The 55,342-nt window shown below is 71.1% G+C and carries 52 protein-coding genes, 1 tRNA gene and 2 CRISPR repeat arrays (2 of these 55 only partly in view); of the genes, 26 read left to right on the top strand and 27 right to left on the bottom strand.

Annotated elements, in window-relative coordinates; all coding sequences use genetic code 11:
* A protein-coding gene (locus D458_RS0112695; RefSeq protein ID WP_017587130.1) for a PQQ-binding-like beta-propeller repeat protein crosses the window boundary here: on the top strand, window positions 1-882 show its end. Its footprint begins 882 nt before the window's first position; only the last 882 of its 1,764 coding nucleotides appear in the window; the start codon falls outside the window, past its left edge; its stop codon occupies window positions 880-882.
* Between the two features lie 76 nt (window positions 883-958).
* Window positions 959-1,032 (top strand) — tRNA-Pro (locus tag D458_RS0112690).
* Here D458_RS0112690 and D458_RS35490 read toward each other — a convergent pair.
* The 4 genes from D458_RS35490 to D458_RS0112675 form a co-directional block, all read right to left on the bottom strand.
* Window positions 1,014-1,661, bottom strand: a complete 648-nt coding sequence (locus D458_RS35490) for a tyrosine-type recombinase/integrase (protein WP_160168052.1) — start codon at window positions 1,659-1,661, stop codon at window positions 1,014-1,016. The two genes, D458_RS0112690 and D458_RS35490, sit on opposite strands and share 19 nt — an antisense overlap.
* Before the next feature lie 420 nt (window positions 1,662-2,081).
* The gene (locus tag D458_RS36360; RefSeq protein WP_152521124.1) at window positions 2,082-3,113 is read right to left on the bottom strand and encodes a hypothetical protein; all 1,032 of its coding nucleotides are present in this window, start codon (window positions 3,111-3,113) and stop codon (window positions 2,082-2,084) included.
* A 333-nt stretch (window positions 3,114-3,446) separates the two neighbouring features.
* Window positions 3,447-4,418 carry an MsnO8 family LLM class oxidoreductase gene (locus D458_RS0112680; RefSeq protein ID WP_017587129.1) on the bottom strand — a complete coding sequence of 324 codons (972 nt, stop codon included), beginning with the start codon at window positions 4,416-4,418 and terminating at the stop codon, window positions 3,447-3,449.
* 151 nt (window positions 4,419-4,569) lie between these two features.
* Window positions 4,570-5,517 (bottom strand): NAD(P)-dependent alcohol dehydrogenase, encoded by a 948-nt coding sequence (locus D458_RS0112675; protein ID WP_017587128.1) that lies wholly within the window; start codon window positions 5,515-5,517, stop codon window positions 4,570-4,572.
* 84 nt (window positions 5,518-5,601) lie between these two features.
* Between D458_RS0112675 and D458_RS0112670 the strand changes: the two genes are divergently transcribed.
* Window positions 5,602-6,252: a TetR/AcrR family transcriptional regulator gene (locus D458_RS0112670; protein WP_017587127.1), complete on the top strand. Its 651-nt coding sequence runs from the start codon at window positions 5,602-5,604 to the stop codon at window positions 6,250-6,252.
* A gap of 124 nt (window positions 6,253-6,376) precedes the next feature.
* The gene (locus tag D458_RS0112665; RefSeq protein WP_017587126.1) at window positions 6,377-6,760 is read left to right on the top strand and encodes a VOC family protein; all 384 of its coding nucleotides are present in this window, start codon (window positions 6,377-6,379) and stop codon (window positions 6,758-6,760) included.
* Between the two features lie 127 nt (window positions 6,761-6,887).
* Here the strand turns inward: D458_RS0112665 and D458_RS0112660 are convergent, their stop codons facing one another.
* Complete coding sequence (locus tag D458_RS0112660) at window positions 6,888-7,382, bottom strand: winged helix-turn-helix transcriptional regulator (protein ID WP_017587125.1); 495 nt, start codon at window positions 7,380-7,382, stop codon at window positions 6,888-6,890.
* A gap of 77 nt (window positions 7,383-7,459) precedes the next feature.
* Here D458_RS0112660 and D458_RS0112655 point away from each other — a divergent pair, with 77 nt between their 5' ends.
* A complete protein-coding gene (locus tag D458_RS0112655) occupies window positions 7,460-7,978 on the top strand; it encodes a PaaI family thioesterase (protein ID WP_017587124.1) in 519 nt (172 codons plus the stop codon).
* Window positions 7,979-8,087: 109 nt separating this feature from the next.
* Here D458_RS0112655 and D458_RS0112650 read toward each other — a convergent pair whose 3' ends face one another.
* The 4 genes from D458_RS0112650 to D458_RS0112635 all read right to left on the bottom strand — a co-directional run bounded on the left by D458_RS0112650 (window position 8,088) and on the right by D458_RS0112635 (window position 12,142).
* Window positions 8,088-8,525 (bottom strand): hypothetical protein, encoded by a 438-nt coding sequence (locus D458_RS0112650; protein WP_017587123.1) that lies wholly within the window; start codon window positions 8,523-8,525, stop codon window positions 8,088-8,090.
* A 150-nt stretch (window positions 8,526-8,675) separates the two neighbouring features.
* On the bottom strand, window positions 8,676-9,917 hold the full coding sequence (locus D458_RS0112645) for a transcriptional regulator (protein ID WP_017587122.1): 1,242 nt from the start codon (window positions 9,915-9,917) through the stop codon (window positions 8,676-8,678).
* 399 nt (window positions 9,918-10,316) lie between these two features.
* Window positions 10,317-11,534 (bottom strand): PrsW family intramembrane metalloprotease, encoded by a 1,218-nt coding sequence (locus D458_RS0112640; protein ID WP_017587121.1) that lies wholly within the window; start codon window positions 11,532-11,534, stop codon window positions 10,317-10,319.
* Window positions 11,531-12,142, bottom strand: a complete 612-nt coding sequence (locus D458_RS0112635) for a hypothetical protein (RefSeq protein WP_026119242.1) — start codon at window positions 12,140-12,142, stop codon at window positions 11,531-11,533. The genes D458_RS0112640 and D458_RS0112635 overlap by 4 nt, the downstream gene beginning before the upstream one ends.
* A gap of 306 nt (window positions 12,143-12,448) precedes the next feature.
* On the opposite strand from D458_RS0112635, the gene D458_RS0112630 reads away from it, so the two are divergent.
* Together D458_RS0112630 and D458_RS0112625 are read left to right on the top strand one after the other, a co-directional pair.
* Window positions 12,449-13,234: a class I SAM-dependent methyltransferase gene (locus D458_RS0112630; RefSeq protein WP_017587119.1), complete on the top strand. Its 786-nt coding sequence runs from the start codon at window positions 12,449-12,451 to the stop codon at window positions 13,232-13,234.
* 463 nt (window positions 13,235-13,697) lie between these two features.
* A complete protein-coding gene (locus tag D458_RS0112625) occupies window positions 13,698-15,548 on the top strand; it encodes a stealth family protein (RefSeq protein ID WP_017587118.1) in 1,851 nt (616 codons plus the stop codon).
* Window positions 15,549-15,619: 71 nt separating this feature from the next.
* Here D458_RS0112625 and D458_RS0112620 read toward each other — a convergent pair whose 3' ends face one another.
* The gene (locus D458_RS0112620) at window positions 15,620-17,077 is read right to left on the bottom strand and encodes a WGR domain-containing protein (RefSeq protein WP_017587117.1); all 1,458 of its coding nucleotides are present in this window, start codon (window positions 17,075-17,077) and stop codon (window positions 15,620-15,622) included.
* 216 nt (window positions 17,078-17,293) lie between these two features.
* A complete protein-coding gene (locus D458_RS0112615) occupies window positions 17,294-18,235 on the bottom strand; it encodes an MBL fold metallo-hydrolase (protein ID WP_017587116.1) in 942 nt (313 codons plus the stop codon).
* A gap of 410 nt (window positions 18,236-18,645) precedes the next feature.
* Between D458_RS0112615 and D458_RS0112610 the strand changes: the two genes are divergently transcribed.
* A complete protein-coding gene (locus D458_RS0112610) occupies window positions 18,646-19,386 on the top strand; it encodes a maleylpyruvate isomerase family mycothiol-dependent enzyme (protein WP_017587115.1) in 741 nt (246 codons plus the stop codon).
* Between the two features lie 228 nt (window positions 19,387-19,614).
* Here the strand turns inward: D458_RS0112610 and D458_RS0112605 are convergent, their stop codons facing one another.
* Window positions 19,615-20,457, bottom strand: coding sequence for an alpha/beta fold hydrolase (locus D458_RS0112605; RefSeq protein ID WP_026119240.1), 843 nt, complete (start codon window positions 20,455-20,457; stop codon window positions 19,615-19,617).
* 126 nt (window positions 20,458-20,583) lie between these two features.
* Window positions 20,584-21,813, bottom strand: coding sequence for a DNA glycosylase AlkZ-like family protein (locus D458_RS0112600; RefSeq protein ID WP_239647961.1), 1,230 nt, complete (start codon window positions 21,811-21,813; stop codon window positions 20,584-20,586).
* Between the two features lie 88 nt (window positions 21,814-21,901).
* On the opposite strand from D458_RS0112600, the gene D458_RS0112595 reads away from it, so the two are divergent.
* The gene (locus D458_RS0112595) at window positions 21,902-22,876 is read left to right on the top strand and encodes a phosphotransferase (RefSeq protein ID WP_017587112.1); all 975 of its coding nucleotides are present in this window, start codon (window positions 21,902-21,904) and stop codon (window positions 22,874-22,876) included.
* A 66-nt stretch (window positions 22,877-22,942) separates the two neighbouring features.
* Here D458_RS0112595 and D458_RS0112590 read toward each other — a convergent pair whose 3' ends face one another.
* Window positions 22,943-24,415 carry a phosphatase PAP2 family protein gene (locus tag D458_RS0112590; protein WP_026119239.1) on the bottom strand — a complete coding sequence of 491 codons (1,473 nt, stop codon included), beginning with the start codon at window positions 24,413-24,415 and terminating at the stop codon, window positions 22,943-22,945.
* A 192-nt stretch (window positions 24,416-24,607) separates the two neighbouring features.
* Here D458_RS0112590 and D458_RS0112585 point away from each other — a divergent pair, with 192 nt between their 5' ends.
* From D458_RS0112585 to D458_RS0112565, 5 genes are all read left to right on the top strand, one after another.
* On the top strand, window positions 24,608-24,931 hold the full coding sequence (locus tag D458_RS0112585) for a hypothetical protein (protein ID WP_017587110.1): 324 nt from the start codon (window positions 24,608-24,610) through the stop codon (window positions 24,929-24,931).
* A gap of 301 nt (window positions 24,932-25,232) precedes the next feature.
* The gene (locus tag D458_RS0112580) at window positions 25,233-26,525 is read left to right on the top strand and encodes an NAD(P)/FAD-dependent oxidoreductase (protein ID WP_017587109.1); all 1,293 of its coding nucleotides are present in this window, start codon (window positions 25,233-25,235) and stop codon (window positions 26,523-26,525) included.
* Window positions 26,522-27,298: a DUF1365 domain-containing protein gene (locus D458_RS0112575; protein ID WP_017587108.1), complete on the top strand. Its 777-nt coding sequence runs from the start codon at window positions 26,522-26,524 to the stop codon at window positions 27,296-27,298. The genes D458_RS0112580 and D458_RS0112575 overlap by 4 nt, the downstream gene beginning before the upstream one ends.
* A gap of 90 nt (window positions 27,299-27,388) precedes the next feature.
* Window positions 27,389-28,648, top strand: a complete 1,260-nt coding sequence (locus D458_RS0112570) for an SAM-dependent methyltransferase (protein ID WP_017587107.1) — start codon at window positions 27,389-27,391, stop codon at window positions 28,646-28,648.
* 88 nt (window positions 28,649-28,736) lie between these two features.
* Window positions 28,737-29,549 carry a DUF1295 domain-containing protein gene (locus D458_RS0112565; protein ID WP_017587106.1) on the top strand — a complete coding sequence of 271 codons (813 nt, stop codon included), beginning with the start codon at window positions 28,737-28,739 and terminating at the stop codon, window positions 29,547-29,549.
* Between the two features lie 104 nt (window positions 29,550-29,653).
* Here the strand turns inward: D458_RS0112565 and D458_RS0112560 are convergent, their stop codons facing one another.
* Window positions 29,654-30,439, bottom strand: a complete 786-nt coding sequence (locus D458_RS0112560; protein ID WP_017587105.1) for an SDR family oxidoreductase — start codon at window positions 30,437-30,439, stop codon at window positions 29,654-29,656.
* A gap of 110 nt (window positions 30,440-30,549) precedes the next feature.
* Window positions 30,550-31,167: a CGNR zinc finger domain-containing protein gene (locus D458_RS33435; RefSeq protein WP_063825719.1), complete on the bottom strand. Its 618-nt coding sequence runs from the start codon at window positions 31,165-31,167 to the stop codon at window positions 30,550-30,552.
* A 114-nt stretch (window positions 31,168-31,281) separates the two neighbouring features.
* On the opposite strand from D458_RS33435, the gene D458_RS0112550 reads away from it, so the two are divergent.
* The gene (locus D458_RS0112550) at window positions 31,282-31,872 is read left to right on the top strand and encodes an HPP family protein (protein ID WP_017587103.1); all 591 of its coding nucleotides are present in this window, start codon (window positions 31,282-31,284) and stop codon (window positions 31,870-31,872) included.
* A 45-nt stretch (window positions 31,873-31,917) separates the two neighbouring features.
* Here the strand turns inward: D458_RS0112550 and D458_RS0112545 are convergent, their stop codons facing one another.
* Window positions 31,918-32,841, bottom strand: a complete 924-nt coding sequence (locus tag D458_RS0112545) for a pyridoxamine 5'-phosphate oxidase family protein (RefSeq protein ID WP_017587102.1) — start codon at window positions 32,839-32,841, stop codon at window positions 31,918-31,920.
* A 110-nt stretch (window positions 32,842-32,951) separates the two neighbouring features.
* On the bottom strand, window positions 32,952-33,404 hold the full coding sequence (locus D458_RS0112540; protein WP_017587101.1) for a VOC family protein: 453 nt from the start codon (window positions 33,402-33,404) through the stop codon (window positions 32,952-32,954).
* Between the two features lie 200 nt (window positions 33,405-33,604).
* On the opposite strand from D458_RS0112540, the gene D458_RS0112535 reads away from it, so the two are divergent.
* Window positions 33,605-34,162 (top strand): CGNR zinc finger domain-containing protein, encoded by a 558-nt coding sequence (locus tag D458_RS0112535; RefSeq protein ID WP_040702373.1) that lies wholly within the window; start codon window positions 33,605-33,607, stop codon window positions 34,160-34,162.
* Between the two features lie 24 nt (window positions 34,163-34,186).
* On the opposite strand, the gene D458_RS0112530 is transcribed toward D458_RS0112535, so the two are convergent.
* Entirely contained in the window at window positions 34,187-35,236 is a 1,050-nt protein-coding gene (locus D458_RS0112530) for an NAD(P)-dependent alcohol dehydrogenase (protein ID WP_017587099.1), read from the bottom strand.
* Window positions 35,237-35,483: 247 nt separating this feature from the next.
* Here D458_RS0112530 and D458_RS0112525 point away from each other — a divergent pair, with 247 nt between their 5' ends.
* A complete protein-coding gene (locus tag D458_RS0112525; protein WP_017587098.1) occupies window positions 35,484-35,867 on the top strand; it encodes a VOC family protein in 384 nt (127 codons plus the stop codon).
* 190 nt (window positions 35,868-36,057) lie between these two features.
* Here D458_RS0112525 and mgrA read toward each other — a convergent pair whose 3' ends face one another.
* A complete protein-coding gene (gene mgrA, locus D458_RS0112515; protein ID WP_026119238.1) occupies window positions 36,058-37,053 on the bottom strand; it encodes an L-glyceraldehyde 3-phosphate reductase in 996 nt (331 codons plus the stop codon).
* Window positions 37,054-37,261: 208 nt separating this feature from the next.
* Between mgrA and D458_RS0112510 the strand changes: the two genes are divergently transcribed.
* The 3 genes from D458_RS0112510 to D458_RS0112500 all read left to right on the top strand — a co-directional run bounded on the left by D458_RS0112510 (window position 37,262) and on the right by D458_RS0112500 (window position 40,434).
* Window positions 37,262-38,899, top strand: a complete 1,638-nt coding sequence (locus D458_RS0112510; protein WP_017587095.1) for an MFS transporter — start codon at window positions 37,262-37,264, stop codon at window positions 38,897-38,899.
* Window positions 38,896-39,291, top strand: coding sequence for a VOC family protein (locus D458_RS0112505; RefSeq protein WP_017587094.1), 396 nt, complete (start codon window positions 38,896-38,898; stop codon window positions 39,289-39,291). Before D458_RS0112510 ends, D458_RS0112505 begins: the two co-directional genes overlap by 4 nt.
* Window positions 39,292-39,435: 144 nt before the next feature.
* The gene (locus D458_RS0112500; protein WP_017587093.1) at window positions 39,436-40,434 is read left to right on the top strand and encodes a sigma-70 family RNA polymerase sigma factor; all 999 of its coding nucleotides are present in this window, start codon (window positions 39,436-39,438) and stop codon (window positions 40,432-40,434) included.
* A 14-nt stretch (window positions 40,435-40,448) separates the two neighbouring features.
* On the opposite strand, the gene D458_RS0112495 is transcribed toward D458_RS0112500, so the two are convergent.
* Window positions 40,449-41,078 (bottom strand): PadR family transcriptional regulator, encoded by a 630-nt coding sequence (locus D458_RS0112495; protein ID WP_026119237.1) that lies wholly within the window; start codon window positions 41,076-41,078, stop codon window positions 40,449-40,451.
* A gap of 168 nt (window positions 41,079-41,246) precedes the next feature.
* Here D458_RS0112495 and D458_RS0112490 point away from each other — a divergent pair, with 168 nt between their 5' ends.
* Complete coding sequence (locus tag D458_RS0112490; RefSeq protein ID WP_017587091.1) at window positions 41,247-42,473, top strand: FAD-dependent monooxygenase; 1,227 nt, start codon at window positions 41,247-41,249, stop codon at window positions 42,471-42,473.
* Between the two features lie 18 nt (window positions 42,474-42,491).
* Here the strand turns inward: D458_RS0112490 and D458_RS0112485 are convergent, their stop codons facing one another.
* Window positions 42,492-43,409 (bottom strand): alpha/beta fold hydrolase, encoded by a 918-nt coding sequence (locus D458_RS0112485; RefSeq protein WP_051049682.1) that lies wholly within the window; start codon window positions 43,407-43,409, stop codon window positions 42,492-42,494.
* 5 nt (window positions 43,410-43,414) lie between these two features.
* Window positions 43,415-43,783, bottom strand: a complete 369-nt coding sequence (locus D458_RS0112480) for a VOC family protein (protein ID WP_017587089.1) — start codon at window positions 43,781-43,783, stop codon at window positions 43,415-43,417.
* A 119-nt stretch (window positions 43,784-43,902) separates the two neighbouring features.
* Here D458_RS0112480 and D458_RS0112475 point away from each other — a divergent pair, with 119 nt between their 5' ends.
* Window positions 43,903-44,538, top strand: a complete 636-nt coding sequence (locus D458_RS0112475; RefSeq protein WP_017587088.1) for a TetR/AcrR family transcriptional regulator — start codon at window positions 43,903-43,905, stop codon at window positions 44,536-44,538.
* 302 nt (window positions 44,539-44,840) lie between these two features.
* The gene (locus D458_RS0112470; protein ID WP_017587087.1) at window positions 44,841-46,016 is read left to right on the top strand and encodes a UDP-N-acetylglucosamine--N-acetylmuramyl-(pentapeptide) pyrophosphoryl-undecaprenol N-acetylglucosamine transferase; all 1,176 of its coding nucleotides are present in this window, start codon (window positions 44,841-44,843) and stop codon (window positions 46,014-46,016) included.
* Between the two features lie 212 nt (window positions 46,017-46,228).
* Window positions 46,229-47,729: a CRISPR direct-repeat array (repeat unit 29 nt; unit sequence CTGCTCCCCGCGCACGCGGGGATGGACCC).
* An 82-nt stretch (window positions 47,730-47,811) separates the two neighbouring features.
* On the opposite strand, the gene D458_RS0112465 is transcribed toward D458_RS0112470, so the two are convergent.
* From D458_RS0112465 to D458_RS0112455, 4 genes are all read right to left on the bottom strand, one after another.
* A complete protein-coding gene (locus tag D458_RS0112465; protein WP_017587086.1) occupies window positions 47,812-48,942 on the bottom strand; it encodes an rRNA adenine N-6-methyltransferase family protein in 1,131 nt (376 codons plus the stop codon).
* Complete coding sequence (locus tag D458_RS36735) at window positions 48,939-49,088, bottom strand: hypothetical protein (RefSeq protein WP_160168051.1); 150 nt, start codon at window positions 49,086-49,088, stop codon at window positions 48,939-48,941. Before D458_RS36735 ends, D458_RS0112465 begins: the two co-directional genes overlap by 4 nt.
* A gap of 740 nt (window positions 49,089-49,828) precedes the next feature.
* On the bottom strand, window positions 49,829-50,362 hold the full coding sequence (locus tag D458_RS0112460) for an ATP-binding protein (RefSeq protein WP_026119236.1): 534 nt from the start codon (window positions 50,360-50,362) through the stop codon (window positions 49,829-49,831).
* A 103-nt stretch (window positions 50,363-50,465) separates the two neighbouring features.
* Entirely contained in the window at window positions 50,466-51,227 is a 762-nt protein-coding gene (locus D458_RS0112455) for a DUF5753 domain-containing protein (RefSeq protein ID WP_239647946.1), read from the bottom strand.
* 342 nt (window positions 51,228-51,569) lie between these two features.
* On the opposite strand from D458_RS0112455, the gene D458_RS0112450 reads away from it, so the two are divergent.
* The 3 genes from D458_RS0112450 to D458_RS0112445 form a co-directional block, all read left to right on the top strand.
* On the top strand, window positions 51,570-52,334 hold the full coding sequence (locus D458_RS0112450) for a GntR family transcriptional regulator (RefSeq protein ID WP_017587083.1): 765 nt from the start codon (window positions 51,570-51,572) through the stop codon (window positions 52,332-52,334).
* Window positions 52,331-52,789 (top strand): NUDIX hydrolase, encoded by a 459-nt coding sequence (locus tag D458_RS35480; protein WP_083936294.1) that lies wholly within the window; start codon window positions 52,331-52,333, stop codon window positions 52,787-52,789. The genes D458_RS0112450 and D458_RS35480 overlap by 4 nt, the downstream gene beginning before the upstream one ends.
* Window positions 52,790-52,908: 119 nt before the next feature.
* Window positions 52,909-53,487: direct repeats of the CRISPR family, unit length 29 nt; unit sequence CTGCTCCCCGCGCACGCGGGGATGGACCC.
* A 727-nt stretch (window positions 53,488-54,214) separates the two neighbouring features.
* Window positions 54,215-55,342, top strand: the 5' end (the start) of a protein-coding gene (locus tag D458_RS0112445) for a CRISPR-associated helicase/endonuclease Cas3 (protein WP_017587082.1). It continues 1,791 nt past the right edge of the window; only the first 1,128 of its 2,919 coding nucleotides appear in the window; the start codon lies at window positions 54,215-54,217; the stop codon falls past the right edge of the window.

The raw sequence follows: 55,342 nt of genomic DNA, 5'->3' as shown, positions 1-55,342 counted from the left end.
CAACGGTCGCTGGCCGTCCTGGAGGCCGACACCGGCAGGCTGGTCGGAGACCACCGGATCCACCGGAGGGTGGACCACCTGCTCCTGACCGGGGCCACGTTCGTCCAGGTCGCGGAGGACGACAGCTTCACCGTCCGGTCCCAGGAACCGCACGAGGAGGAGATCCGGTACGAGCTCCGGGGCGGGTGCGAACAGGTCGGAGCCCCGGTGGCCGCGGGCCCCCGGATCCTGGTGCCCGAGGAGTGCCCGCGGGACGAGGAGGCCCCGGAGGAGTGGTTCCCCCAGGTGCTGGTCCTGACCGAGGGGGGAGCCCGGTACTCGAGCCTCGAACTGCCCGGCCCCGTGGAGGAGTTGACGGCGGCACCCGACGGCTGGTCCGTGGTGGTCCGCTACGCCGGCGACGAACCCGGTGCGCTGGCCTTCCGCGGCCGGACCGGAGAAGTGGTCGCGGAGGACCTGCCCGCCGGAACGGTCCCCCTCGACGGCGAGCGGCTGCTGTTCACCGAGACCGACGAGGCCACCCACCAGGCGGAGTACCGCCTGGAGAAGCCGGTGGTCGGCGAACCGGGCGGCGAGGTCCCCGACACCGAGACCCTGGAGACCCTCGCGTTCACCACCCGGATCCCGGACCCGGACAGCATCGCTTCGAGCCCCGAACTGTTCGCGGCGCTCCAGGCGGGCGAGGACGACCCGGCCGTCCTGCTCGTCGGCGCGTGGGGATCCGACCCCGCCGCGGTTCCGCTCGACACGGCGGCGGAGGGCCTGTCCCCGGACGGCTCACCCTTCGGTGTGGCCCTGGCCCCGGACGTGATCGCGGTGTCCGGTCTCTCCGCCGGCGACCGTGCGCACGTCATCGGTGTGGGGCCCGGCCCCCGGAGCTGAGCTGGTTCGAACGGCCCCGTGAATGCGGTAAGGTTTTACCTGTTGGCGGGGTCGGAAACGACCACCGCCCAGCGGCCGGGACGTAGCGCAGTTTGGTAGCGCACTTGACTGGGGGTCAAGGGGTCGTGGGTTCAAATCCCGCCGTCCCGACAGAGGCACAGTAAGTTCAGCAAGGGGTCCACCATATGGTGGACCCCTTGCTGCGTCTCAGGTGGGGTAGAACCGGGTTGTGTGGGGTGTGAGGCCACGTCGTGCGGGATTTCGTTCATCGCGGTTGCCGCGGATCGGCGTACCGGCCGTAGCTGGCGGCGGTAGACACGTTCGGTGGTGTCGGTGCCGTTGTGGCCGACCAACAGGGAGATCTCCTCGATGCTCACCTCGTGATCGGACAGTAGGGACACGAACGTGTGCCGTAGCACTCGCGCGGTCCACTCTTTCTCGTTCAATCCTGCCTTTCTCATGATCGTGCGCAGCTCCCGCAGGACGTTGTGACGGTCCAGCGGGGTGCCGGTATGTGTGCATAACACCGAGTTGTTGTCCTGCCGCATCTCCGCGGCCGCCAGGCGCTCGCGGGCCTGTGCTGCTCGGTGGGTTCCGATGGCTTTGACCGCCAGGGTGGGCAGTTCCAGTGACTGCCTCGACCTGCGGGTCTTGGTGTCGCCGTCGCCTCGCACCGAGGTCCACACGTGGATCGTGGGGACCGCGCCGTTGGCGTCGATCTGGTCCCAGGCCAGAGCCCGGACCTCCTCGGTTCTCGCGCCGATGACGATGGAGAGCACCAGCTAGGCGTACCACTTTGTGCCCTCCGCCGCCTTGAGCACCGCCACGGCCTGTTTCAGCGTCATGGAGTTGGAGGGCCGTCTAGGCTTGTCGCCCTTGAGCCTGCCGCGGCACCAACGAACGCGCCCGGGTTGTGAGGAGGGCTCTGGAGCGTTTTCGAGACGTTCCCGAGGTGCGCGATGTCCTGGGCGCGGCGTAGCCACTCCCATCCGCAGTTCCGAGCGGATCCAGTAGCTGAGTCGGCCAGTGGTTGAGTCGATTGGTGCACCATCCGGGCAGCCCGTATGACGGGTGCACCCTTGCGGATGTGTTTCCCCTGATCAAAGCATGATGCGCCCCGGTCAATGGGTTGCCCGACGTGCGTCAACTCTAAAACTCTTGCTGTCAAAACTTCTCCTGAGCGTTCGTTGATGCTTCGTCTATCCTAATTGGGTGGATGCATAGTAAAAAATGGCCAACCCTGCGCATATTCCGAAGATGATCCCTCGGAGGAAGTATGTCCAGCGCCCCTTGTCCCTGATGATGATCTCGGAATCTAAGTTGTTGATGGAGTCAAATGTTCGTTCGATTGCCTCGGCGGTCTCGAATATCCCCTGCTCTGCTGCTTCCCAGGGGCGTTCGTGGAGTGTGCTGCGTAGAACAAGATTGATTTTTTCCGTCGACTTGTCTATGTCGACAGCCATTGATTGAAGTCTTGAGGTTGCTGAGATGTAGTGCTCAAGATCTTCGGCGACCTTGGAGAGTTGGGGTGTTGTGTCTTGCAGATGCCCTAGGTTCTGGGCTGCCTTGCACAATGAGACGGTGGTTTCTTCGAGGTGGGTGAGTCTGCGGGTCGAGTTGGCAAGGGATTCTACTGCGTCTATGTCGATGTAAGGTCGGCTGAAGTTTTCTTTGGCGAGCTTCTTGAGTATTGCTGCGGACTCTTCGCTGATCTCTGATAATTCTCCAATTGCATGCATTATTTCTTTTTTGCTCTGCGTGACGGCTGAGGACATCATTTCTTGGAGCTTGTTTGGTGTGAGATTTTCAAGTCCTGATAGTTGCTCGAAAAGTTCTCCTTCACGACTTTTCTTCCACTGGATCAGGAGCTTGATTGGGTATTTATTTGGATTATTGTCTATGACTGTGTGGTGGGGGTTGCAGAGTAGGATGAGGTTTGCGAAGGATTTTCTTTTGTCGTTTCCCATTTTTGGGTCGAAGCGTGGGCCGTCGGGGCTGTGTGCGCTTATGTGTGCAATTTCGACATCTACAATCGGCTCTCCATCAATTTCTCGGATTACTGGGCGAGGGCAAGAAGGCTCGTAGCAGCGCCCTCTGCTAAGTAGAAAAAGAGCCTTGCTGACACCGGACGCATAGTTGCGCGCCTTCTGATTTTGTGCGCGCTTGTTTGCTTGGCCTGCCCCTTGAGGGCGGGGTCCTGTGGCGGGTTTCGATGAAGGGCTGTCCACCATGGCGCATCTCCCTGTTACGGAGGGTGGGTGTGGCAACACGGTAGTGCTGGGTGCTGACAATTTAGGTGGGGTTGGGGAGGGGCGCCCGTGGGCGCCCCCCGGCCTTCGGGTTCATGTTGTGGGGTGACCGTCCGCGACCCCTGGTGGCCACTGTGGGCGTGACTGGGGGTCAAGGGGTCGTGGGTTCAAATCCCGCCGTCCCGACAGAGGCAGTGCTGGTCTCAAGACAGCGCAGTTCAGAGAGAGGTCCACCATCTGGTGGGCCTCTTCTTCTGTTTCCGGCATTCGCCCCAGAGGGGTCCGTTCTGACCACGGCCCCGGAGCGCGGAGCCGTTACGGGGTTCGGAGGGAGGCGAGGAACTCGTCGGTCTTCCTGACCTCGTCATGGTCGTAGGTGCTGACGTTGGCGAGGAGCTCGGAGGCGCCGGTGCGCTCGAGGAGGCCGGCGAGTGAGTCCGCCACCTGCTCCGGCGTACCGGCGATCGCGGAGTCCGTCCAGTCGTCGACCGCCCTGAGCTTCTTCTCGCGGCTCGTCTCGCCGATCAGCCGGCGCACCTCATCGACGGGGCGCAGCGCCCGGAACTCGCCGACCTCCCGCGAGTCCGCCAGCGCCCAGGCCTCGGGCAGCAGCAGGTCCCGGGCGCGCTCCTCGGTCTCCGCCACGGAGACGTCCACGTTGACCACCAGGTAGGGCTCGGACGCGGTCGGGCTCGATTGGAAGTCCCGGAAGTACGAGGCCAGCCGCTCCGCGTCGTGCAGAACCGGTCCGCCGACCACCACCGGAAGCCCCAGTTCGGCGGCGAGCGCCAGACCGCCCCGCACGGCGAGCAGGAACACCGGAGGAGGCTCGACGCCGGGTCTGGCGGTGATCTCGGCCCGCCCGCTCAGGTACTGCCGCACCCTCTCGACCTCGGCCGGGTACTCGCCCTCGCGCACGGCGGTCCGCCCGATCGCACGCCGGATCGGGGCGGTGAACCCGAGCGAGCCGCCCAGACCCAGGTCGACCCGGCCCGGGAAGAGGGCCTCGAGGAGCAGTGCCTGTTCGGCGATCAGCAGCGGGCTGTGGTTGGGCACCATGATCCCGCCGGTGCCCAGGCGGATGCTGCGGGTGCGGGCGCCGATCGCCGCGAGCAGCACGGCCGGAGTCGAGGCGGCGATGCCCGGGACCGCGTGGTGCTCGGCGGTCCAGAACCGGTGGAAGCCCAGTTCGTCCGCGCGTACCGCCCTGGCGACGGTCGCCGCGATCGCCTCCGCGTCGGACTCGCCGCTGCGCGTCCGTGAGCGGTCGAGCAGAGAGACACGCATCAACTCCTGGCCCCCTCCGTGCCGTGCCGCCGATGCTGTGGTGTCACCGGTGGTCCCGCCTGTCCGGTTCCGAGGTTCGCACGAACGGCCGGGCCGCGCCACAGAACCTGGCCGGAGGGGGTTCCCGGGCCCGTGGCACCGGTCCGGAGGCTCAGGGGCGGATCAGGACGTTGCCGACCTTGTGGCCGGAGTCGACCCTCCGGTAGGCCTCCGCGATCTCCTCGAGGGGGTCGATCCGGTCGATGACCGGGGTCAGGACACCGTCGGCCACGAGCCCCAGCAGGTGCGCGAAGTCCTCGGGCCGCTCGGGTGCGGCGCCCGCCCGGACGTTGCCGCGGGCCCGCACGACGTCCCGCAGACCGGCCGCGGCCAGCAGAAGAACCCCGCCCTCGTCGAGGAGGCCGCGGCCGGACGCGGGGGAGAGGTTGCCGACGGTGTCGAGCACGACGTCGAAGCGCTCGGTCAGGGACACGACGTCGGTGGTGGTGTGGTCGACGGTCCGGTCAGCACCCAGTTCGGCGACCAGGTCCATGTTGGGCGTGCTCGTGACACCGGTGACCCTCGCGCCCAGGTGTTTGGCCAGCTGTACGGCGTTGGTGCCGACCGCCCCGGAGGCGCCGTTGACCAGTACGGAGGCACCCGGTTTCAGGGCGGCCTCGTCCCGCAGGAAGTGCAGGGCGGTGGTCCCGCCGAACAGCACCCCGGCGGCGTCCTCGTGGGAGACCCCGGCGGGTCTGCGTACGGCCCGCGCGGCCGGGACCACGACGTACTCCGCGTGCGTGCCCATCCTCTGGCCCGCCATGCCGCACACCTCGTCGCCGGGGGAGAGGCTGTCGACACCGGTTCCGACGGCGTCGACGACGCCGGAGAACACGCTGCCCAGAACCCCGATCCGGGGTCCCCGTAACCCGTACACCAGTCTGGCCACGAGGCCGAACCCCTGGGGGAAGCGGGCGGCGCGGATCCGGGCGTCTCCCGCGGTGACGGCCGCGACCGCGACCCGGACTCGGACCTGCCCGGGGCGCGGCCGCGGTGTGGGCGACTCGGTGACGCGGGCGACCTGCGGCGGTCCGTACCTCTTGACGATCGCGGCCTTCATGAGCGCTCCCTTACACTTGTAAGTCTGTTGTTCCGTGAACGGTACTCTTACATGTGTAAGTCCACAAGGTCTCGTGAGGTAGTGATGGTCGAACGCCCAGCTCTGAACCGCTCGCGTGTGATCGGGGCGGCCGTCGGCGTCGCCGACCGGTCCGGGCTCGCCGGAGTGAGCATGCGCAACGTGGGCAGGGAGCTCGGGGTGGAGGCGATGTCGCTCTACCACCATGTCGCGGGCAAGGAGGACCTGCTCGACGCGATGGCGGACTGGATCTTCGCCCGGATCGAGCTGCCCGCCCTCGACCGGCCCTGGCGCCAGGCCATCGCCGACCGCTCCGCCTCCGCGCGTCGCGTACTGTCCCGGCACCCGTGGGCGCTGGGCCTGCTGGAGTCCCGCAGCTCCCCGGGGCCGGCGCTGCTGCGCCACCACGACACGGTGCTCGGCTGCCTGCGCAACAGCGGCTTCTCGGTGCGTCTGGCGGCCCACGCCTACTCGGCGATCGACTCCTACGTCTACGGGTTCGTGCTGACCGAACTGAACCTGCCCTTCGCGCCGGGGGAGGGGGCGGAGGAGTTCACGGCCGCTCTGGCCCCGCCCCCGGGCGTCTACCCGTACCTGGCGGAGTTCCTCGCGGAGCTGGTCGTCGGCAAGGGGTACGACTACGGCGACGAGTTCACCTACGGTCTCGCGCTGGTCCTCGACCAGCTGGAGCGGCGCCTCGCCGAGCAGGACGCGTAGCCACCGGGGCGGACACCGCGGCGGGGCGGCCCTGCGCGCGGCCGCACCCGGGCGAGGGGTGCGGGGGTGCGGTCCGGGGTAGGGGCGCCAAGGATCCCGGGATGTGACGACGAAGGGAATCCGGATGCGACTGGCCTACGTGCTCGACACCAACGACCTCGAGACGGCGGCGGACTTCTGGTGCGCGGCGCTGTCCTTCGAACGCGAACCGGGGCAGCACCCCGTCTACGTGGCGCTCAAGGACCCCGGCGGGCGCTGGCCGGACCTGCTGTTGCAGTTGGTGCCCGAACCCCGGCCCGGGAAGAACCGGATGCACATGGACCTGGTCGTCGCCGACCACGCGGCGGAGACCGCCCGGCTGGTCGGGCTGGGCGCCCGGGTGCTGACACCGGCCCGCGCGGAGGACGGCCACGTGGTGGTGGTGCTCGCCGATCCGGAGGGCAACGAGTTCTGCGTGGTGGAATCTCCCACCGAAACCGGCAGCGGATCCGGGGACACCGGGGCCTGACCGTCGAGGGCCGGGGCTCCGGAGGGCACCGGGAAACGGTCTCCGACCGGTCCCGGTCCTGGCACGGGGTCGGGTCCCGGAGCCGGACCCGCTCCGCACCCCTGCGCGGGGACGCCCCCCGACCGGCTCAGCCGGGGTCGCCTCCGGTGCGCCGGGGGACGACGTCCTGCATGCTGACCGGTTCCTCGCAGGTGGGGCAGACGGGCGGGTGGCCCAGGGGCATGCGGTGTTCGCGGCCGTCCGGGCCCCGGTGGTCCAGGACGGCGGGAGGTTCGTCGAACAGCCACTTGTCACCCCAGCTGAACAGGGCGAACAGTACCGGCGCGAGGTCCTGTCCGGCCTCGGTGAGGTGGTACTCGTACCGGGCCGGGCGCTCCTGGTAGGCCCTGCGGCTGATGATCCCGGCCTCCTCCAGGCTGCGGAGCCGTGCGGTGAGGCGGTCCCTGGGGGCGCCGGTGTTGCGGGCGAGGGCGTCGAACCTGCGGACCCCGAACAGAAGCTCGCGCACCACCAGCAGGGACCACTTCTCGCCGACCAGCTGCAGGGCGGCCGCCGCGGAACAGGGACGGCCGGGGACGGAGACGGCCGGTGGCCGTGGCGGTGTGTCCTCGGTTCGCTGCATGCCCACAGGATGGCATGCGGTTCCGAAGGGCCGGGTCAATAGTTTGAAAATCAAACCCACAAGATAGGGTGCCCGGAATGGAGCAGAACACACAGACCCCTGAGTCATGGGGCGAACCCCGCAGCAAGACGGTCACCTGGCACGACCCCAAGCTCACGGTGGACGGCCGGGAGGGCCTCACCGGGCTCGAACACATGGAGGCCGGGCTCCGGGGCGAACTCCCCGGCGCCCCGATCGGCGCCCTGATGGGCTTCCGGCTCACCGCGGCCAGCCAGGGCGAGGTGCGCTTCGAGGGCACCCCGGACGAGTCCGCGTGCAACCCGATGGGGGCCGTGCACGGAGGCCTGATGTGCACCGTGCTCGACTCCGCCGTGGGCTGCGCCGTCCAGACCACCCTGCCCGCCGGGGTGGGGTACACGTCGGTGGAGATCAAGGTCAACTACCTGCGGCCCGTCTTCGCGGGCACCCCGTTGTTCGCCCGGGGCTGGGTCACCAAGCCCGGCCGCCGCGTCGCCTTCGCCGAGGGCGAGATCCGCGACGCCGCCGACAAGGTCGTCGCCACCGCCTCCTCCACCTGCCTCGTCTTCGAGCTCTGACCCGGCTGCGGAGCCCGGACGGGTGAGTGCCGGTCCGGCCCCGGTCCGGCAACGGCTCCGGTCGGATCCCGGGCCGGGGGCCTCGGCCCGGTCCCGCTCTCCGGCGCCCTCAGTACCTGGCCACGCGGGGTTTCCACAGGGTGGCCCGCTCCACCACGTAGACCTCCAGGTTGGTGACGCTCGCCCCGCAGGTGCCCTTGCGTTCGGTGGCGACCAGCGCCGAGGCGATGAGTTCGGCCCGGTGCCGCTCCTCGGCGTCGGTGTCGCCGACCGGGATCACCTGCCGCACGTGGTGGCACTGTGCGCGGCCGCTGTCGTGGACCAGGCCGACCACGTACGTGCGCCGCCAGCGCCGCAGGGCGGCCTGGCGCGGGATCACGTACCGGTAGCGGCAGCGCACCTTACTGCCGTCGGGCAGGCCGGCCTCGGCCTCGTAGGTGATCGACCACCAGTTCTCGGCCACCTGGACGACCGTCGCGTCCATGGCCCGCGCCCATGCCTCCAGGGTCGACCGGTCCTTGGCCTCGATGGTGGCGGCGTCGCTCACGGCGCCCCCCGAACTCTCGAACGTGCCCCGGGCACCCCCATGACCCCCGGGGCTCTGATGGTGAGTAACCCTATGTGGTGATGCTGATTCGAGGGGTACAGAATGTGCCCCCTGTGTCCTCGGTTCCCGTGGGGTTGATTCCCGCTCCGGTCAGGACAGCAACCCGATCCGTGCGGCGAGCCCGCCCGCACGGTCACGCCGACGGGCCTCACGTGACTCCAGTTCCTCCAGCACCATCCGGCGGGCGAAACCGTTGTACCGGACCGTCTCCGGAGCCGCCTCGTGCGCCGCCTCCAACACGCGCAGCGCCTCGTCCCGCAGGCCCGCCAGATGGTGGGCGCGGGCCTGCTCGATCCGGTACCGGGCCCGGCGCGGCCGTGAGGGGATCGCCTCCGCCGGGGCCCGCTCGGCCTGGCGTACCGCCTCGTTGCCGTTGCGCAGCTCCACCGCCACGGTCACCGCGTGCGCGCCCATCACCGGCCGGGAGAACGAGGTCACCGGATGGTAGTAGGAGGCGGGCAGCCGTTCGGCCGCCCTGCGCGCGGTGTCCCAGTGGCGCCACGCCGAACCCGCCTCCCCGCGCCGCGCCGCCGTGTACCCCGCCTCGAACCGGAGTGCGCCCCACACCGCCAGGACGTCCCGGTTCCCGTCCGGCAGATACCGGACGAGGTGCCTGCCGGCGTCCTCGGTGACCGTGTCGGCGGCCTCCCAGTCACCGGCGTCCCGGTGCGCCTGCGCCAGCAGCCAGGCCGCCACCCCCAGGGCGTGCGGGTCGTCGGCCTCCTGGGCGGCGACCATGCCGCGTTCGGCGACCCGCCACAGCAGACTCTGCGCGGGTTGGTAGGCGATGAAGAACTGCGCCAGCGAACACACCTCCGACAGCACCGACCGCGCCGCGGCCCGGTCGGCCGGGCTGTGGGCCTGGTGCACCGCACGCTGCGCGTCCCCGAACAACCCGGGGAGCAGCCGTCCCACCACCTCCCGGTGGTTGGGGGCCGAGTGCCGTGCCCGCCAGGCCCCGGCCAGCCGGGCACGCAGCTGTTCCAGCGGGGGAGCGGGCCGGTCGTCGCCCAGGGGCAGGGCGTTGACCGCCTCACGCACCCTCGGCAGCAGGGTGTGTCCCGGGCCGGTGAACAGTTCCACGGGCACGGACTGCTCACCGGTGAGTTCGGCGAGGTCACGGATGCGCAGGGCCTCCACCAGGCGGAGCAGGATCGGGAGTTTGGGGGTGCCCAGGCGGCCGGTCTCCACGGCCTTGACCCACGACGCCGAACGGCCGACCAGACCGCCCAGCACCTCCCGGGTCAGACCGCGTCTGGTGCGGTTCAGCTTGAGGCGGGTGCCGAAGGGGACCTCGACCTCGTGCGGGTCCGGGGTGCCGTCCACGGGCATCGCGTTGTCCTTCCCTGGGGAGCCGCGGACTCCAGGTTACGAGGGGGCTTCCGGCCCCAGGGAGGGAATCGCCGAACCTCACCCGGTCGGGCCACTGCGCCGCCCACCCTCCCTTCGAGCCCCCGGCCCGGCCCGATACGCCCGTCCCGGTCCTGCCCGACAGGCTTCTCCGCATCCCTCGGGGTGACCGCCTGCCACACCGACGACCGACTCGTCCAGGGCCGCGACGCGGCAATGATGGGTGCCCTGGCCTCGATTGCCCAGGTCGACGATCCGGGCCGAGCGAAACCCCCCGGACGTGGCGGAGCCCCCGGTCGGCCTCTGCGGCTCCGGGGGCTCCTCGGCGGTGTGCGCGGTGAAAGAGGGCGCGCTCGCGGTGAGCCGGCGTCCGGGCCCCGGTCAGCCGCGGTACTCCGACGCGCGCTCCTCGGCCGCCGCCACCATCTGCTCCTGACGGGCGCGGACGGCGGGCCGCTCCGGGTGGGCCACACGGCTCAGCTCCCCGCGGCGGCCGTGCCGGCTGGCCAGTGCCACCGCCGACGAACGGCGGATGCCCAACTCCTCGCCCTCCTCGGCCAGGGCGCGGCGGACCCGTCCGCGGTAGGCGTGCCGTACCGCGAGGTACACGGCCAGGGCGGACACGAACACCGCCAGGACCTTGACGAGGATCCCGAGCAGGCTCTGCAGCAGCGGAGCGTCGAAGAGCCAGTGCAGGCCCATCGCCAACAGCAGCAGGAGCAGGGCTCCGACCGCACGGCGCGTGCCGGGGCGCCAGGCCGTGGCGGCCAGCAAGCCGATCGCGGTACCGGCCACGGCCGACATCGCCCAGTGCGAGCCCAGACCGGTGAGCACGACCCGGGCGAAGAACGACTGGACCACCGAGACCATCCCCGCGGTGGCACCCTGCATCGAGATCATGTTGAGCGCGTAGGTGAGGTCCTCCACCAGCTGGAAGCCCAACCCCACCAGGGAGCCCGCGACGAACCCGTCGACCGGCCCGCGCACCGCGCGCGGCGCGATGACCGCGATCAGCACGACCCCGGTGACCTTGAGCAGTTCCTCGTTGATCGGGGCGGTCAGCGCCGCACCCCAGAGCGAACCGAACTCCAGGCCGCCCGCCCTGGACCACGCGGACCCCAGCTGGGTGTTGGCGTACAGGGCCAGACCGACCGCCCCAGTCATGCCCCAGACCAGGGCCAGGAGCGAGAACGCGAGGTTCGGCGGCCGGACCGGGCGGATCCGCCGCAGGATCCAGAACCCGATCACACCCACCACGGCGAGCATCAGTACGGAGGCCACCGCCTCCGCGGTGAAGACCCGGATCGCCCCGGTGAAGTTCAGCAGCGTGTAGCCGAGGCCGCCCAGGCAGAGCACACCGAAGACCACCGCCGCGACCAGGCTGGGCAGGGGCTGGGTGCGCGGTGGTCCCGGCTCCGGTTCCGGCCCCGGCTGCGGCTGTGCTGAGGGCGGGAGCTCGGTGCCCTCGCTGTCCTGTCCGGTCGCTCCGGGGGCCTCGCGCTCCCCGGGGCCTTGGCGGCCCTGACCGTCTTCCCTGGGTGTGGGGATCTGACCGCTCGCCGTGGGCGGGACGTCCGGTTCGGGGCGTGCGTGGCTCATGGGGTGCCTCCTGAGGACCGGCTGAAGCGGATCGTCCGGACCAGCTTCTCCGCGTCGGCGACCTCGGTCGGGGTGGCGTCGGAACTGAAGGCCTGGGTCTCCACTGCGAAATCGCCCCCGGGAGAGAGGAAGACCGCCGCGGTACCGATGTTCTGCCGGAGGTGGAGGTCACCGGTGAGGCCCTCGGCGCCGGCCTCCGAGGTGATCGGCTCCGGTTCGCCGAGGGCCGCCGTGGCGTCGCCCACCCGGACGATGTCGCGCATCCCCTCCCAGAGCTCTGTCGCGGTGGCCCTCACGGGCGGAGTCACCACGCTCACCCGGAGGTTCACCGGACCCTTGCTGAAGACGTACCGCGCGCCCTGGGTGCTGGAGCCCGTGTTGAGTTCCCAGCCGTCGTCGAAGGACATCGACGCCTCGTAGCCCTGGCCGGAACCGAGCGTGATGCTCTGCCCCGCGGCCAGATCCTCGGTCCGGGGCAGGCCCGCGTTCAGCAGTGTCCAGCCGCCGGTCAGAACCGCGACCACCGCCGCGGCGATCCCCAACGGGACCCAGTTGCTCCGCGGCCCACGCGATCTGGCATGACGTAGTTGCGCGCTCTCCTCCGCCATGGCGCCCTCCATCTCCGCTCTCGTGGGGCCCTGGAAACACGGACCCTGGAAACAGCGAAACACCCCAAGGGGTGCGCACCGTCGAAAACAGGGATGCTTGCCGCATGTTTGCGGTGATTTCACCGGTGGCGGGGACGGTGCGGCCGTCGCGCTGCCTTCGCTTTGCCTCCGGTAGGGCTGAAAGCGGACGAGCTGACCGGAAGTGGCCCCTCCCGGTGGGCGCGCCCCCCTTGGCGAACCGGCCCGCCCGTGATGGGATGCCACCCCCAGAGTGACGGCCTACTGACGGAAGAGCACGGGCAACCGATGCCGAAGCAGACCATCGATCCCCTCCACGCGAACCGCTCCTCACTGGCACACCGGATCCGATACGCGTTGCGCCACCCCGGACGGATCGGGCCCTATGTGCTCCGGTCCGCACGCGACCTGCGCCTACGCCTGACCCACCGCGACCACGTCTCCTACTACCGCGCGGTGATGGCCTCCGACGCCGCCCGCGACCCCAAGGCGGCGGTCGGCAGCAGAAACGAGGAGCGCTGGCTCGCGCTCGGCGAGATGCAGTTCGACTACCTCGTCGAACACGGCCTGAAGCCGACCCACCGGATGCTCGACATCGGCTGCGGGAACCTGCGGGCGGGGTGGCGGTTCATCGAGTACCTGGACGCGGGCGGCTACTACGGCATCGACATCTCCCCGGACATCCTGGTCGCGGGAAAGAAGGTCCTCGCCGAACGCGGACTCCAGGACAAGCTGCCGCACCTGACCCTCACCCAGGACCTGACCTTCGACTTCCTCCCCGAGGACGCCTTCGACGTGGTCCACGCGCACAGCGTCTTCTCGCACTCGCCCCTGGAGGTGATCGACGAGTGCCTCGCCCACGTGGGCAGGGTGCTCGCCCCGGGCGGGTTCTTCGACTTCACCTTCGACCGCACGGAGGGAGCCGAGCACCACGTGCTGCGGGAGGACTTCTACTACCGGACCGACACTCTCGTCGCCCTCGCGGAGAAGCACGGTCTGCGGGCGCGCTTCATGGAGGACTGGGAGGAGCGCCCCCACGGCCAGTCGAAGATCCGGGTCACCGCGCCGGAGTAGAGGAGACGGCGGAGCGCGTGCACGGTGCCGAACGGGTACGGCCCGGGCGCGTGAAGTGAGGGCGTACGAGGCATGGGCACGGGCGCGCGAGACGGGGAAGTGAGCCACCGCGGGAAGTGAATCCGAGCGGGGAGCGGCCCGACGAGACGGAAAGTGAACAGAGGGTGTCCGGAATGGGCGGCCGGAGCGGGAACAGTCGGCGTGCCCGCCGCGTTCGAGGAACGGGACCGATGACGGTCGCTACCCTCTGAACAGGGATCGAGCGCATCGTGTCACCGACCCGGTCGGTTCGGTCGCGGTTCGGTCGCGAATGGATCTTTGTTCGGACTCTCGTGCGGGAGCGTGTCATCCCGGCGTGTGACTCGCGGGTCGGAGTGGTGTGGTTCCGCCACCCATCCCCCTGTCACGACTTCGGGGCGGCACCGGCCCGAGGCCGACGCGCGCCCTCACGGAAAGGCTGTCCATGTCCATGACAGCACGCGCCAAGCGCATCGCTGAACGCCTGCTCCCGCCCTCCACCCGAGCCCGACGGGAGGAGGAGCGCCGGGCCGCCGCGGCCCGGGACGCCGAGGAGCGCCGTCTGGCCAGGATCGCCGCGCGCAGGGCCGCACTCCTGGCCGGGGACCCCCGGCTGCGTGCCTTCACCCCGCCGCGGGACGGGACCGCGACCGCGCAGGACACGGGGCAGGGCACCGGCCGGTCCGAGGGGATCCGGCTGCTGGGCCGGGTCGTGGAGCGCTTCACCGCCGCGGAGGCCTCCGCCCGCAACCTGGACCTGGTCACCGAGGCGCTGCGCGGCGCCGGTATCGACCACTTCATGGTCCCGGGCCGCTCCCCGCTGCGGTACGTCGTGGGCGTGCACCGCTCCGACAAGAAGGCCTTCCTGACCGCCATGCGCGAACTCCACGCGGACAGCGCCGTCTACGCGGCCAGACCCGGACCGCAGGGCAGGGTGACCGACTACTGCGCGTACGCCGACGGAGCCCTGAGCGACGCCGTCAAGTCGGGGCTGACCATCCGCTTCGCCGAACAGCTGCTCTCCCCGCGGGGTGACCTGTTCGCCGGGTTCGAGTACGGCTGCGACGTGGAGTTCTGGCGGGACGGGAGCTCCGTGCTGAAGAGCGCCCGCGCCACTGACGCCCTGGAGAGGCTCAGGGTCAAGGTGCCCGCCGACGCCATGGCCGACGCGCTGCTCGCTCCGCGCCCCAACCGGATCGCCGACGTCCTGCCCGCCACCGAACGCGTCCCGGCCACCCTCACCGTCCAGAACCGCGAACTGCCCACCTACCGGCCCTTCTCCCACCGGCGGGCCGAGGAGGTCGCCTTCCCCGTCGACGTGGTCTACACGTGGGTGGACGGCTCCGACCCGGTGCACGCCGACAAACGGGCCCGGTACCGGGGGCAGCGTTCGGACCTGGCCTCGCACGCCGCCAACGCCTCCCGTTACACCGACCACGAGGAACTCCGCTACTCGCTCCGCTCTCTCCAGATGTACGCGCCGTTCGTCCGGAACATCTACGTGGTGACCGACAGTCAGGTCCCATACTGGCTGGACGCGGGTGAGCCCGGCATCACCGTGGTCGACCACCGCGACATCTTCACGGACCCCGGCGTGCTCCCGGTCTTCAGCTCGCGGGCGATCGAGACCCAGCTGCACCACATCGAGGGCCTCTCCGAGCGCTACCTCTACCTGAACGACGACGTGTTCTTCGCCGGTCCGGTCGGCGCCGAACACTTCTTCCACGCCAACGGGATCGCGCTGCTGCCGTTCTCCTCGCACCAGATCGGCGTGGGCCCGCCCATCCCGGAGGAGGTAGCGCCCAACTGGGCCGGGAAGAACGCCCGCGAGCTCTTCCTGGACTCCTTCGGCGCGACCATCACCCACAAGGTCCGGCACGCCCCCTTCCCGCAGATCCGCGAGGTGCACCGGGAACTGGAGGAGCGGTACCGCGAGGACGTGGAGCGCACCGCCGCCTCCCGGTTCCGGCACCCGGACGACATCGCCATGGCCACCACGCTGCACCAGTACTACGCCCTGCTCAGCGGCTACGGGGTGCGCGGTGAGTACCGGACCAGGTACGTGGACATCGGCACCGACACCGCGGCCGACCGGCTCGCCGCACTGGCCGCGGGGGCGGAGGGGGACTACGACTTCCTCTGCCTGAACGACTTCGACACCCCGCCGGAGCGCCAGGAGGCGGTGAGCCGCATGGTCCGCGACTTCCTGGAGCGCCGCTTCCCGTTCCCGTCGCGCTTCGAGAAGGAGGGCGAACCGGTCGGCGGCCCGGATCCGGAGATCTCCGTCGCAGCCTGACCCGCCCGGCCTGGACCGGTGACCCGTAGGGGGACCCGTGCTCGCACGGGTCCCCCGGTGGTGTCTCGGGGTCAACGCAGGCGGCGGATGTCGCCGCGGACACGGTAGAAACCGCCTCCGCTGGAGGTGAGGACCTCGCCCACGACGTAGCGGGCGCCCGGACGCCGGATGTCCTTGGGGAACTGCACCCGCAGCGACGGGTCGAAGCCGTCGGAGACCACACGCACGCGCAGCCGCCCGTTCTCGTCCACGCACTCCACGACCACCCCGTCGGCGGCGGAGAGGTCGCCCGCGCGGACGGTCTCCAGCTCGACGGAGGAGGTGACCGCGTCCCAGGCCGGGGCCTTCACGCTGACCGGCTCCGGGACACTGCCCCGCTCCGCGGAGACGATCGCGGACTCGGTGGCGTCGATGCAGGCCAGGGAGCCGTCGGTGGTCACGATGTAGAGCCGGTCCTCGTGGAACTGCATCGAGTACGCCGATCCGCACCCCGTCGCCAGCTTCCACAGGCGGCGGCCGTCCCGGGCGAAGCAGTAGACCGAGGAGTGGTTGTCGCCCGCGAAGACGTACCGCCCGTCCGGGGAGGCCGCGCAGGAGAAGACCGCGCCGTCGCAGCGGTAGGTCGACCGGTGCTCCCCGTCCTTGCCGATCCGGTCGACGGAGTTGCGAGCCGTGGCGGCGAAGACCTCGTCGCCCTCCTGCCAGCCGAACAGCACCGCACCGCTGGTCGGGGTCGTCCAGCACTCGTCCCCGGTGCGCGCGTCGTACATCGTCACGCCCCGGGAGTGGCCGTGGTAGACGCCCTCCTCGTCCTGGCGGACCATCCACGCGGAGCTGCCCGAGCTGCGCCGCGCCCACTGGAACTCGTCCTCGTGGTCGATCACGGTGATCCGGCCGGCGACGTCGGAGACCCCGAGCACACCGTCGTGGATGTCCAGCCAGAAGATGTCCACGTCCTCGGCGATCTCGTACGCCACGTGCGGGATCTTGGCTCCCAGGTCGTAGACCTTGCCGTCGTCGCAGCCCGCGTAGATCCAGAAGTCGTCGGCCACGATGCACTTGACCCCGTCCGGCAGCCCGTAGCGGGCGGTGACGGCGCCCTGGTGGGACAGGGTGTACACGTCCCCGCGCTCGTTGCCGACCCAGCAGCGCTCGTCGTCGACGAAGATGCCGAAGGCGGGGCTGCCCGAACGGAACCGCCACAGCACCGGCGCCTGGCGGGCGGTCGACCGCTGGCTGACGATGGTCCGCCTGGTCACGGCGCGCCGCTGGCGGACCCCGGCCACCGCGGGCTCGTACCCCTTGCGCCGCTTCTCCGCGATCTTCTTCGCCGCGGTCGCCTCGGCCTTGGCGACGGTGGCGTGGCTCGCGGTACGCGACTGGCCGCTCTCACCGATCCGCCCGTACCGGATGGTGACGTCGGTGCCGTCGACGGTGACCTCGTAGAACTTGTGCGCGCCGCCGCCCTCCTCGGAGAGCTCCAGGTAGGTACGGGTTCCGGTGTTCCGGTGGGTGGTGCTGAAGGTCATGGACCGCGCCCTTCGACGATCGTGTGCCGGGCACGCCACAGGGGAGGCGGGCGCCGGGCAGGGGAGGAGAGGGGGTACGCGCCTCCGGGGGCGGAGGCCGTGTCGACTGGTTCCCAATCTACGGACCGGTACCGACATTCCGGCGTCGGCCGGGTCCCGCCCGCGCCCGCTGATTCGCTCCCCGCCGCACGCCGTTCGGAGCGCGGCGTGCCCCGGTCAGAGGCTGGTGGGCATCGGACCGCCGTTCCACTCCACCGCGTCGGTCAGGGCCCGGACCAGGTCCAGCGGTTCGCCGACCAGGTCGGCCCGCGCGCGGTGCAGGTTCATGACGAACCGTTCGGCGTCCGCCCAGTCCCCGAACTCGCCGAGGCCGGTGCCGCGTGCGCACTCCAGCGGACTGCGGCCCTCGCGCACGGCGTCCTCGGCACTCGTGAGGACGAACCTGTAGTACCGCTCGTGGGCGGCCAGCACCCCGTCCAGCTCGGCGCCGGCCAGGGGCGGGCCGTGGCCGGGCACCACGTGGTCGGGGGCGAAGGAGCGCATCCACTCCAGGGAGCGCAGCGCCCCGTCGAGCGACCCCATGAACACCAGCGGGGTCAGCCCGTGGAAGATCAGGTCACCGGTGAACAGGACCCGCTCCTCGGGCAGCCAGGCCACCACGTCGCCGGGGGTGTGCGCGGTGTACCCCGGGTGGTGCAGGTCGACGCGGCGTCCGCCCAGGTGGAGGGTGAGTTCGCGGTCGAGGGTGACGGACGGGAGCCTGCGGGTGACGTCGCCCCAGTCGGGGACGGGCTCCCAGACCGGCGGGAGGTCCTCGAAGAGGGGGTCCGAGCCGAGGGCCTCGCGCATGGCGGTCTGGCCGATCAGCACGGTGGAGTCGGGGAGCACGCTGTTGCCGTAGGTGTGGTCGCCGTGCTGGTGGGTGTTGACCGCCCAGCGGACCGGTGCGCCCGCTGTCGCGGCTCCGAGCGCGTCCAGGAAGCGCCGGGTGCGGGTCGCGGTCGCGCAGGTGTCCACCACGAGCACACCGTCGTCCCCGGCCACGGCGCCCGCGTTGTTGACCCACCAGGTGCCGTCGGGTTGCACCCACGCGTACACCCCGTCGACGACCTCGCTCAGCGTCCCGGCCTCCGGACCGGTCCGTGCGGTCTGTCCCATGGCGATCCCCTCGTCCGCGATCCCTCGTCACCGGATCGGGCCCCGTTCCGCCGGGCCGGGCTCGTCGGGGCCTGCTCCCCGGGGCTCCGTTCGGCCGCGGGCCCGGCCACCGGGCAGCAGCGTAACCCGAGGTCCCGACCCGGGTGGGGCGCTTCGTGAAGTCGGTGGGGAGAAGGGAACGATCCCCTGCGGTTTCGACCGGTTCCGGGGCCGAGGCCGGTCGGACGGTCCGCGTCCGAGGGAGCCGAGCGCTCCGGCGCGATCGCCCACATCCTGTTGCCCGTAGCGGGTGCGGTCCTCCCGTACGCGAGCACCGCCGACCCGGGCACCGTCCACGGCCTGGTGCCCTGGCCGAGGCCGGCCTGTGGAAAACCGGACTTCGATCGGTGCGGGGTGCTAACGTCCCGAACATGGACACCCCCCGATACCTCACCGTTCTCCGTGAGAGCGGAACCCTCCTGGCCGACGCGGCCGAGGACAGACCGCACGCCCACGTACCCACCTGTCCTGCGTGGAACGTCGCCGACCTGGTCTGGCACGTCGGTGAGACCCACCACTTCTGGCGGTCCATCGCCTCCGGCGAGATCAAGGACCCCGGGGACGGCTACACGCAACCGGAACGGCCCGAGGACGAGGACCTCCTGGGCTGGTACCGGAAGGGGCTGGACGAGACGCTCGCCGTGCTCACCGCCCTCGACCCCGCAGAGCCCCGCTGGACCTGGGCGCCGCAGAAGGACGTCGCGTTCATCCAGAGACGCATGGCCCAGGAGACCGCCGTGCACGCCTGGGACGTCCTCAACGCGATCGGCAGCCGCGCACCGCTGCCGGGGGACGTGGCCACCGACGGTGTCGACGAGTTCCTCACCTTCTTCCTCGGCCTGGCCGAGATGCTGGGCCTGGAGCGCGACCCGGTCGGCCCGGTCGGGACGGTGCTGCTGCGCACCACCGACACCGGCCACGTCTGGTCGGTGGACCACACCGGACAGCACTGGCGGGTCAGCCGCAGCGAGACACGGGCCAGCACCGCCGTGGAGGGAACCGCCTCCGACCTGCTGCTCGCACTGTGGCGCCGGACCGGCACCCAGGCCCTCGGCGTCAGCGGTGACCAGGAGGCCCTCACCCGCTTCCTCAAGGCAGCCGAAACCGAGTGACCGGCCTCGGAGGGGACCCCGGTCGGTGGGCCCGCCCCAGGGGAGAGGGGCGAGGGGGCACTCCGACCTCCGCCCGGCTCTCCACCGGTCGGAGCACCCGCGGCTGAGCCGCCGGAGCACCGGGGGAGGAGCTCGGCAAGAGGCCCCGAGCACCAGAGCCCTGAGCACCAGGAGCCCCGAGCGCCAGGAGCCCCGAGCGCCAGGGAGGTGCTCAGGGGCCGTCGCGCCTCAGCGGTCGAGGAAGTCCCCCACCGTACGGCTGAAGAAGTCCGGGTCGTCCAGCCAGGGGAAGTGGCCGCCGCCCGGCAGGACCGCCACCTCGGCCTCGGCGAACAGCTCAGCGATCTGCGCTCCCACCCGGGGCAGGGGAGCGCTGTCCAACTCACCCGCCAGGATGAGGACACGTACGTCCCACGACGCGACGACCGCGCGGGCCCCGTCCGGTGAGAAGGCCTCCCAAGGGGCGAACAGCGCCGCGGCCTCCTCGTTGGACTGGCCGGTCGCCGAGGCCGCGTGCTCCTGGGCGGCCGCGTCCCAGTTCCCGTAGAAGAACGGCAGTACCGCGTTCCAGTCCTCCTCCGACTCCGACCCCGTCAGCAGGTTCCGGTAGGAGCGGATCGCCTCCTCGTACCACGGCTCCTTCACCCGCAGAGCGGCCGCCTCCTCGCGGTGCTCGCGGGTGAAGTCCACCCCGAGCGCGCGGGCGCGGGCGGTCACCAGGGTGAGGGTTCGGACGTGCTCGGGGTGCGCGAGCGCGTACGACAGGCCCAGGTCGCCGGCGGCGGAGTGGGCGAGCACGTCCATCCGCTCCAGCCCCAGATGGGCGCGCAGCGCCTCGACGTCGCCGACCTGGCGGTCGCAGCGGTAGGTGGTCGGGTCCTGCGGAGTGGCGGAGCCTCCGGTGCCGCGCAGGTCGAGCAGGACCAGCCGGCGCCGGTCCGACAGGCCGCCGAGGTCACCGAGGTAGGCGGAGGCGCGCATGGGGCCGCCGGGCAGACAGAGCAGGGGCTCGCCCCGACCCTCGAGTCGGTAGGCGAGTTCGGTTCCGTCCGGGGCGGTGAAAGTGGGCATGGCGAGATCCTTGCCCCACCGGTACGGGCCCGGCAAGTGCTCGGTCCTGTTCGGGGCGACCACAACCGGCCGGTTTCCGACTCATCGCTCCCATGAGTCCCAGGGGGCACTTCTGCCCCGTTGGTCTCATCCCACCGTCAGTTCCCGGCCCAGGGCGCTCCGCCACGGCCCGGGAACCGGCCCCGTGAAGCGCACCCGGTCCGCCCCGGCGAAACCGGCCAGGTCGGTGAGGGCCGCCGCGACCGCGGGGGCCGCCTCGGCCGGCCCCGCGGTGCCCTCCTCCGCAAACACACCCTCCGCGTTCAGCGTTCGCGTCCGGCGGTCCACCCGCAGGGCGGCCCGTCCGACCAGCCGGTCCCCGTGCAGGACCGGCAGCACGTAGTAGCCGAACTCGCGCTTGTCCCTGGGCACGTACATCTCGTTGCGGAAGGCGAATCCCCACACCAGTTCCGTGCGTTCGCGGTCGCACAGCAGGTTGTCGAAGGGCGACAGCAGGGTGGTGCGCGGCTCCCGGGGCCAGGCCTCGGCCCGCTCCAGGTCGGGCAGGGCGTCGCGGTGCACGTACCAGGGTTCGTCCGGGCGGGTCCGCGCCACCCGCACCCGCAGGACCCGTCCCCGCTCCTCCAGTTCGGTGAGGGCCGCCTCCAGCCCCGGGTAGCGGCCGCGGACGAAGTGCTTCCTGATGTCGCGGACCCGCCCCGCTCCCAGGGCCAGCAGGGCGAGTTCGGCGGTGCGGGAGACCACGTCGCCGTCGGGGAGCCCGGGGTGCTCCGACTCCCGGGGAAGCAGGCGTTCGGCCAGGTCCCAGTGGCGGCGGCGCCCCGAGCGCCCGGCCACCAGGACGTGCCCCTGGATCCACAGCGACTCGAGCATGCGTTCCACGTTGCGTCCCGAGGTCCAGCCGGTCGACTCCCACGGCGCTGTCGAGAGGTCCTGGAACCCGTCGGTGGGCAGCGGCCCCTTCTCGGAGAGCCGGTGGAGGATGTGCTCGCGCAGCTGGGCGTTGGCCTCGAGCCAGACCGCCTCCGCGCCCCCGCGCGGGGGGCGGCGCATCAGGAGGCGGTGGAGGGCGTGGTCCTCGGTCAGGACGATGGAGGCCGCGTGCGCCCAGTAGTCGAAGAGCCACCGCTCCTCCCACCGCAGGCGGTCCAGGTCGGCCCGCTCGAAGGCCCCGACCCGGCTCCACAGCACCAGCTCGTGGCTGGGCGCCACCACTCCGACCGGATCGAGCTGGAGGCAGCGCAGCGCCCGCAGCACCTCGCGCAGGCCGTCCGCGCCGGGGGAGGGGGACGGACCGGCCAGCCGTTGGCGGAGCAGGGCCAGGCGGCGCACGGCCCGCAGATCGAGTTCGGGCACGGAGGTCAAGAGGGCTCCTCAGGGGGGTGAGCGGGCTGTGCCGAAATTACCGTGCCGTGGTGACACTCCGCCTGCTAGCGTCGCGGCCATGCGGGAAAGACCGGTTGACCTCGACGAACACCAGATCCAGGACACCCTGACGGACTGGGGCGTCCACGCGGCGGTCCTGGCGCACGTGCCCCTGGGATTCGGTGACCACCACTGGAGCGCCGCCGACACGTCCGGGCGGCGCTGGTTCCTCACCCTGGCCGACCTCGAACACAAGGCCTTCCTCGGCGACGATCCCGACACCGTGCTGCGTCACCTGGGCCGTGCCATGGACACCGCCGCCGACCTGCACGACGAGGGCGGGCTCGGGTTCGTCGTGGCTCCGCTGCGCTCCACCTCGGGCGCCACCGTGCACCGGGTGGGCGAACGCTACGCGCTCAGCGTCTTCCCGTACACGGAGGGCACCCCGGGTGAGTTCGGGCAGGTCCTCACCCCCGAACAGCGCGCCCGGCTCCTGGACACCCTCGCCCGCCTGCACGGGCGCACCCCGCCCCGTGCCGTCCGTGCCACCCCGCCGGAGCTGGCCGGGGGCGACCGCCTGGCGGAGCTGGTCGCCGAACCGGAGAAGACGGGCGACCAGGGCCCCTTCGCCGAGCTCACGGCGGAACTCCTCGCCGAACACGGCACCGTGCTGCTGGGCCGTCTGGAGGAGTTCGGGCGCCGCTCCGCGGAGGCCGACACCTCACACGTGGTCACCACCCACGGCGAACCGCATCCGGGCAACCTGCTGTGGCGTGAGGCGGGGCCGCTGCTCGTGGACTGGGACACCGTGGGACTGGCCGCACCCGAACGCGACCTGTGGCTGGTCACCGAGGACCCCGACGAACTCGCCCGCTACGCCGAGGCCGCCGGCCACGTGCCCGACCCCGCGCTCCTGGCCCTGTACCGGCTGCGCTGGGACCTCCAGGACGTGGTGGAGTTCGTCGACCTGTTCGCCGCCCCGCACCAGCGGGGTGCGGACACCGAGCAGGCCTGGCGGGACCTCGGAACGGTCCTGCGCCGCCTGGGCGGCTGAGCCCCGGTCGGACCCCCGGGCCGCTGCCACCGGACCCCGGCCGCCAGGGGCCGCACCGCGGACGGTTCAGCCGCCGTTGAGCGGCACGAACACCCTCAGCGCGGCCGGGCGCTTGCGGAAGGCCACCGTCGGCGATCCCGCCATGACCTCGCCGTCCACGGCCAGCAGCCGGGGTTCGTCGGGGATGGCCAGGGTCAGCGACTCGGTCAGCCGTTCGGTGTAGCCCGCGCCGGACAGCGTCCGCCCGAGCAGTACGTCCGTCAGGGCCCGCAGCCGGGGGAACGGGGACCGCGCGCACAGGACCCGCACGTCCAACTGCCCGTCGTCCAGGTGCTCCCGCAGTCCCGGGACCCGGGCGTGCGTCCGGTACCGGCAGTTGCCGACGAACGCCCACCACACCCGGGCCGGGCGTCCGTCCACCAGGGCCGGGGTGGGCTTGACCTCGCGCAGGTCCCGCCAGAGCGCCAGGGCGAACGCGGGCCACTTGCCGATCCGCTCGGCCCACCGGTCGCGCCGTTCCACCATGCGCGGGTACGACCCGAACGACGCCGTGTTGAGGAAGACGTGCCCGTCCACCTCGCCCACGTCCACCCGGGCCAGACGGCGGTCGGCGTAGGCGCGCAACGCGATCTCCACCGAGGTCAGTCCCAGGGTGCGGGCGAAGTTGTTCAGGGTGCCGTCCGGTAGCACCAGCAGCGGCCGGTCGTGTGCCAGCGCCGCCGTGGCCCCGGCGTTGACGGTCCCGTCGCCGCCCGCCACCGCGAGGACCTCGCAGTCGCGCGCCGCCTTGTCCATCACCTCGGGTACGTCGTCGTCGGCCGACATCGGTACGATCCTCGCCCGGGGCAGCTGGCGGGCCACCCGGCTGGTGGTGTCGGCGGTGGCGAGGCTGGGCACCCCGGTGTCGCCGCCACGCGGGTTGATCACCACGGTCACTCCGGCGCCCTCCGGGTCCACGGCGGCCTCTCCCGCGGGGATGGTGCTCGCCCCGAAGACGAGTTCGGGGCGGGGCGGGATCAGGGCGCGGGCGAGCAGGGCCGCTCCGGCGCCTATCGCCGCTCCGCTGAGCACGTCACCCGGGTAGTGGACGCCGCTGTGCACACGGGAGAAACCGACCGCACCCGCCAACGCTGTCACCAGTACCGACAGCGGCAGCGGGGCGTCGGACATGACACCGCCCGCGTAACCCGCCGCGGCGGCGGTGTGCCCGGAGGGGAGCGAGGAGCTGGGGTAGGAGCGGTAGGGGATCCGGGCCGCCGGTACCGCGGAGTTGTCCGGCCGGGGGCGTCGCACCAGGTACTTGATCCCGGCGGAGCCGAGGTTGGCGATCCCGGCCGCGACGATCGCGCGCAGTGCGGTGCGCCGCAGCCGGGGCCCGCCGGTGACCGCGAGGGTGGCGGAGACCAGGACCCACGGCGCCATGTTGTCGGTGGTCTGGACGAACTTCGGCGTGTAACCGTCCAGGACGGGGGTGCCCACCTGGGTCATTCGGTCGTAGACGCTCTGGTCGAGCCGTTGGAGCCGTTGGAGCAATCGCATGGGGCCAGCCTGGTGGTCACCGGGTGAGTTGTCCATAAGGCGCGCTTCTGGCCTGATCCGCCCGGTGGTCGGTCGGGGGCGCCCCGCCAACGGCCCAGGTCCCTTGCGGGTGGCCGGTTCCGGCCCTGTGGATGACGTTTCGGGGAGGTCTCGGAAGAGTAGGTTTCGGGCGTCCCCCCAGGAAAGGCGCCCATGTCCACCACCGAGAGCCCCGACACGCCCCACGTCGTGGTCCTGCACTCCCAGCAGCCGATCACCGTCGACCTCGCCGAGCTCCACCCCGGCCGCCGGATCACCGTCCTCACCGACGGTGTCCCGGACGCCGTCAGCGAGGGGACCGAACCCCCGGACGTCGTGTCCATGCCCCGTCAGGAGTGGGCCGACCAGCTCGCCCGCTGGGCGCGTGGCGGAGAGGTCGACGTGGTGACCGGGGAGGCCGGCCTCCAGGGCGAGTGCGCGGAACTCCGTGCCGGTCTCGGGACGGCCCCGAACCCCGCCGCCCCCGCCGACCTCTGAGTCCCGACCGCTCCCGAAGGCCGAGGGTCTCCTCGGTTTCCGTTCGCCGTCGGGGCCGGATCCGGGAGCTCCGGTCCGCCCGAACCGCCTGACCGAGAAGGCCTCCACGGGCGCCGCACCGACGGCACCGTCCCCGGCGCCCCGGATCCGGCTCCGCTCGGAGGGATCCGTGTGCGCTCGGGAAGCCTTGCGCCATCTCCCTCGCATTTCGTGAATCTTTTTCGCCAACTACCACCAATCCACCCCGCGACCTGCTCCGAATACCCCGTGTCACTCACACACCGGTTTCGCGAGAGGGCGCATGAGCACACACATTCCGGGGCGTCGGAGGGTCGCGGTCATCGGCAGCGGCGTCGCCGGCCTGACCGCCGCACACGTCCTGCACCGCCACGACGACGTCACACTGTTCGAGGCCGACGACCGCCCCGGCGGACACGCGCACACCCACCGGGTCAGCGGCCCCGACGGCAGCGATCTGGGCGTGGACAGCGGCTTCATCGTGCACAACCGCCGCACCTACCCCCACCTGCTGCGGCTCTTCGACGAACTCGACGTGACCACCCGGCCCACCGAGATGAGCCTCTCGGTGAGCTGCGAGGGCTGCGGCCTGGAGTACGCGGGCGCGCGCGGGCTCCGTGCCCTGTGGCCGGGCCGCTCCCGGCACGGCTCCGACTACCTGCGCATGCTCGCCGACATCCCCCGGTTCCACAGCGCCGCCCGCCGCCTGCTCCGCGCCGCGCGGACCGCGGACCCGGACGGGACCGCGGTCGGCCCGGCCCTCGGGGTCTTCGTCACACGCCACCGCTTCTCCCCGTACTTCACCGCGCACTTCCTCCTGCCGCTGGTCTCCGCCGTCTGGTCCTGCCCGGCCGGGACCGCCATGGACTACCCGGCCCGCCACCTGTTCACCTTCCTGGAGCACCACGGCATGCTCGGGATCTGGGGGTCACCGCGCTGGCGCACCGTGGAGGGCGGTTCGCGCACCTACGTGGAACGCGTGGTCAAGAACCTGCACTCCGTGCGCCTGGGCACTCCCGTGCACGGCCTCTCCCGCACCGAGCACGGTGTGCGCCTGCGCACCGGCACCGAGGAGCTGGAGTTCGACGCCGCGGTGGTCGCCACACACGCCGACCAGGCCCTGGCCCTCCTCGACGCCCCCACCCACGACGAGGCGGAGGTGCTGGGCGCCATCACCTACTCGCGCAACCGCACGCTGCTGCACACCGACACCTCGGTGCTGCCCGCCGACCGCACGGCCTGGGCCTCCTGGAACCACCGCCTGGCCTCCTGCGACCCGGGCCGCGAGCCGGTCCGGGTCAGCTACCACATGAACCGCCTCCAAGGGCTGCCCGAGGGCACCGACCACGTGGTCACGCTCAACGCCGAGGACAGTGTGGACCCCGACCGGGTCATCGCCGCCATGGACTACACCCACCCCGTCTTCACCCCGGAATCGGTCGCCGCGCAAAAGCGCCTGCGCTCCCTGGACGGGCCGACCCTCGCCTTCGCCGGCGCCCACCACGGCTGGGGTTTCCACGAGGACGGCTGCCGGTCCGGGGTCGAGGCGGCAGCCGCCCTGGGGAGACAGTGGTGACCCCCGCGACCCACGAGGCGACGGTGGTCCCCGCCCTGTACGAGGCGACGGTGCACCATGCCCGGGCCGAACCCGTCCGGCACGCCTTCGCCCACCGCACCCACTACTGGCTCATCGACCTCGACGCCCCGCCGCGCCTTCCGTGGCCGCTGCGCGCCCTGGCCGGGTTCCACCCCGCCGACCACGGCGACGGCCGGGCGGCCACCCTGCGCTCGGACATCGACTCCTACCTGCGCGAACACGGGATCGACCTGCACGGCGGACGGGTCCTCATGCTGGCCCACGCGCGGGTGTTCGGGTACGTGTTCAACCCGCTCACCGTCTACTGGTGCCACGGCCCCGACGGCTCCCCGCGCGCGGTCGTCGCCGAGGTCCACAACACCTACGGCGACCGCCACCGCTACCTGCTGCACCCGGACCGGCGCGGGCGCGCCGCCGTCGCCAAGGCCCTGTACGTGTCCCCGTTCAACGAGGTCGACGGCGAGTACCGGCTCAGCCTGCCCGAACCGGGGGAGCGGCTCGCCCTCACGGTCGCCCTCCACCGCGAGGGGCGCCCGCCCTTCACCGCGTCGGTGCGCGGCCGGAGCCGTCCGGGCACCGCCGCTCAGCTGCTGCGCCTGTCCCTGCGCCATCCGCTGGCGCCACTGGTCAACGCCGCTCGTATCCGCTTCCACGGCGTCCGGCTCTACCTGCGCGGGCTCCCCGTCAAGGACCGCCCCGAACCCCCTCCCCGCCTCCTGCCCGCCCAGGACCGGGTCCCACCGGCCCCCTGAGACCCACCGACACCCCGGCCCCGTCCGTACCCGACGTCCCGGCAGCCACCGACCGAGCCCCGGCTGCCCCGAACCACGAGGAACACGACCATGACCACCACCAACCCGAACCCGCCCGGAACCGTCGACCCGCACCACTGGCCCGACGTGGCCCGGGTCCCCTCCGGCCGACTGCGCACCGCCGTCGCCCGCGTGCTCGCCGCCCGCGCCGTCCCCGCTGTCGGCATCCGCCTGCACACCGGCCCCGAAGCACCGGCCGCCGAGCCCGCCGACGGCGGTGCCCCGGTCCTGTGGCTGCGCGCCCCCGAGGCCTTCCACGCCCGGCTGGCGCACGACGGCCTCATCGGGTTCGGGGAGTCGTACATGGCGGGGGAGTGGGACTCACCGGACCCGGTGGCCATGCTCACCCGCTTCGCCGAGCACTACGAGGAGCTCGTCCCGAAACCGCTCCAGCCCCTGCGCCACCTGACCCTGCCGCGCCGCCCCGCCTCCGACCGCAACACCCGGGACGGGGCCCGCCGCCACATCAGCCACCACTACGACCTGTCCAACGACCTCTTCGCGCTCTTCCTCGACCGCACCATGACCTACTCGTCGGCGCTCTTCACCGACGACGACCCCCGGGACGCCTACGGTCTGGCCCGGGCCCAGGAACGCAAGATCGACCGGCTCCTGGACGCCGCGCAGGTCACCGACGGCACCCGCCTGCTGGAGATCGGCACCGGCTGGGGCGAACTGGCCGTGCGCGCCGCCCGCCGGGGCGCCCTCGTCACCTCCATCACCCTGTCCACCGAACAGCGCGACCTCGCCCGGCAACGCGTGGCCGCGGAGGGACTGTCCGACCGGGTCACCGTCGACCTGTGCGACTACCGCGACGCCACCGGTTCCTACGACGCGGTGGTCAGCTGCGAGATGATCGAGGCGGTCGGCGAACGCTACTGGCCCACCTACTTCGCCGCCCTGGACAGACTCGTCCGGCCCGGCGGGAAGGTCGTACTCCAGAGCATCACCATGGAACACCGGATGATGCGGGCCTCCCGCTCCTCCTACACCTGGATGCACAAGTACGTGTTCCCGGGCGGACTCATCCCCTCGGTCACCGCGATCCGCGAACAGATCACCGCCAGCACCGGCCTGCGCATCACCGACCGCCTCGCCTTCGGCCAGGACTACGCCGACACCCTGCGCGTGTGGCGCGACAGTTTCACCGAGGCCGCGGAACGGGTCCGCTCGCTCGGCTTCGACGACACCTTCCGCCGCATGTGGACGTTCTACCTGGCCTACTGCGAGGCCGGTTTCCGGTCCGGAATCATCGACGTCGAACAGATCACCATGGAGCGTGCCGCGTGACGACAGTGAACCGCCGCCCCCGGGGCGTGGCCCACCTCCTCGGCCCGCTTGTCGCCGCCTTCCTCAACGCCGGGACGGAGCCGATCCGATGACCGCCGTCTCCGCCCTCCTGCTCAACCTCGGCGTCACCGCCGCCGTGGTGGGCGCGCTCATGCTCGCCGCCTTCGCCGTCGGCCTGCGCCTGGGCCGCCACAGCGTCGTGGACGTCGCCTGGGGGCTGGGCTTCGTGGCGACCGCGCTGACCACCGCGACCGTCGCCACCGCCACCGGGTCCGGCGACCCCGTCCGGAACTGGCTGCTGTGCGTTCTCACCGCCGTGTGGGGACTGCGCCTGGCCGTCCACATCGGCCTGCGGAGCCGGGGCAAGGGCGAGGACCCCCGCTACGAGCGGTTCCTCGCGAACGCCCCCGGCAACCCGGACCTGTACGCCCTGCGGGTGGTCTACCTGCTCCAGGGCGCCCTGGTCTGGCTGATCTCGCTCCCGATCCAGGTCTCCGCCTTCACCGCCGGAACCCTGGGCCGGGTGGCCCTCCTCGGCGCACTGGTCTGGTTGGTCGGCATGGTCTTCGAGACCGTCGGCGACGCCCAGCTGGCCCGGTTCAAGGCCGATCCCGCCAACAGGGGGAAGATCATGGACCGGGGCCTGTGGTCCTGGACCCGGCACCCGAACTACTTCGGTGACGCCTGCGTGTGGTGGGGCCTCTTCCTGGTCGCCGCCGGTTCCTGGTGGGTCCTGCTCACCCTGCCCGCGCCGCTGGTGATGACCTATCTCCTCACCCGGGGGTCCGGCCAGCGCCTGCTCGACGAACACATGTCCCAACGGCCCGGATGGTCGGAGTACGCCGCCCGGACCAGCGCCTTCTTCCCGCTGCCGCCGAAGCGGTCGGCAGCGGGAAGGTAGGCGGCGGGACGGGTCCCCGGTGAACGGCGCCGGGCTCTCCGGCCCGGCGCGCCGGGCCGGACCCGACCGGGAACGCGTCCCGGCCGGGCCCGCCCCGGCCGGGGTCAGACCGACGGGATCTGACCGCCGTCCACCCTGATGATCGAACCGTTGACGTAGGCGGCCTGCCTGCTGGCCAGGAACGCCGCCACCGCGCCGTACTCCTCCGGGTCGCCGTAGCGGCCGGCGGGGACCGAGGCGCGGCCCTGCTGCTGGACCTGCTCCAGCGGCAGGCCCTCCCGCTCGGCGCGGGCGCGGTCCAGGGACTCCACGCGCGGGGTGGCGATCCGGCCCGGGACGATGACGTTGGCGGTCACGCCGTCGGCGGCCACCTCGCCCGCGATCGTCTTGGACCAGGAGTGCAGCGAGGCGCGCAGCGTGTTGGACACACCCAGGTTCGGGATGGGCGCGATCGGCCCCGCCGAGGTACTGGTGATGATCCGGCCCCAGCCGCGCTCGCGCATCCCACCGACCACGGCGTCGGTCAGCCCGATCACCGGCAGCACCATCGACGCGTACATGTCCTGCCACAGGCCCGGGCTCTGACCCAGGGCGGTGGTGGGCGGCGGGCCGCCGGTGTTGTTGACCAGGATGTCCACCGGGCCCAGCTCGTCGACCACCCGGGCGACGACCTCACCCGCGCGGCCGTGTTCGGCCAGGTCCCAGGCGATGCCGATGGACTCCGCGCCGTGGGCGCGGCAGGCCGCGACGGTCGCGTCGAGACGTTCCTCGTTGCGTCCGGTCACCGCGACCCGGACTCCTTCCGCGGCCAGCGCGACGGCCATCGCCCGGCCCAGTCCGGAGCTGGCCGCGGTGACGAGCGCGACCTTGCCGGTGATTCCCAGATCCATTGTTCTCCTCCGGCTACCTACGAGTGCTGACGGCATCCTGGCAGGCCCCTGGAGACCCGGCCCATCCGGGGCGGGTCAAGGGAAACGGGAGCGGTCGCGGAGCGCGGGGTTCAGCGGGCGTCTTCTGGGCGGGTGGCCGTCTCGCCGCGCCGTCTGCTGTGCCGGGCCACCCGGACCCGGTTGCCGCAGCCCGGGGAACACCAGCCCCGGCGCGGGTGGGTGCGCAGGTAGAAGAGCACGCAGCCGGGGGCCGGGCAGGCCCGCAGGAGCTCCAGGTCGGGTCCCGTGAGCAGGTCCACGGCACTGCGGGCGACCCGGGCCAGGACCGCGGAGGGCAGGTCCGGGGCGTCGGTGCGGTGCTGTGCGGGGCCGTATCCGACGGGAGGGAGTTCGACGGTGTCGCGATGGGCGCCGACGGCGGTGTTGACCGCGGCCACGTTCTCGGGGGGCGCGTCCGTTCCGGCCGCCGCCGCGGCGACCACCCGGCGCAGGGAGGAGCGCAGGCCGGTGAAGGCGGTGAGCGCGTCGGGGCCGGGGTCGGGGGCGGACCCGAGCGGCCCCAGGGCCTCGGCCTGTTCGGTGATCCAGTCGGCCAGGTCGGCGGGGGTGGTGAGGGCGTCCACCAGCTGACCGCGTAGCCCTCCGCGGACGAACACGGTGTTCACCAGGTCCAGCGCCGGATGCTCACCCAGCACCGGCATGTCCCGTACACGCACTGAGATCGCCATCACCTAATGGTACTGAAGCTTGTCAGTCGTTATCCCTCCTGGGAGACTCCTGTAGACATGAGCTAATGATTGAAAAGATACTCATGCATTAGTGAATCGGATCCAGGTAGGCATATGACCACGCAGACCCCCAGTACGCAGCCTCCGACGCCGCCGGCCCCCGCCTCCGACCCCGCCGCCGACCCGGTTCGGGCGCCTGCCCCCGCCGCCCGAGTCCGCTCCCTCCTGGCCGGGCGCGCACCGGCCCCCGCGTCCGTCCGCACGGTCGCCGTCGGCACGGCCACCAGCCTGACCGCCCTCCTCCTCGTGGCGGCCGGGGCGGTGGCGTTCGACCTGCCGCTGCTCATCCCACCGCTCGCCGCGAGCATGGCCCTGGTCGCCGGCGCCCCGGCCCTGCCGTTGGCCCAACCCCGCAGTGTGGTGGGCGGACAGCTGCTGTCCGCGCTGACCGGTTTCGCCGTCCTTCTCGTCGCCGCCCCCGGACTGTGGGCGGCCGCCGTCGCCGGGGGTCTGGCCCTGGGCGTGATGACCCTGGCCCGCACCCCGCACTCACCGGCCGCGGCCACCGCGCTCATCGTCGCCCTGGAGGCACCCGCGTTCTGGCCCTTCACGGGCCTGCTCGCCGCGGCGGCCGCGGTACTGGTCCTGGTCGGCCTGGTCGGCAACCGCGTCTCCGGCCGCCCCTATCCCGTCTACTGGTGGTGACCGGGCCACCCCGCGGTGAATCGACGGGGGCGCGGGACGCGCCGGTCAGCCCGCGGGGGCGGCGGGAGCGGGGGCGTCGACGGCGGGGTTGGCCCGGGAGTACTCGGGCGGGCTCCCGGCGCGCAGCCCGCCGGCCGTGGTGGCCACCACCCGTTCGACCTCGAACTCCACGTTCCGGCCCTCCGGTCCCTCGCCCCACAGCACGCGGGCGGTGCCGGTGAGCTGGAGCAGGCCGCCGTTCGTCCAGTCCGGCACCAGCAACCCGGCCCTCGGGTTCACGTGCAGGTTGCCGAGGGTGCCGAACATGGCGTTCCCGGCGTAGTCGGGCCAACTCAGCAGGGTGGGGGAGTGGACGCGCACGAACCCGGGGTTGCCGCCGCGGTGGTTGGTGTCGGCGGCCCCGGCGTCGTCGGCGGTGGTGATGAAGAAGGTGTCCGCCGACGCGAGCAGGGCGCGCTGGGCCCCGGTCAGCCGCACCCCGGCCTCCGGAGGCGTCGCGTTCGCCGAAGGGTCCGTGTCCGGCTCCAGTGTGCGCTTCTGGATGTACTTGGGGCAGTTGGCGTACACCTGCTCGGTCCGCAGCCGCCAGCCCTGCCGGTCCGGGGCCGGGTACGCGGTGCCGTTCACCCGCATCCGGCGCCGCCGTGCCGGTTCGATCGCCACGGTGCCGACCTGCAGCGGTTCCCTGCCGAACACCCCGGCCAGCGGGTCGCCGCCGCGGGGCAGGGCGGCGACGTCGAGTACGTGTCGGCCGTGGACGCGCATGAACCCGGGCGGCCCGGTGAGTACGGAGCACCACAGGGCCCCCGCGGCGTCGGCGGCGCCCACCACGAGCAGCGGTTGCGCGGCGAGGAAGTCGGCGGCGACGGCGGGGATCTCCCCGCGTACCGCCCTGGCGGTGTGGGAGGCCCGTTCGGACAGGCCCGCCCTCCGCTGGACCTCCAGTTCCCCGCGGTGGTAACCGCTCATGTCCCGTTCCCTTCCTCGTCCTGCGGCTCGGTCCTGCGGTCAGGTCCCGCAGCCGGGACCTGTGGTCCGGTTCTGCCGGGACTGCCGGGTGCCCTAGAAGAACGGACGTCCTAGAAGAAACCGCAGGTGGGGGCGGACTCCGTCGGGGCCTCGGCTCCCTCCGCGCCCGAGGGCGCGTAGATCTCCAGCCGGATGCCGTCGGGGTCGTGGAAGAAGATCCCGCCCGAGGCCGCCCCCTCGCCGTGCGGCACCACACCGTCGTAGGCGAACTCCACGGCGGTCTCCAGGAGCGCGGCCTCCGCACGGCGGACCTCCTCGACCGTCTCCACCTGGAAGGAGAGGTGGTGGAGTCCGGCGGTGTCGGTGCGGAACCCTTCGCCGCTCTGCTGCCACAGGGTGAGCAGGAGTGTTCCGTCGTGGCCGAGGAAGGCGTACTCGCGGCCCTCCTCGCGGCTCTCGCCCATGACCTCGAAGCCCAGGACGCGCGTGTAGAAGTCGAGTGAGCGCTCGAGGTCGGTGACGTTCAGTCCGACGTGGCCGGTGGTCAGTCGGGACGGTGCCATGGCAGGCCTCTTCTCTCGAGGGGACGGCGACTCCTGATGGCGTAACCGTTCAAAAAGACTTTAGGGGTTAGAATGAGTTCGAGTCAACCGCTCAAAATCAGTTGAAGGGTTACAAGGTGGGGGCTTGGTAGGCTCCCGGCACCCCGTGTCCGTCCGGCCAGGGGAAGCGACCAGCCAAAACGATGCGCGAAGGAGGGCCGATGGCGGCGAGGGAAACGGTTCGGCAACGGCCGCTCACGGGGGAACCCGTCGCTGTGGACCTGCTCAACACCCGCTGGGTCGCCGGTACCGAGCACCACGACCTGCTCGACTCCCTCGACGGCCTGGCCCAGTGGCTCGACGAGAGCGGACTCGCCCCCCGGTTCGAGGCCGGCCCCACCGCGCTCGACCACCTCCTGAGCACCCGCAGCGCCCTCGCCCGCCTGCTGGAGGACCCCCGCGACCCCGAGGCCGCCGCCGACCTCAACGCGGTCCTGGCGCACGGCAGCGTGCGCCGCCGCCTCGACCGGGGCGCCCCCGCCAGCACCGTCGAGTTCGACGCCCCCTCGTGGGGGCCCGCCTGGACCGCCGCCGCCGACTTCCTCGACCTGAGGGAACGCCCCGACCGCATCCGCGGCTGCGCCAACCCCGGCTGCGTCCTGCACTTCTTCGACACCTCGAAGAACGGCACCCGCCGCTGGTGCTCCATGTCGGGCTGCGGCAACCGCGCGAAGGCCGCCCGGCACCACGCCCGGGAACGGGCGGGCCGGACGGCCTGAGAACAGGGGGGAACGGGCGGCGGATCAGCGCTCGTTGGGCACCACGACCGCACGTCCGTTGACCTCGCCCGCCTCCAGCTTCCGGTACGCCTCCAGGGCGTCGTCCATGGAGAACCGCTCGATGTCCGGCCGGATCTGCCCCGCCTTGTACATGTCCACCACCTCCCACAGCTCGCCCACCGAGCCCCAGTAGGTGTTGGTCAGGTGCGACTCGTACGGGTTGGTGAAGAACGAGAACTCGTGGGTGCCGCCCGCGATACCGACGACGCTCACCCGGCCGCCCTGGGCCACACTGGCCGCGGCCGTCGACACCGTCGGCTCCGCGCCCACGAAGTCGAAGACCGCGTCCGCGCCCCGGCCCCCGGTGAGCTCGCGGATCTGCTCGGCCTGTCCCTCCCCGGCGCCCACCGTGATCGCGCCGTTGGCCTCGGCCCGGGCCCGCGCCTCCTCCTTGACGTCGGTGGCGATCACCGTCGCGCCGCTCAGGGCCCGCAGGATCTGCACCCCGATCTGCCCGAGCCCGCCCAGGCCGATCACCAGCGCGTACCGGCCGCCGCCGTCGAGGTGCGGCAGGGCCTGTTTGATCGCGTGGTAGGGGGTCAGTCCGGCGTCGGCCAGCGGCGCGGCTGCCACCGGGTCGGCGTCGCCCAGCGGGATGAGGTGCCGCTCGGGGACGGTCATGTACTCGGCCATACCGCCGTTGCGGCCCAGCCCCACCGCCGCGTAGGGCATGGTCGCCGCGTTCTCGCAGTAGGTCTCCAGGCCCACGGCGCACTTGCGGCAGTGCTGGCAGCCGATCGGTCCGTACACCATGTAGGCGGCGCCGACCTCGACCCGTTCGCTCACCCCGCTGCCGAGCGACTCCACCCAGCCCGCGTTCTCGTGCCCCAGGACGAACGGCGGTTTCTGCGCCCCCGTCTGCCCCTCCTGGAACACCCGGTACACGGTGATGTCGGAGTGGCAGGCCCCGGCACCCGCGACCCGGAGGAGGACCTCGCCGGGGCCCGGCTCGGGCTTGGCGACCTCGGTGAGCGAAGGGAACTCCCCGTAGTTCTCGAACACGACTGCGCGCATGTGCGGTCTCCTCCCGCGTGAGGCGCGGTACCCCGGCCGAGGCACCGGAGGCAGGACACGATCCGTGTTCCGTTGCCCACGCGAAGTTAACACCCGGTGAAACCGCACGTCACCCAAGGGGTATGAACGGATTCGTCCGTGTTTTTTGACCCTCCCGCAGGGTTTCTCCCGGCGCGGTCCCGATGATTCCCGGGGGCGGCCCGGGTCGGTACGGGGTGAGAACGACACACCGTCCAGGGAGGACACCATGTTCGACAGCACCAGGGCCTTCGCTTCCTTCGCGGTCCCCGACACCGGGACCGCCCGCGCCTTCTACCGCGACACCCTCGGCCTGAACGTCGAGGACGTGCCCGGTATGGAGGAGGCGGGACTGCTCGAGATCGACCTCGGCAACGACCGGGGCATCCTGCTCTACCCGAAACCGGACCACCGGCCCGCCGTGTTCACCGTCCTGAACCTGGCCGTCGACGACATCGACGCCGCCGTCGACCACCTCGTCGACCGGGGCGTCAGCATGCTCCGCTACGAGGCCTTCGACCAGGACGAGAAGGGTGTCGTCCGCGAGGGCAAGCCGTACGTCGCCTGGTTCACGGACCCGGCCGGGAACGTCATCGGCCTCCTCCAGGAGTAAGCGCGGCCACCCGGCAGGTCTCGCTCCTGGCCGGGACCAGCGCGCTGACCACCCTCCGGCCGGTCCTGGTCAGCTGGGTCCTGCTCGGCGGCGTGGTCGCCGCGTTGGTGGACACCAGGGCGGCGCTCCTGGCCGCCGCCCTGGTGATGTCCCTGGCCGGGCTCCTCCTGCCCCGCAGGGACCCCGCCGGTCAGCCCACGGGGGCGTAGCGGTCGATCTCGGCCAGTTCCTCGGCGGAGAACTCCAGGTTGCCGATGGCGGCCACGTTGTCCTCCAGCTGCGCCACACTGCTGGCGCCCACCACGGCGGAGGTCACCCGGCCCCCGCGCAGCACCCAGGCCAGGGCCATCTGCGCCAGGGACTGCCCGCGCCGCTCCGCGACCGCGTTCAGTCCGCGCACCCGCTCCAGCACGGTGTCGGTGATGCCCTCCGCGCTCAGGAACGGGCTCGAACCGGCCGCGCGCGAGCCCTCCGGGACGCCGTCCAGATAGCGGTCGGTCAGCAGGCCCTGGGCCAGCGGTGAGTAGGCGATCGAACCCGCGCCCACCTCGTCCAGGACGTCCAGCAGACCGTCCTCGACCCACCGGTTGAACATCGAGTACGAGGGCTGGTGGATGAGCATCGGGGTGCCCAGCTCACGCAGGATGCGGGCGGCCTCCAGGGTCTGCTCGGGCGAGTAGTTGGACACGCCCGCGTACAGCGCCTTGCCCTGGCGCACCGCCGTGTCCAGGGCGCCCATGGTCTCCTCCAGGGGCGTGTCCGGATCGGGCCGGTGCGAGTAGAACACGTCCACGTGGTCCAGGCCCATCCGGCCCAGGCTCTGGTCCAGGCTGCCCAGCATGCCCTTGCGCGAACCCCACTCGCCGTACGGGCCCGGCCACATCAGGTACCCGGCCTTGGTGGAGACGACGAACTCGTCCCGGTACCGCCGCAGGTCGGAGGCGACCACCCGGCCGAAGTTCTCCTCGGCAGCCCCGGGCGGGGGACCGTAGTTGTTGGCCAGGTCGAAGTGGACCACACCCAGGTCGAAGGCGCGCAGCAGGACGTCGCGCTGGACGTCGAGCGCCCGTTCGCCGCCGAAGTTGTGCCACAGCCCCAGGGACAGGGCGGGCAGGCGCAGACCGCTGCGGCCGCAGCGGCGGTAGGGCATGGTGTCGTAGCGCGTCGGTGCGGCGACGTAGGTCATGGCGGGTCCCTCGTGGCTGGCGGGAAAGCGGTTGTCGGGGCGGCCGGTGGGAAACCGGTCACCCGGCGACATTCTGGCACGCACCGCCTCTGTGTCTCCGCGCCCGCGCCCCGCCCGGAAGAAATCCGGCCGCCGACCGATGAGTTCCGTGCATTGCGCCGGTCCGTACACATGAACGAATCGGACCAGTTGACAAGGAACCGACCGGATGAACTCGACACCGTCCCTCCCTCGCGCGGGCTCACCCCGGGCGACCGGGCGCGAGTGGCTCGGGCTCGGGGTACTCGCCCTGCCCACGCTGCTGCTGTCCCTGGACATGAGCGTTCTCTACCTGGCGCTCCCGCACCTGGCCGCCGACCTGCGCCCCACCGGGGCGCAGACCCTCTGGATCATGGACGTCTACGGCTTCATGATCGCCGGGTTCCTCATCACCATGGGCACGCTCGGCGATCGGATCGGCCGCCGCCGGCTCCTGATGATCGGCGCCACCGCGTTCGGGCTGGCCTCGGTGGCCGCGGCCTTCTCCACCAGCGCCGAGATGCTCATCGCCACCCGGACCCTCATGGGGGTGGCCGGGGCCACGCTCATGCCCTCCACTCTGGCGCTGATCAGCAACATGTTCCGCGACCCCGCCCAGCGCGCTGTGGCGATCTCGGTGTGGACCAGCTGTTTCATGGGCGGCACCGCCATCGGCCCCGTGGTGGGCGGGCTGTTCCTCCAGTGGTTCTGGTGGGGCTCGGTGTTCCTCCTCGGGGTGCCGGTGATGCTCCTGCTGCTGGTCTGCGCGCCCCTGCTCCTGCCCGAGTACCGCGACCCGGCCGCCGGCCGCCTCGACCTGTTCAGCGTCGCCCTGTCCCTGGCCGCGATCCTGCCGCTGGTGTACGGCCTCAAGACCGCCGCCGAGGGCGGTTCCGGGGCCACGGCGCTGATCACGGTGCTGGTCGGCGCCGCGATGGGGGTGTGGTTCGTGCGCAGGCAGCTGCGCCTGCCCGACCCGCTCCTGGACCTGCGCCTGTTCCGGGCGCCCTCCTTCGGAGCGGCCCTGGCCACCATGATGGCCGGGGCAGTGGCCATGGGCGGCACGTTCCTCCTGCTCAGCCAGTACCTCCAACTGGTCGCGGGCAACTCGCCGCTGGCCGCCGGGCTGTGGCTGGTGCCCCCGGCGCTGGCGATGATCGTCAGCACCATGTGCGCCGCGCCCCTGGCCCAGCGGATCGGCCGCGCCAACGTGATCGGCGGCGGCATGTTCGTCAGCGCCCTCGGCTTCCTGCTGCTGGTGTTCGTCCCCGCCGACGGCGGAACGGGCGCGGTGGTCCTCGGCCTGCTCCTCACCTCGGTGGGGCTGGGCCCGGGTGCCGCCCTGATCGCCGACATCGTGGTGGGCTCCGCGCCCCGGGAGAAGGCCGGATCCGCCGCGTCCATGTCCGAGACCAGCGGGGAGTTCGGCATCGCGACCGGGGTGGCGCTGCTCGGCAGCCTGGCCGCCGCCGTCTACCGGACCCGGATCGAGGTCCCCGAGGGCATCGCGGACCGGACCGTCGAGCAGATGGCGGGGCAGACCCTGGCCGGGGCCGTCGACGCGGCGCGAAGCCTTCCCCCGGAGCAGGCCGAGGGGCTGATGGAGTCGGCCCGGGAGGCCTTCACCGCCGGACTCAACGTGACGGCGGCGTTCGGGATCGTCGCGATGGCGGTGTTCGGCACCGTCGCCCTGTGGCTGCTGCGCGGCGCGGGGGAGGCCGCGGTACCCGATGAGTCTCCGGTCCCGGACGAGTCGGTACGGGTGACGGAGAACGACACCGAACACGACTCCGCACACGACACCGACCCCACCGGGAGGATCCGATGAAGCGCCCCAACCTGGACAGCATGCTGCTCGCCAGCACCGACCCCGACCGCCTGCGCGACTGGTACGCCGCCGTACTGGACCCCGCCGACAGCAACACCGTGGACCAGTACCGAGTGCTCCGCTTCGGCAGTTTCCACCTGCTGATCGACCAGCGCCCCGACATCGGCGCCAAGACCGCCGACCCCACCCGCGTGATCCTCAACTTCGACGTCGCCGACGCCCGCGCCGTCGCCGGGCTCATGGACGGGCAGGGCACCGAGTGGGTGGCGCCGCTGGAGGACCGCGACGGGAGCCTCTTCGCCACCGCCAAGGACCCCGACGGCAACTACGTGCAGATCATCCAGATGAGCGAGGAGCACCTCGCCGCCATGGAACGGGGGGAGATGGGATAGCGGAGCCGCGGGCCGACCGGGGGCAGACACGCGCCCGGGAGGCAGGCGGGTGGTGGGCCGGGGAGCGGTGAGCGGATCCGCCAGGAGAACTGTTCGCAAAGGAAGCACACGGACCCGTGTGTTCTGTCGTAGGGGAGGCGTAACGTGACGGCCGTGGTGGAACACGTGATCGGGACGACCGACCAGGACTTCGAGCGGCTCGCCGCTCCCTACCGCGGGGAGCTGTACGCGCACTGCTACCGCATGCTCGGCTCCGTGCACGACGCCGAGGACCTGGTCCAGGAGACCTACCTGCGCGCCTGGAAGGGCTACGACCGTTTCGAGGGCCGCTCCAGCCTGCGCACCTGGCTCCACCGGATCGCCACCACGGCCTGCCTCACCGCCCTGGAACGGCGCGGCCGCCGACCCCTGCCCACCGGGCTCGGCGGCCCCACCAGCACCCCCGAGGGCGAACTCGCCGACCGCCCCGAGCTGCCCTGGCTCGAACCGCTGCCGGACACCCTCGCCGGCCTCGACACCAACGACCCCGGAGCCGTGGTCACCGCCCGCGAGACCGTGCGGCTCGCCCTGGTCGCCGCGCTCCAGTACCTCCAACCCCGCCAGCGGGCCGTGCTCATCCTGCGCGACGTGCTCCGCTTCAGCGCAGCCGAGGTCGCCCGGACCCTGGACACCTCGGTCCCGGCCGTGAACAGCCTCCTGCAGCGCGCCCGCGCCCAGCTCGGCCGGGTCACACCCGACGAGGACAGCGTCCCCGAACCCCGCTCCGACCAGCGCGAGCTCCTCGACCGCTACGTCGCCGCCTTCGAGGCCTACGACATCGGCGCGCTCACCGAGCTGTTCACCGCCGAGGCCGCCTTCGAGATGCCCCCGTTCGCCACCTGGGTGCGCGGCGCCGAGCACATCGGACGGCTCGTCGCCACCCACTGTCCGGCCCAGGCCCCCGGCGACCTGGCCATGGTGCCGACCTCCGCCAACGGCCAGCCCGCCTTCGGCATGTACCTGCGCGCGCAGGACGGCACCCACCGGGCCTTCGGCCTCCACGTGCTGGAGCTGTCCCCGGAGGGCGTCAGCCACTGCACGGTCTTCTTCGACACCACGCTGTTCCCGCTCTTCGCCCTGCCCGAGGTCCTGCCCCGGCGCTGAGCGGCCGAGGGGCCCTACACCTGGTCGGGATCGGCCGGTCCCAGGCGTGCGGACACGGCGTCCAGCCACTCCCTGTCCCAGGCGAGGCGTCCCGCGCGCAGGTCGTCCACGAGGCCGTTCACCCAGCGCAGTTCGGTCTCGGTGAGCGCGTTCTGGTACTCGTCCTCCAGCATGAACATGCGCGGCAGCCCCATCTCCCCGGCCCGCTCGGCGTCGGACTCGGCCTGCCGTAGCCGGGCGCGCAGTTCCCGCGCCCGTTCCTCCAGGTATCCGGCGGCCCGCTCCGGGGTCAGGTGCGCCAGCGCGGCCAGCGCCACGGGGAACTCGGGGAACTCGCGGGCGGGGGTGCAGAGCATCTCCCGCAGCCACTCGTCCAGGATGTCGCGCCCGGTGCCGGTGAGCCGGTAGACCGTCCGCTCGGGGCGGCCCGGCGCGCGTACCCGGTCCGCCACCTCGACGAGTTCGGCGCGCAGCAGCCGGTCCAGGGTCTGGTACACGCTGTTGCGCTGCGCGATGTTGACGATCCGGTCCTTGTGCCGGGCCCTGATCAGCTGCTGCATCCGGTAGGCGTGCATCGGCTCCTCCGCCAGCAGCAGGAGGAGCTGCACCGCCAGCGGTGAGCGGCGCTGGGTCCGAGATGCCACCCGGTCACCTCCACTTCTTCCGTGCGCCTGTCATGCCCGGTGGCCGGGCTCCGGGCCTTTCGCCCCGCGGCCCGCGCCCGGGGGTTGATGCCTTGGCCATTCTATGTATAGTCATTATATGACTATCAAGTTCGAACAGGCAGGCAAGGCCAACAGGGAGGGGCGGACATGACCAGGGCACTGATCATCGGAGGCGGTGTGGCGGGGCCGGTCGCGGCCGTGGCGCTGCGCCGGGTCGGAATCGAGGCGGTCGTCCACGAGGCCCACCCCGGGCCCGGGGACGACATCGGCGCGTTCCTGACTCTGGCCCCCAACGGCCTGGCCGCCCTGCGCACCCTGGGAATGCTCGACGCGGCGCGACGGGCGTCCTCCTTCCCCACGACCGGCATCGAGTTCGTCAACGGGGCGGGCCGCAGGCTCGGACTGCTCCCCGACGGCTCGGAGAAGGGACCGGCCGAGCTGCGCACCGTCACCGTCAACCGCGGCGCCCTCCAACGCGCCCTGGCCGAGGCCGCCCGGGAACAGGGCGTGCGCATCGAGTACGGCAGGAGGTTCGTCGGCTACACCGAGACCGCCACCGGGGTCGTCGCCGAGTTCGCCGACGGCACCACCGCGGAGGCGGACCTGCTCCTGGGCGCGGACGGAATCCACTCACCCGTGCGGTGCGCCATGGACCCCGAGGCGCCCGACCCCCAGTACACCGGCCTCCTCGGCATCGGCGGCTACACCCGGGTCGAGGGCGTCGCGCCCACCCCGGAGGCGAGCACCCGGATGGTCTTCGGCAGACGGGCCTTCTTCGGCTACCAGACAGCGCCCTCCGGAGAGGTGTTCTGGTTCGCCAACCTCGGGCACTCCGAGCTGACCCGCGAGGAGATCGCCGCCCGGGGCGACGACGCCTGGAAGGAACACGTCCTGGACCTCTTCGCGGACGACCACCCGGACGTCACCAGGATCCTGGCGGCCGCCGAAGCCGAGCGCTTCCGGCCCCTGGGCACCTACGACCTCGCGTCCCTGCCCCGCTGGAGCCGGGGCCGGGTGGCGCTGCTGGGCGACGCCGCCCACGCCGTCTCCAACTCCAGCGGACAGGGCGCCTCCCTGGCCTCGGAGGACGCCCTGGTCCTCGCCGCCTGCCTGCGGGACCTGCCCACCCCCGAGGAGGCCTTCACCGCCTACGAGCGGCGCCGCCGTGAGCGGGTGGAGCGCATCGCCGCCGAGGGCCGCAGGCGCGGCAACCAGAAGACCGGTTCCGCGCACCCGGCGGCGCTGCTGATGCGCGACCTCACCCTGCGGGTGGTGTTCGCGATGATCGCCCGGTTCGGCAGCCACGCCTGGATCAACGACTACCGGGTGGACTTCGACCAGCGCGTCCCGGCCCCCGCCCCGGGACCGGAGTGAGGCGCGGCCGTCGGGGCGTCAGGCGCCCGCGAGTACGCGGCGCAGGGTCGAGGTGAAGGCCTCCGGCTCGGCCTCGTACCCCAGGTGGTCACCGGGGAAGGCGACCGGATCGACCCCGAGCGCCTCGGCCAGGGCCGATCCGATGTCGTGGATGTCCTGGCCCACCGAGCCCTCACCCAGCCCCACCGTCACACGGGTCCCGTCGCGCCGCAGGGCCTCCACGTCCGGGCGGTACAGCGAGAGCGGCAGCATCCCGTGCGCGAGGAAGTACTCGAAGTTCCCGCTGACCCGCTCGAAGGTCGCGGCGTCCTCCTCGCTCATCGGCGGGGGACCCTCGCCCCCGGCGTCCGGACCCTGCTGATCCGGGCCGTCCAGGTCGTTGAGCCCCAGGAACAGGGCGATCCCGGCCTCCACCCCGTCCCGCAGGTAGGTCTCGTGGATCTCCCGGTCGTGCGCGAGGACCTCCGACGGGTCGTCCAGCAGCATCACGCACGGCGGTTCGTGGGCCACGACCGCGCGCACCAGCCCGGGGTGCAGGGCGGCCAGGGCGAGCGCGATCTGCGCACCCCCACTGGTCCCGAAGACGTACGCGGGGCCGCCGCCGAGCGAACGGATCAGGCGTGCGGCGTCATCGGCGTGCACGTCGAGCCGCTGGTCCCCGTCGGCCGCGTCCCCGGCGACCTCGTCCAGGACGCTGCGCGAGTTGCCCCGGGGGTCGTAGGCCACCGTCGTGTACCGGTCGGCCAGGCGCCGGGCCGGGTCGGCGAGGACCCCGGCGTCCTGCGGCCCGCCCGGGATCAGGATCAGGAGCGGGCCCGAGCCCCGCACCTCGTGGTGGATGCGGGCCCCGGGGACCCGGAGCGAGCGTTCGCCGGGGGAGTGGTCCCCGACCGGTCGGTCCGCGCTCACGTGCTCTCCGTGGGTGTGTGCGCTCATGACGGTCACCCGCGCCCTTCGCTGAGCACCATGCGGTTGCCCTCACTGTCCCGGAACTCGGCGACGGTGACCCCCGGCATGTAGGGGGCCTCCCCGGGCTCGGTCACGATCTCCACGCCCTTGGCGCGCAGGGCCTCGACGGTGCCCTTGACGTCGTCCTCGACCAGTACCAGCACGGGGTCGGAGGAGGGGGCCTCGCTCTGGCGGGGGACGAAGTGCAGGGCGGTGCCGGCTCCCGCGAAGCCGAGCTCGATCCACCGCCGGTCCCCGCCCATGGAGGCGTCGGCGACCACGTGGCAGCCGAGCTTCTCGGTGTAGAAGGCCTTCGCCCGGTCCTGGTCGGACACGGGGAGTTCGGCGAACTGCAGGTGCATCGTGGGTGCCTCGATCCCTCAAAATTCAAACTGGACGGTCCAGTACTCTGGATGTATGCCAAACTAGACCGTCCAGTACCCAAAGGTCAACAAAATCCGAGGAGAGAAGGGAAGGACACGTGCAGCAACCCCCCGAAGGGCGTTCGGCGCGCAAACGGCGCGCCATCCTGGACGCGGCGGAGGAGATCTTCCTGCGCGGCGGCTACCTGGGCACCAACATGGACGAGATCGCGGCGCGCTCCGAGGTGTCCAAACAGACCGTGTACAAGCACTTCGGCAGCAAGGAGAACCTGTTCGTCGAGATCGTCAGCCACATGACGACCGGCGCGGGCGACCTCGTGCACGTCGACGACCCCGACCCCGTCCCCGACGGTGACCTCGCCGACTACCTCTGCGACTACGCCTACCGTCAGCTCACCGTGGTACTGACCCCGCGCCTCATGCAGCTGCGCCGCATGGTCATCGGGGAGGTGGCCCGCTTCCCCGAACTCGCCGAGACCCTGTACCGGAAGGGTCCCCAGCGGGCGATCGACAACCTGGCGGGGATCTTCGACCGCCTGGTCGCCCAGGGGCGCCTGTCCGTGGCCGACACCCGGGCCGCGGCGTCCAGGTTCAACTGGCTGGTCATGTCCGAGCCCGTCAACCGGGCCATGCTCCTGGGAGACGGGGGCATCCCCGAAGCCGAGGAGCTCCAGGCGCACACGGTCGAGAGCGTCCGCGTCTTCCTCGCCGCCTACGGCGTCTCCCCGGACTGATCCGGAACACGGGGCCGGAGCTCGGGAGAACGGGCTCGTCACCGGCCTCCTTGACCTGCGGCGCGGACCCCGACCGGGTCGCGTGAGGGGAACAGATCGGGCCCGGGCACGGGCCTCTACAGCAGGCGTGTGACCAGGGCCCGGATGAGATTTGTCCCGATTCGCCCCGCCCGCTGGCGCAAAGGGCCCCCGAACGCGGCTACCGTGCTCATGGGCCGTGATCCCCCCAGCCAGCCGGCGGCCCTCCTACTGACCATTTCTCCCACTCGCGGGGCGACCGCGGGTAGCCAGATGGGAAACGCGTGAACAGCACCAACGACCGCTCGCCCCGGGACCTGCGCCTCATCGTGACCGGAGGGGGTACGGGTGGCCACACCTACCCCGCGCTGACCGCCGTCAACGCGCTGCGGTCCCGGTTGGAGTCGACCGGCAACACCCTGGAGGTGCTGTGGGTGGGCGCGGCCAACAGCCTCGAACAGCGCGTGGCCACCGACAACGGCATCGCCTTCGAATCGGTGGCGACCGGCAAGATCCGCCGGTCCAAGAACCCGATCAAGATGGTCTCCCCGGCCAACGTCAAGGACATGACCAACGTTCCCCGAGGCGTGGCCCAGGCGCGTTCGCTCGTTTCCGGCTTCGCCCCCGACGTCGTCCTGGCCACCGGCGGCTACGTCGCCGTACCCGTGGGGCTCGCCGCCCGCATGTGCCGCCGCCCCCTGGTCGTGCACGAGCAGACGGTACGCCTGGGCCTGGCCAACAAGGTCCTGGCCCGCGCCGGAGCCCAGATCGCCGTGTCCGCCAAGTCCTCCGTCGCACTCCTGCCCGAGGGCTCCCAGGACACCGCCGTGGTGACCGGCAACCCGGTCCGGCCTGAGGTCCTCACCGGCCAGGCGGACCTGGGCGCCAAGGGGCTGGGCTTCACCGGTCACAACCCGGAGCTGCCCACCGTGTACGTGACCGGTGGGGCGCAGGGTTCGGCGCAGATCAACACCAACGTCCGCGACATCCTCCCGTGGCTGCTCGCACGGGCCAACGTCGTCCACCAGTGCGGCGCCAACAACGTCGAGAGCCTCCGCGAGAGTGCCCAGAGCCTTCCGCCCGGCCTCGCCGAGAGGTACCACCTCACCGCCTTCGTCGGCCCCGAGCTGCCCGACGTGCTGGCGCTCGCCGACGTGGTGATCTCCCGCAGCGGTGCCGGCACCATCGCCGAACTCACCGCCCTGGGCAAGGCCGCGGTCTTCATCCCCCTGGCCTCCTCCGCCGGCAACGAGCAGGCCCACAACGCCCGCCACCTCCAGGAGTCGGGAGCGGCCATCGCCCTCCTCGGCGAGGTCAACCCGCAGAACCTCCAAGCAGCGGTCGAGCCCCTGCTCGCTGACGCGGCCACCCGCGACGCCATCGCCGAGAACGCCCGTTCCCACGGCCGCCCGGACGCCGCCGAGCGCCTGGTGGACGTGCTGCTCACCGCTGCTGGCTAGCGGTAGGGGCGGGAGAGCAGATAGGCAGAGGAGGGCCGCCCGGGAGGGCGGCTCTTTTCAGATGTCCCCTGAGTAAGTTCTACTGTTGGGATGGCAGGACGGTCGAAGTAGTGATTTTTCATGGTCTTTTGGGTGATTTGTTCTTGGTGTCCAAGTTTCAACAACTTGCAGATTTGAGGGGTCTCGCTCCACAAACTCGCAGGTGAACAAGACTGCTCCCCACGCACGCGGGGATGGACCCGGCGGACCGATCGGGCTGAAGGGCAAGCCCCACTGCTCCCCACGCACGCGGGGATGGACCCCGGCGTGAGTTTCAGGTCGGTCACATCCGGGGCTGCTCCCCACGCACGCGGGGATGGACCCACCGCCGCGTAGATGAAGGTGACGGCCATCAGCTGCTCCCCGCGCACGCGGGGATGGACCCGCCACCACTACGGGGTCGACATGCTCGATTTCCTGCTCCCCGCGCACGCGGGGATGGACCCTTCGAGGCGGTAGATCTGACGGGCTGTGAGGCCTGCTCCCCGCGCACGCGGGGATGGACCCGTGATCGCGCCTGCGTTCAAGGCGATCGGCGCCTGCTCCCCGCGCACGCGGGGATGGACCCACGCCGCCGCTGGCCCTGGACGAGGTCCGGGACCACCTGCTGCTCCCCGCGCACGCGGGGATGGACCCCAAACCCCCCGGGGGCCCTGGCCACCCCACCGCTGCTCCCCGCGCACGCGGGGATGGACCCACGGGACGAACGCGGGGTGCCCGTCCGGGTAGCTGCTTCCCGCGCACGCGGGGATGGACCCACGTCCGGGTTGGTCACCCTGTGGCCCTCTTCCTGCTCCCCGCGCACGCGGGGATGGACCCTTGTAGGACGTGCCCCTCTTCAGCCCGCTGTGCTGCTCCCCGCGCACGCGGGGATGGACCCCCGCTCACGGATCTGCTCCACCCGGTGGGTGACTGCTCCCCGCGCACGCGGGGATGGACCCGTTGACCCCGACCCAGCGAACGGGTCCACGACCTGCTCCCCGCGCACGCGGGGATGGACCCTGGTTCACCATCGTGGCGCGGTCAAGGCCGCCCTGCTCCCCGCGCACGCGGGGATGGACCCCACGCGCGAAAGCCCATTAACTGGGTAATCAACTGCTCCCCGCGCACGCGGGGATGGACCCGAGCTGGCACCGCACTGCCCGGTGTCCGAATCGCTGCTCCCCGCGCACGCGGGGATGGACCCAAGGCGATCTGACATGCAGATCGGCTCAGAGTCTGCTCCCCGCGCACGCGGGGATGGACCCAGGCGGCGGATGTGCTCGTCGCCGGGCAGCTGCTGCTCCCCGCGCACGCGGGGATGGACCCGTGCCGCTCGCGGGCGCCGTCCCGGCGCGCGGCTGCTCCCCGCGCACGCGGGGATGGACCCACGCAACGGGGGCGCCCGCCGGGCATGGCGGGCTTCTCCCCGCGCACGCGGGGATGGACCCCGGGCGGTGCCGACCGTGTAGGAGCGCAGCTCCTTCTCCCCGCGCACGCGGGGATGGACCCGGCAACGCCCCCGAGGACGACGACCCCGACGGCTTCTCCCCGCGCACGCGGGGATGGACCCGCGCACGGGGCAGGCCGCGCACAGCGAGACCACTGCTCCCCGCGCACGCGGGGATGGACCCAAGGAGGCCTGATATGCCGGTCCTGTTCGACACTGCTCTCCGCGCACGCGGGGAGGAGCCCATCTCCGCACACCTCGCCAGCCTCGCTGTCCCACCGGCCACCCAAGTGAAACCGGCAGCCGCATCCGATCCTCAGGCTGAGGTCAGGGCATCGATGAAATGACGTTCGCCGCTTCGTCCAACCAGACGGTCTGCTGGTCCACGGACACGGTCATACCGAACCGGTCGATGGCGGGGCTGCCGGAGTCGAGCCACCACTGATAGGCCGCCTCGAACTCCGCGAACAGGTTCCGGGGCCCGTAGTGGCGAACCTCGTGGGAGGTCGAGCCCGGTTCTACGTGCCAGGAAGCCCAGGAACCGCTGTCGGGATCGACCAGGTGCACGACGAACTGCTGGTCGTCGCCGCTCTCGGGGAACTCGATCGTGTTGATCACGGTGGACATGTGCAGCCCGATCGCGAAGCTCGCGTCGAACGCCAACGGAGCGTTCGGTTCCATGCCGGTGCGTCTGGCCCTGAACTCGTGCTCGTCGCTGACGAAGGTCGCCACCGCTTGGCCGAGGGGCCGTCGGCCTCGCGCCCACATGAAGGCGGCGTCGCCACAGAACCGTCCGCTCGCAGTGCCGCGCTGGCCGACCTCCAGGTCAGCCAGCACCCCGTTGTGGAAGGCGGTGCCCCAAGGGGTGAGGATCCTTCCGCCCGGCTGGCTCTGGGCGATCCAGTGGTAGGGCACCCGCTTCACTGCCGCGGTGCTGATCACCCGGTCGAACGGGGCGCGTGCGGGCCAACCCTGTGCCCCGTCACCCGTGACGACCAGAGGTACGAACCCGGTGCCGATGAGGTTGACGCGTGCCTGCTCGGCGACGGTCGGGTCGGCCTCGATGGTGGTGACCTCCTCCTCGCCCAGGAGGTGGGAGAGCAGTGCCGTGTTGTACCCGATTCCCGTACCGACCTCCAGGACCCGCATGCCGGGACGGAGGTCGAGTCGGCGCAGCATGTCGGCGACGACGGAGGGCATGGGCGCCCAACCGCTCGGATATCCCCTGCAGTCCTCGACGCCGTCGTCCACCCGGGTGATGAGAGGGGTGTCGTCGTAGGCGACTCCGAGCCACTGTTCCGGAGCGCCGGCCCGGTCCACGGAGGTGCCGTCGGGCAGGGTGACCTGGTCGGGCAGGAACCTGTGGCGCTCCACGAGTTCGAAGGTGCGGCGCCAGCGGGGAGAGAGGACGCCCTCCTGGAGGAGGTGGGCGACGAGCTTTTCGTGTGAGGGGATCATTGCTTGTCGTGCCTCTCGTGCTTGCCGCCGTGGGAGCCGCTGCCTTCGGGGGTTCGTGCGGGGGAGGGGCGAGTGGGCCGGTGTCCGTCGCTGTCGGTGAGCTTCGGGTGCTTGTCCGCGGTGGCCCGGGGGGTCGGGATCTTCAAGTCTGTCCTCTCAAAGGGGGGTCTGCCGCGATCACTCGGTGGGCGGCATGTTGGGAGGCGATAGAGCCGTACGGGCCGATGCTGCCCGGCCCGCGCGACTGGTTGGTCAACCCGGTGCAGCGGCCCTCCGGAGGGAGATCGAGCGTCCGGTGGCCTTCGGCCTCCCGGATACCATCCTCACCTCTTCGGGCCCCTTTCGTGGGTGGAATGAGGCGGTTACAGCAGGAATGAGAAGACGTGCTGGATCAGGGCGCCCGCTGCGGTGGCCAAAGCATAAGCGCTCAGGGACCAACCGATTCTCCGGCGGGGCTTGCGATGGCTGTGCGGACGCCGGGGCAATGGCGGGAGTTCACGTCCGGGCCGGGAAGGGTTGTCGTCGGGAGCCGGACGCGGGGGCGGCACCGGACCGGGGGATCGGCGTCGCTGAGCGGCCACGTGCATCCAGGTAGGCAGTTCCCCGTAGAGCAGGCGATGCTCCACTCGGGGATTACCTCGCATCTGTGCGAGCACCTGCTCATGATGGGTGAGCGTCTCCGGTCGGGCATCGGAGCGCGTGTGCGCGCCGACGGGGGTACCGGCACTGTCGGGGGTGCTGGTTCGGGTTCGGTCAGGGGCCGGAGCTGGGGCAGGGCTGTGGCTGGGGGCAGGGGCGGCGGAGGAGCGGGTGCGGTTGAAACGCTGGCCTCGCGGGGCGGAGAGCACCTGCCGCACTCCAGCGGCCACCGGCACTGGCGACGCGGTCATCGGTTCCACCCGTCCTGAGCGAAAGCGAGCGTGAACTCGGCCCAGATGACAGTGCCCAGCCCCTCACAGAACGGGAAGTCGACCACCTGTCGGGTCCCCCAGGAAGCGGCCAGATGGTCGATGAGCAGCAGGCCACGGCCGCATTTGGCCTCCTCCCACTCCTGCGCCGAACGCTCACGCGGGATCGCCGGGACCTGAGATCGGTCGGGGCGGTGCCCGTCGTCGATGATCTCGACCCGAACCCTTTCCCGCGTCGGCGCGGCCAACGTTCGGATCACCAGGCCCTCGGGCTCGGTGCCGGACCGGGAGTGGTCCACGGCGTTGGCGAACATCTCGCTGGCGCACAGCACCATCGCCTCGGCCAGCTCCGGGTTCAGGCAGGGCAGCCGGTACAGGTCGGCGAGCAGGTCGGAGCGGACCCCACTGGCCTGGGTCAGGCTTCCGGGATAGACGCGGGTGGGCCAGCGGCGCACCGGTTCGGCTTCGGGGCGGGTGTGTTGTGCGGGTCGGGGTTGGGGCACAATGGCCATGTCAATCACGCTTTCTCTTTTCAGCGAGTGGAACTGGTTGACCTGCTCTGGGGGTGTTGTCGCACCCGCCAGAGCTTTTTCGTGCTCGGGCTGCCGGCGTGGGCTACTTCGCGAGTGCCCGCGTCAGTGTCGAGCGGATACGGGAGGCGAGTTCGACCAGCCGCTGCTGGGACTCCTCCACCGGCAGCGCGGCTCCTTGGAGAGTGGCGAACAGGTCCGTGTAGCTCTTGACCTGGGATACGCAGTTGATGATCTGACCCTGGCCGCGCGGGTGGGGGACGTAGGCCAGGGTGTGGCTGGGGGAGTAGGACAGGGTCCAGAACGCTCCGCCCAGGCCGGGGTGGAAGGCGGTGCTGGTCGGGATGAGGTGCACGCTGATCCCGACGGTTTGGGCCAGGTGATGCAGGTGCACCAGTTGAGCACGCATGACCTCGGGCTCGGTGGAGCTCCGGGTGAGGGCGGTTTCGTTCACGACCAGGCAGTGAAAGGGTGCTCCACCCGTGCCAGCCGTGTTCAGGCGGGGCAGGTGGGGGCTGTCGGAGTCCAGCCGAGCCGAGTCCATGGGGTGTTCGACCTGATCCAGGGCGGCCTGGTAACTGCTGGTCCGGTAGGGGGCGGGCAGAACGAGGGGCGCGTAGGCGCGTACCTGGAAGGTTTCTGGGAGGACGTCGGTGATGGTTGCCGGTCGTTGGAGGAGTTCGGTGAGGTGGGTTCGCGCCCAGGCGTCCCACAGCCGACCACCGCAGCTCAGGGTGCGGTCCAGGTCCTGAGCCAGCCGCCTGCCGGGGTCCAGGTCTCCGGCCTCCACTTCCTGGAGTAGCTCCGGGGTGGTCAGGGTGATGTCGGCGAGCATGCCGAGCCGCAAGTGCTGCTGTTTGCGCGCGGCCCACACCCGAGCTCCGAACCCCTCCCACCTCGTCCCCGGTTCTTCCTGTGGCCCATCGCCGTTACCCACGTCTATCCCGCGGTCACACGACATGGCTGTCCCCTCTCCCTCACCTGTAGAGCAGCGGCACACCCTTCACTCTGTGGAGCGAGGTGACTGCTTTGGGCTCTGCTTGGGCACGACGATAGAGACTTATTGCATAAGCGTCAAGACATATGACATAAGTTGAAGGGAAGGTCTGGATCAGCCATGATGCGGGGCGCGCAAGCCAGCGCGCTACGGTGAGACACGAGTACACACATGCCGGAAGGGGCACGCTGGATGAGCACCCTCGAACCGCCTCGCGCGCGGTACAAACAGGTGGCCTCGCTGTTGCGCGAAGCTATCCGGAGGGGTGACTATCTGCCTGGAAGTACCCTGCCCAGCCAGCCGGACCTGGCCCGCGAGTACGGGCTCAATCAGAGCTCTATCAGTCGGGCTATGGCCATGCTCCAGAGCGAAGGCTGGGTTCGTACCGAACACGGTCGGGGGTCGGTGGTGCTGGAGATGCCCACCGTCAAGCGTGTGCGGCGTATCGCTCGGGACTATCGCTCCGGGCAGAGCTACAGCTCCTACGCCGAAGAGATGGCCGACACTGGTCTCACGCCCAGAACCGAACTTGTGAGCTGGGGTGCGGAGACCTTTCCCGAGGGCATTGCTGAGGCCCTGGAGCTCGATCCCGGCACGCGAGGGCTCGTGCGCAAGCGCCACATGTTCGCTGACGACAAGCCGGTACAGCTCGCGACGTCCTACATTCCCATGGACGTCGCAGGAAGCGTCGACATCGCGATGCCTGACACCGGCCCGAGCGGCATGTATGAGCGTCTGGCTGAGCGTGGGTTCGGGCCCGTGCGCTTCACCGAGGACATTGAAGTGCGCAGTGCCACTCCGGACGAGGCGTCCTTCCTCAACACCGCGCAGAGCCAGCCGGTGTTCTGTGTCCTACGTACCGCTTTCGACGCCAATGGTCGTCGAGTAGAGGCCTGCACCAATATCCTCGCCGCATTCCGCTGGAAGCTAACCTACGCGTGGGGTCAGGAACCATGAGCGAGAACCCGCTGCACAGCGTGAGCGTCACGGGGGTGGTCGTTCGCCCGGCGGACGGTCGGGTCCTGGTCATCAAGCGTTCTGATGATGGGCGTTGGGTGCCGCCTGGCGGGGTTCTCGAGCTTGGCGAAACTCCCGAGGAATGTGCTGTTCGTGAGGTGCGTGAGGAAACCGGTGTGGAGGTCAAACCGCTCCGGCTGACCGGGGTCTACAAGAACATGAAGCTTGGCGTGGTCTCTCTGGCCTTCTTCTGTGAACCTGTGGGTGGTCAAGCTCAAGCCAGCTCCGAAGCCATGGCAGTAGCCTGGATGACTCCAAGCGAGGCCCTCTCTGCGGCTCCCGAGGCCCGTGGAATTCGCATAACGGATGCCCTGAGCGAGGGCGGACCGTTCGTTAGGGCTCACGATGGTACGCACCTGTGTCCACCTCATCTGCTGGTGAATCGCGACGGCTGAGCTCGCAAAGGAAACTGAAGGGGTTTTGGGTGATTTTGCAACTTTTGTCTTTGATGTCTGGCTCTCAACAACGTGCAGATTCCAGCATCTTTGCTCCTTAAAACTGCAGGTCATTGAGACTGCTCCCCGCGCACGCGGGGATGGACCCGAAACAGAACGATATGACGGAACGAAACGGAACTGCTCCCCGCGCACGCGGGGATGGACCCATGAACGACGCCCTCGTCCAAGCCCTCACCCGCTGCTCCCCGCGCACGCGGGGATGGACCCGCCCCGGCACCTGGGACACCTGGGCAGAGCACCTGCTCCCCGCGCACGCGGGGATGGACTCTACCAGGAGGTTGCCTACTGGATCTCGGAGAACTGCTCCCCGCGCACGCGGGGATGGACCCGCACCCGCCATGACCAGCGCAGCCACCCCCCGCTGCTCCCCGCGCACGCGGGGATGGACCCGGAACACTCCCTGATGGCCTGGTTCAAGGTCGACTGCTCCCCGCGCACGCGGGGATGGACCCCACAGGTACGCGGCACGTGTCGCGTCATGGTCCTGCTCCCCGCGCACGCGGGGATGGACCCGGGTTCGAGCCCTACCCGCCCACCCCGAACGGCTGCTCCCCGCGCACGCGGGGATGGACCCGGGATCCACACCAAGATCGAACGGTACGGAGCCTGCTCCCCGCGCACGCGGGGATAGACCCCAGCGGGTGTACTCGTCCGTTTTGGCGCGCAGATACTCCTCGCGCACGTGAGGATGATCCTGCTGAGATGAACGCAGGGCCGGAAGCTGGTTCAGCAGAAGCCTTGAACTGTTAGCTGATCAGCCTATCGAAGACAAGAAAAGCGATGGATGAGGGCATCACTCCGGAAGCGGCTGCTGCTGCAGGAGATTCTCCTGCTGCCCAGCAGAGGCCGCAAACCAGGACGAAGACGAAGAGGGAGAGTGCAAGGATGAAGGCGGTTCGCAAGGGGATGCGGTCCCTTGCAGGGGTGGGAGGGGCGGCCTGGGGGGTCATGTAGCTCCTTGAGAGATGTTGGCTTGTTCATCTCTTGTAGCTGATGTGTTCGATATTTTTCTCGGATGTGGATACGATAACGTGTTGTGACCGCTCCTGCACCCTTCCCTGCTAAACGCAGGGATGGCCCCACATCGGCTACGAGCGGTACATGCTCCCCGCGCACGCGGGGATGGCCCCCGCATGCGTACAACGCCATCGACTACCTCGACCACTCCTTGCGCATGCGGGGTCAATATCCTTCTTCCCTCCCGTGCGCCCCTGCTGATCAGAGCCCCACCACTCCCACAACCTGGAACCCCGTACCACAGGTATGTCGCTTTTGCTGACGAACCGGCGAGTACACATTGGCCACATCGGGACGGCGGGAAAGTTCGGTTCTTGGCTCGGAGTGTCGGCGGTGGCCTTTTAGATGGGCACCATGACCCCCCACCCCCCTTCCCAGCCCTGGAGGGACCCCCTCTCCGAGGCCGCTCGCAGCGTGTGGGCCAAGCACGACTTCGACTCCGACGGCTGGCTTCCGCTCTACCGCCACATGGCCGACAGCGCCTTCGTCGCGGCCAAGCTCTGGGACGAGTGGCTTCCCGGGCAGGTCCGCTCCCTCATCGCCTCGGCCCTCCCCGAAGGTGAGGCGGACGCCCGCCTGCTCGCCCTCTGGTCGGCCGCCACCCACGACATCGGCAAGGCCACCCCCGCCTTCGCCTGCCAGGTCGAGCACCTCGCGGACGACATGCGCGCGCACGGCCTCGACATGCCCCTGCAGAAGCAGATGGCCGATCGCCGCCTCGCCCCGCACGGCCTCGCGGGCCAACTCCTCCTCCGGGACTGGCTGGTCGAACAGCACGGCTGGCGGCTCCGCGACACCCACCAGTTCACGGTCGTCGCCGGTGGCCACCACGGCATCCCGCCGACCAACTCCGCCATCACGGACCTGGACGACCACCCGGCCCTCCTGCGCACCCGTGGCAGCGCCCCCGCCTGGCAGCAGGTCCAGACCGAACTCCTGGACACCGCCGCCCACGCCACCGGGGCCGCCGCCCGGCTCGCGCACTGGCGCACCGTCAAACTCCCGCAGACCGCCCAGGTCCTGCTCACCGCCCTGGTCATCACCGCCGACTGGATCGCCAGCAACCCCGACTACTTTCCCTACTTCCCAGGCGAACGCAGCACGGATCCCGAACGCTCGGAGCAGGCCTGGCGCCTCCTCGGCCTCCCACACCAGTGGAGCCCTCAGCAACCCCGGGGTACCGCGGCCGAACTCTTCGCCGAACGGTTCGACCTGCCTGACGGAGCCCTACCGCGGCCGGTCCAGGAACAGGCGGTCGAAGCCGCCCGGAACATGAGCGGGCCTGGCCTGATGATCATCGAAGCGCCCATGGGCGAGGGCAAGACCGAGGCCGCCCTGACCGCCGCCGAGATCCTCGCCGCCGAAACCTGTGCGGGCGGTTGTTTCGTCGCCCTGCCCACCATGGCCACCAGCAACGCGATGTTCGCCCGTTTCACCCACTGGCTGGACCGCCTCCCCGGCATGCCCCGGGAA

The organism is Nocardiopsis ganjiahuensis DSM 45031 (assembly GCF_000341085.1).
GTDB classification, from domain to species: domain Bacteria; phylum Actinomycetota; class Actinomycetes; order Streptosporangiales; family Streptosporangiaceae; genus Nocardiopsis; species Nocardiopsis ganjiahuensis.
The sequence above is the reverse complement of the archived record's forward strand: the minus strand, read 5'-3'. Positions and strand labels throughout refer to the sequence as shown.

What these genes read in the sequence shown, in the direction of transcription:
- D458_RS36360 (WP_152521124.1), bottom strand. Translation starts at nt 3,113, where the DNA reads ATGGTGGACAGCCCTTCATCGAAACCCGCCACAGGACCCCGCCCTCAA.
- D458_RS0112680 (WP_017587129.1), bottom strand. Translation starts at nt 4,418, where the DNA reads ATGCGTGTCTCTCTGCTCGACCGCTCACGGACGCGCAGCGGCGAGTCC.
- D458_RS0112675 (WP_017587128.1), bottom strand. Translation starts at nt 5,517, where the DNA reads ATGAAGGCCGCGATCGTCAAGAGGTACGGACCGCCGCAGGTCGCCCGC.
- D458_RS0112670 (WP_017587127.1), top strand. Translation starts at nt 5,602, where the DNA reads ATGGTCGAACGCCCAGCTCTGAACCGCTCGCGTGTGATCGGGGCGGCC.
- D458_RS0112665 (WP_017587126.1), top strand. Translation starts at nt 6,377, where the DNA reads ATGCGACTGGCCTACGTGCTCGACACCAACGACCTCGAGACGGCGGCG.
- D458_RS0112660 (WP_017587125.1), bottom strand. Translation starts at nt 7,382, where the DNA reads ATGCAGCGAACCGAGGACACACCGCCACGGCCACCGGCCGTCTCCGTC.
- D458_RS0112655 (WP_017587124.1), top strand. Translation starts at nt 7,460, where the DNA reads ATGGAGCAGAACACACAGACCCCTGAGTCATGGGGCGAACCCCGCAGC.
- D458_RS0112645 (WP_017587122.1), bottom strand. Translation starts at nt 9,917, where the DNA reads ATGCCCGTGGACGGCACCCCGGACCCGCACGAGGTCGAGGTCCCCTTC.
- D458_RS0112640 (WP_017587121.1), bottom strand. Translation starts at nt 11,534, where the DNA reads ATGAGCCACGCACGCCCCGAACCGGACGTCCCGCCCACGGCGAGCGGT.
- D458_RS0112635 (WP_026119242.1), bottom strand. Translation starts at nt 12,142, where the DNA reads ATGGCGGAGGAGAGCGCGCAACTACGTCATGCCAGATCGCGTGGGCCG.
- D458_RS0112630 (WP_017587119.1), top strand. Translation starts at nt 12,449, where the DNA reads ATGCCGAAGCAGACCATCGATCCCCTCCACGCGAACCGCTCCTCACTG.
- D458_RS0112625 (WP_017587118.1), top strand. Translation starts at nt 13,698, where the DNA reads ATGTCCATGACAGCACGCGCCAAGCGCATCGCTGAACGCCTGCTCCCG.
- D458_RS0112620 (WP_017587117.1), bottom strand. Translation starts at nt 17,077, where the DNA reads ATGACCTTCAGCACCACCCACCGGAACACCGGAACCCGTACCTACCTG.
- D458_RS0112615 (WP_017587116.1), bottom strand. Translation starts at nt 18,235, where the DNA reads ATGGGACAGACCGCACGGACCGGTCCGGAGGCCGGGACGCTGAGCGAG.
- D458_RS0112610 (WP_017587115.1), top strand. Translation starts at nt 18,646, where the DNA reads ATGGACACCCCCCGATACCTCACCGTTCTCCGTGAGAGCGGAACCCTC.
- D458_RS0112605 (WP_026119240.1), bottom strand. Translation starts at nt 20,457, where the DNA reads ATGCCCACTTTCACCGCCCCGGACGGAACCGAACTCGCCTACCGACTC.
- D458_RS0112595 (WP_017587112.1), top strand. Translation starts at nt 21,902, where the DNA reads ATGCGGGAAAGACCGGTTGACCTCGACGAACACCAGATCCAGGACACC.
- D458_RS0112590 (WP_026119239.1), bottom strand. Translation starts at nt 24,415, where the DNA reads ATGCGATTGCTCCAACGGCTCCAACGGCTCGACCAGAGCGTCTACGAC.
- D458_RS0112585 (WP_017587110.1), top strand. Translation starts at nt 24,608, where the DNA reads ATGTCCACCACCGAGAGCCCCGACACGCCCCACGTCGTGGTCCTGCAC.
- D458_RS0112580 (WP_017587109.1), top strand. Translation starts at nt 25,233, where the DNA reads ATGAGCACACACATTCCGGGGCGTCGGAGGGTCGCGGTCATCGGCAGC.
- D458_RS0112570 (WP_017587107.1), top strand. Translation starts at nt 27,389, where the DNA reads ATGACCACCACCAACCCGAACCCGCCCGGAACCGTCGACCCGCACCAC.
- D458_RS0112565 (WP_017587106.1), top strand. Translation starts at nt 28,737, where the DNA reads ATGACCGCCGTCTCCGCCCTCCTGCTCAACCTCGGCGTCACCGCCGCC.
- D458_RS0112560 (WP_017587105.1), bottom strand. Translation starts at nt 30,439, where the DNA reads ATGGATCTGGGAATCACCGGCAAGGTCGCGCTCGTCACCGCGGCCAGC.
- D458_RS33435 (WP_063825719.1), bottom strand. Translation starts at nt 31,167, where the DNA reads ATGGCGATCTCAGTGCGTGTACGGGACATGCCGGTGCTGGGTGAGCAT.
- D458_RS0112550 (WP_017587103.1), top strand. Translation starts at nt 31,282, where the DNA reads ATGACCACGCAGACCCCCAGTACGCAGCCTCCGACGCCGCCGGCCCCC.
- D458_RS0112545 (WP_017587102.1), bottom strand. Translation starts at nt 32,841, where the DNA reads ATGAGCGGTTACCACCGCGGGGAACTGGAGGTCCAGCGGAGGGCGGGC.
- D458_RS0112540 (WP_017587101.1), bottom strand. Translation starts at nt 33,404, where the DNA reads ATGGCACCGTCCCGACTGACCACCGGCCACGTCGGACTGAACGTCACC.
- D458_RS0112535 (WP_040702373.1), top strand. Translation starts at nt 33,605, where the DNA reads ATGGCGGCGAGGGAAACGGTTCGGCAACGGCCGCTCACGGGGGAACCC.
- D458_RS0112530 (WP_017587099.1), bottom strand. Translation starts at nt 35,236, where the DNA reads ATGCGCGCAGTCGTGTTCGAGAACTACGGGGAGTTCCCTTCGCTCACC.
- D458_RS0112525 (WP_017587098.1), top strand. Translation starts at nt 35,484, where the DNA reads ATGTTCGACAGCACCAGGGCCTTCGCTTCCTTCGCGGTCCCCGACACC.
- mgrA (WP_026119238.1), bottom strand. Translation starts at nt 37,053, where the DNA reads ATGACCTACGTCGCCGCACCGACGCGCTACGACACCATGCCCTACCGC.
- D458_RS0112510 (WP_017587095.1), top strand. Translation starts at nt 37,262, where the DNA reads ATGAACTCGACACCGTCCCTCCCTCGCGCGGGCTCACCCCGGGCGACC.
- D458_RS0112505 (WP_017587094.1), top strand. Translation starts at nt 38,896, where the DNA reads ATGAAGCGCCCCAACCTGGACAGCATGCTGCTCGCCAGCACCGACCCC.
- D458_RS0112490 (WP_017587091.1), top strand. Translation starts at nt 41,247, where the DNA reads ATGACCAGGGCACTGATCATCGGAGGCGGTGTGGCGGGGCCGGTCGCG.
- D458_RS0112485 (WP_051049682.1), bottom strand. Translation starts at nt 43,409, where the DNA reads ATGAGCGCACACACCCACGGAGAGCACGTGAGCGCGGACCGACCGGTC.
- D458_RS0112480 (WP_017587089.1), bottom strand. Translation starts at nt 43,783, where the DNA reads ATGCACCTGCAGTTCGCCGAACTCCCCGTGTCCGACCAGGACCGGGCG.
- D458_RS0112465 (WP_017587086.1), bottom strand. Translation starts at nt 48,942, where the DNA reads ATGATCCCCTCACACGAAAAGCTCGTCGCCCACCTCCTCCAGGAGGGC.
- D458_RS0112460 (WP_026119236.1), bottom strand. Translation starts at nt 50,362, where the DNA reads ATGGCCATTGTGCCCCAACCCCGACCCGCACAACACACCCGCCCCGAA.
- D458_RS0112450 (WP_017587083.1), top strand. Translation starts at nt 51,570, where the DNA reads ATGAGCACCCTCGAACCGCCTCGCGCGCGGTACAAACAGGTGGCCTCG.
- D458_RS35480 (WP_083936294.1), top strand. Translation starts at nt 52,331, where the DNA reads ATGAGCGAGAACCCGCTGCACAGCGTGAGCGTCACGGGGGTGGTCGTT.